The sequence below is a fragment of the Rhizobium sp. RCC_161_2 genome (genome assembly GCF_041355235.1).
Classification (GTDB): Bacteria; Pseudomonadota; Alphaproteobacteria; order Rhizobiales; family Rhizobiaceae; genus Rhizobium.
The window spans coordinates 1-55344 of sequence record NZ_JBFUPL010000018.1 but is presented as its reverse complement, the minus strand read 5'-3'; the positions used below and the strand labels follow the sequence as shown (position 1 = coordinate 55344).

General features: G+C 58.0%; 57 protein-coding genes and 9 pseudogenes. 38 read left to right on the top strand and 28 right to left on the bottom strand.

Annotated elements, in window-relative coordinates; genetic code table 11:
• Positions 1-38: 38 nt before the first annotated feature.
• Positions 39-860 (bottom strand): GFA family protein, encoded by an 822-nt coding sequence (locus tag AB6803_RS29855; RefSeq protein ID WP_371112268.1) that lies wholly within the window; start codon positions 858-860, stop codon positions 39-41.
• Positions 861-1223: 363 nt separating this feature from the next.
• Here AB6803_RS29855 and AB6803_RS29850 point away from each other — a divergent pair, with 363 nt between their 5' ends.
• Positions 1224-1727 (top strand): sigma-70 family RNA polymerase sigma factor, encoded by a 504-nt coding sequence (locus tag AB6803_RS29850; RefSeq protein WP_371112267.1) that lies wholly within the window; start codon positions 1224-1226, stop codon positions 1725-1727.
• A gap of 50 nt (positions 1728-1777) precedes the next feature.
• Here AB6803_RS29850 and AB6803_RS29845 read toward each other — a convergent pair whose 3' ends face one another.
• On the bottom strand, positions 1778-2155 hold the full coding sequence (locus tag AB6803_RS29845) for a response regulator (RefSeq protein WP_371112266.1): 378 nt from the start codon (positions 2153-2155) through the stop codon (positions 1778-1780).
• A 346-nt stretch (positions 2156-2501) separates the two neighbouring features.
• Here AB6803_RS29845 and AB6803_RS29840 point away from each other — a divergent pair, with 346 nt between their 5' ends.
• Positions 2502-2783: a DUF982 domain-containing protein gene (locus AB6803_RS29840; RefSeq protein ID WP_371112265.1), complete on the top strand. Its 282-nt coding sequence runs from the start codon at positions 2502-2504 to the stop codon at positions 2781-2783.
• Positions 2784-3023: 240 nt separating this feature from the next.
• On the opposite strand, the gene AB6803_RS29835 is transcribed toward AB6803_RS29840, so the two are convergent.
• Positions 3024-3434 carry a response regulator gene (locus tag AB6803_RS29835; RefSeq protein ID WP_371112264.1) on the bottom strand — a complete coding sequence of 137 codons (411 nt, stop codon included), beginning with the start codon at positions 3432-3434 and terminating at the stop codon, positions 3024-3026.
• 308 nt (positions 3435-3742) lie between these two features.
• Between AB6803_RS29835 and AB6803_RS29830 the strand changes: the two genes are divergently transcribed.
• Positions 3743-4468, top strand: a complete 726-nt coding sequence (locus AB6803_RS29830) for a Crp/Fnr family transcriptional regulator (protein ID WP_371112263.1) — start codon at positions 3743-3745, stop codon at positions 4466-4468.
• On the opposite strand, the gene AB6803_RS29825 is transcribed toward AB6803_RS29830, so the two are convergent.
• Complete coding sequence (locus tag AB6803_RS29825) at positions 4465-4710, bottom strand: hypothetical protein (protein WP_371112262.1); 246 nt, start codon at positions 4708-4710, stop codon at positions 4465-4467. The genes AB6803_RS29830 and AB6803_RS29825 overlap by 4 nt on opposite strands.
• Before the next feature lie 346 nt (positions 4711-5056).
• Between AB6803_RS29825 and AB6803_RS29820 the strand changes: the two are divergent.
• The 3 genes and pseudogenes from AB6803_RS29820 to AB6803_RS29810 all read left to right on the top strand — a co-directional run.
• A pseudogene (locus AB6803_RS29820) lies at positions 5057-5260 on the top strand (cyclic nucleotide-binding domain-containing protein); the annotation flags it as partial.
• A gap of 63 nt (positions 5261-5323) precedes the next feature.
• Positions 5324-5632, top strand: coding sequence for a helix-turn-helix domain-containing protein (locus AB6803_RS29815; RefSeq protein ID WP_371112289.1), 309 nt, complete (start codon positions 5324-5326; stop codon positions 5630-5632).
• A gap of 113 nt (positions 5633-5745) precedes the next feature.
• Positions 5746-6024 (top strand): hypothetical protein, encoded by a 279-nt coding sequence (locus tag AB6803_RS29810; RefSeq protein ID WP_371112261.1) that lies wholly within the window; start codon positions 5746-5748, stop codon positions 6022-6024.
• 55 nt (positions 6025-6079) lie between these two features.
• Here the strand turns inward: AB6803_RS29810 and AB6803_RS29805 are convergent, their stop codons facing one another.
• From AB6803_RS29805 to AB6803_RS29785, 5 genes are all read right to left on the bottom strand, one after another.
• Positions 6080-6523, bottom strand: coding sequence for a DUF421 domain-containing protein (locus AB6803_RS29805; RefSeq protein WP_371112260.1), 444 nt, complete (start codon positions 6521-6523; stop codon positions 6080-6082).
• A 9-nt stretch (positions 6524-6532) separates the two neighbouring features.
• Positions 6533-6877, bottom strand: a complete 345-nt coding sequence (locus AB6803_RS29800; protein WP_371112259.1) for a hypothetical protein — start codon at positions 6875-6877, stop codon at positions 6533-6535.
• Positions 6878-7037: 160 nt separating this feature from the next.
• Positions 7038-7814 (bottom strand): SDR family oxidoreductase, encoded by a 777-nt coding sequence (locus AB6803_RS29795; protein WP_371112258.1) that lies wholly within the window; start codon positions 7812-7814, stop codon positions 7038-7040.
• Positions 7815-7816: 2 nt separating this feature from the next.
• A complete protein-coding gene (locus tag AB6803_RS29790; protein ID WP_371112257.1) occupies positions 7817-8116 on the bottom strand; it encodes a hypothetical protein in 300 nt (99 codons plus the stop codon).
• Positions 8117-8207: 91 nt separating this feature from the next.
• Complete coding sequence (locus AB6803_RS29785; protein ID WP_371112256.1) at positions 8208-8369, bottom strand: hypothetical protein; 162 nt, start codon at positions 8367-8369, stop codon at positions 8208-8210.
• Between the two features lie 398 nt (positions 8370-8767).
• Between AB6803_RS29785 and AB6803_RS29780 the strand changes: the two are divergent.
• The 4 genes and pseudogenes from AB6803_RS29780 to AB6803_RS29765 all read left to right on the top strand — a co-directional run bounded on the left by AB6803_RS29780 (position 8768) and on the right by AB6803_RS29765 (position 11212).
• Positions 8768-9248, top strand: a pseudogene (locus AB6803_RS29780) (DUF4142 domain-containing protein).
• A gap of 153 nt (positions 9249-9401) precedes the next feature.
• On the top strand, positions 9402-10460 hold the full coding sequence (locus AB6803_RS29775) for an AI-2E family transporter (protein WP_371112255.1): 1059 nt from the start codon (positions 9402-9404) through the stop codon (positions 10458-10460).
• Between the two features lie 146 nt (positions 10461-10606).
• The gene (locus AB6803_RS29770) at positions 10607-10825 is read left to right on the top strand and encodes a hypothetical protein (protein WP_371112254.1); all 219 of its coding nucleotides are present in this window, start codon (positions 10607-10609) and stop codon (positions 10823-10825) included.
• 80 nt (positions 10826-10905) lie between these two features.
• Positions 10906-11212, top strand: a pseudogene (locus AB6803_RS29765) (hypothetical protein).
• A 66-nt stretch (positions 11213-11278) separates the two neighbouring features.
• On the opposite strand, the gene AB6803_RS29760 reads toward AB6803_RS29765, so the two are convergent.
• Together AB6803_RS29760 and AB6803_RS29755 are read right to left on the bottom strand one after the other, a co-directional pair.
• Positions 11279-11761 carry a hypothetical protein gene (locus AB6803_RS29760; protein WP_371112253.1) on the bottom strand — a complete coding sequence of 161 codons (483 nt, stop codon included), beginning with the start codon at positions 11759-11761 and terminating at the stop codon, positions 11279-11281.
• Positions 11758-13080 carry an APC family permease gene (locus AB6803_RS29755; RefSeq protein WP_371112252.1) on the bottom strand — a complete coding sequence of 441 codons (1323 nt, stop codon included), beginning with the start codon at positions 13078-13080 and terminating at the stop codon, positions 11758-11760. The genes AB6803_RS29760 and AB6803_RS29755 overlap by 4 nt, the downstream gene beginning before the upstream one ends.
• A gap of 287 nt (positions 13081-13367) precedes the next feature.
• On the opposite strand from AB6803_RS29755, the pseudogene AB6803_RS29750 reads away from it, so the two are divergent.
• Positions 13368-13970 (top strand): annotated as a pseudogene (locus AB6803_RS29750) (flavodoxin family protein).
• 62 nt (positions 13971-14032) lie between these two features.
• Here AB6803_RS29750 and AB6803_RS29745 read toward each other — a convergent pair.
• The 5 genes from AB6803_RS29745 to AB6803_RS29725 form a co-directional block, all read right to left on the bottom strand.
• On the bottom strand, positions 14033-14608 hold the full coding sequence (locus AB6803_RS29745) for an NUDIX hydrolase (RefSeq protein WP_371112251.1): 576 nt from the start codon (positions 14606-14608) through the stop codon (positions 14033-14035).
• A 220-nt stretch (positions 14609-14828) separates the two neighbouring features.
• Positions 14829-15896 (bottom strand): cytochrome P450, encoded by a 1068-nt coding sequence (locus AB6803_RS29740; RefSeq protein WP_371112250.1) that lies wholly within the window; start codon positions 15894-15896, stop codon positions 14829-14831.
• Between the two features lie 262 nt (positions 15897-16158).
• Positions 16159-16524: a DUF4174 domain-containing protein gene (locus tag AB6803_RS29735; RefSeq protein WP_371112249.1), complete on the bottom strand. Its 366-nt coding sequence runs from the start codon at positions 16522-16524 to the stop codon at positions 16159-16161.
• A 125-nt stretch (positions 16525-16649) separates the two neighbouring features.
• Entirely contained in the window at positions 16650-16883 is a 234-nt protein-coding gene (locus AB6803_RS29730) for a hypothetical protein (protein ID WP_371112248.1), read from the bottom strand.
• A gap of 482 nt (positions 16884-17365) precedes the next feature.
• Positions 17366-17554 (bottom strand): hypothetical protein, encoded by a 189-nt coding sequence (locus AB6803_RS29725; protein WP_371112247.1) that lies wholly within the window; start codon positions 17552-17554, stop codon positions 17366-17368.
• A 163-nt stretch (positions 17555-17717) separates the two neighbouring features.
• Between AB6803_RS29725 and AB6803_RS29720 the strand changes: the two genes are divergently transcribed.
• The 3 genes and pseudogenes from AB6803_RS29720 (at position 17718) to AB6803_RS29710 (ending at position 21263) form a co-directional block, all read left to right on the top strand.
• Complete coding sequence (locus tag AB6803_RS29720) at positions 17718-18785, top strand: IS110 family transposase (RefSeq protein WP_371112246.1); 1068 nt, start codon at positions 17718-17720, stop codon at positions 18783-18785.
• A 278-nt stretch (positions 18786-19063) separates the two neighbouring features.
• Positions 19064-19500 (top strand): annotated as a pseudogene (locus tag AB6803_RS29715) (YbhB/YbcL family Raf kinase inhibitor-like protein).
• 344 nt (positions 19501-19844) lie between these two features.
• Complete coding sequence (locus AB6803_RS29710) at positions 19845-21263, top strand: phospholipase D-like domain-containing protein (RefSeq protein ID WP_371112245.1); 1419 nt, start codon at positions 19845-19847, stop codon at positions 21261-21263.
• Here the strand turns inward: AB6803_RS29710 and AB6803_RS29705 are convergent.
• Positions 21210-22172 (bottom strand): UPF0104 family protein, encoded by a 963-nt coding sequence (locus AB6803_RS29705; RefSeq protein ID WP_371112244.1) that lies wholly within the window; start codon positions 22170-22172, stop codon positions 21210-21212. The genes AB6803_RS29710 and AB6803_RS29705 overlap by 54 nt on opposite strands.
• A 79-nt stretch (positions 22173-22251) precedes the next feature.
• Between AB6803_RS29705 and AB6803_RS29700 the strand changes: the two genes are divergently transcribed.
• The 3 genes from AB6803_RS29700 to AB6803_RS29690 all read left to right on the top strand — a co-directional run bounded on the left by AB6803_RS29700 (position 22252) and on the right by AB6803_RS29690 (position 25670).
• On the top strand, positions 22252-22983 hold the full coding sequence (locus AB6803_RS29700; protein WP_371112243.1) for an endonuclease/exonuclease/phosphatase family protein: 732 nt from the start codon (positions 22252-22254) through the stop codon (positions 22981-22983).
• 124 nt (positions 22984-23107) lie between these two features.
• Positions 23108-24262: a polysaccharide pyruvyl transferase family protein gene (locus AB6803_RS29695; protein ID WP_371112242.1), complete on the top strand. Its 1155-nt coding sequence runs from the start codon at positions 23108-23110 to the stop codon at positions 24260-24262.
• Positions 24263-24368: 106 nt separating this feature from the next.
• Entirely contained in the window at positions 24369-25670 is a 1302-nt protein-coding gene (locus AB6803_RS29690; protein ID WP_371112241.1) for a Coenzyme F420 hydrogenase/dehydrogenase, beta subunit C-terminal domain, read from the top strand.
• 5 nt (positions 25671-25675) lie between these two features.
• On the opposite strand, the gene AB6803_RS29685 is transcribed toward AB6803_RS29690, so the two are convergent.
• From AB6803_RS29685 to AB6803_RS29675, 3 genes are read right to left on the bottom strand one after another with little or no spacing between them, the layout of a single operon-like run.
• Positions 25676-26614, bottom strand: coding sequence for a beta-xylosidase (locus tag AB6803_RS29685; protein WP_371112240.1), 939 nt, complete (start codon positions 26612-26614; stop codon positions 25676-25678).
• A 20-nt stretch (positions 26615-26634) separates the two neighbouring features.
• The gene (locus AB6803_RS29680; protein ID WP_371112239.1) at positions 26635-27234 is read right to left on the bottom strand and encodes a histidine phosphatase family protein; all 600 of its coding nucleotides are present in this window, start codon (positions 27232-27234) and stop codon (positions 26635-26637) included.
• Entirely contained in the window at positions 27231-28334 is a 1104-nt protein-coding gene (locus AB6803_RS29675) for an inositol-3-phosphate synthase (RefSeq protein ID WP_371112238.1), read from the bottom strand. Before AB6803_RS29675 ends, AB6803_RS29680 begins: the two co-directional genes overlap by 4 nt.
• Before the next feature lie 142 nt (positions 28335-28476).
• Between AB6803_RS29675 and AB6803_RS29670 the strand changes: the two genes are divergently transcribed.
• Positions 28477-30222, top strand: a complete 1746-nt coding sequence (locus AB6803_RS29670) for a hypothetical protein (protein WP_371112237.1) — start codon at positions 28477-28479, stop codon at positions 30220-30222.
• Here the strand turns inward: AB6803_RS29670 and AB6803_RS29665 are convergent.
• The gene (locus tag AB6803_RS29665) at positions 30208-30375 is read right to left on the bottom strand and encodes a hypothetical protein (protein WP_371112236.1); all 168 of its coding nucleotides are present in this window, start codon (positions 30373-30375) and stop codon (positions 30208-30210) included. The two genes, AB6803_RS29670 and AB6803_RS29665, sit on opposite strands and share 15 nt — an antisense overlap.
• Positions 30376-30842: 467 nt before the next feature.
• Between AB6803_RS29665 and AB6803_RS29660 the strand changes: the two genes are divergently transcribed.
• From AB6803_RS29660 to AB6803_RS29635, 6 genes are all read left to right on the top strand, one after another.
• Positions 30843-33263 (top strand): membrane-bound PQQ-dependent dehydrogenase, glucose/quinate/shikimate family, encoded by a 2421-nt coding sequence (locus AB6803_RS29660; protein ID WP_371112235.1) that lies wholly within the window; start codon positions 30843-30845, stop codon positions 33261-33263.
• A 63-nt stretch (positions 33264-33326) separates the two neighbouring features.
• On the top strand, positions 33327-33602 hold the full coding sequence (locus tag AB6803_RS29655) for a hypothetical protein (RefSeq protein WP_371112234.1): 276 nt from the start codon (positions 33327-33329) through the stop codon (positions 33600-33602).
• 128 nt (positions 33603-33730) lie between these two features.
• Positions 33731-33913 carry a hypothetical protein gene (locus tag AB6803_RS29650; RefSeq protein ID WP_371112233.1) on the top strand — a complete coding sequence of 61 codons (183 nt, stop codon included), beginning with the start codon at positions 33731-33733 and terminating at the stop codon, positions 33911-33913.
• A 9-nt stretch (positions 33914-33922) separates the two neighbouring features.
• The gene (locus tag AB6803_RS29645) at positions 33923-34120 is read left to right on the top strand and encodes a hypothetical protein (RefSeq protein WP_371112232.1); all 198 of its coding nucleotides are present in this window, start codon (positions 33923-33925) and stop codon (positions 34118-34120) included.
• Between the two features lie 334 nt (positions 34121-34454).
• Entirely contained in the window at positions 34455-36095 is a 1641-nt protein-coding gene (locus AB6803_RS29640; RefSeq protein ID WP_371112231.1) for an alpha-amylase family protein, read from the top strand.
• Positions 36096-37061, top strand: a complete 966-nt coding sequence (locus AB6803_RS29635) for a TIGR03885 family FMN-dependent LLM class oxidoreductase (protein WP_371112230.1) — start codon at positions 36096-36098, stop codon at positions 37059-37061.
• 50 nt (positions 37062-37111) lie between these two features.
• On the opposite strand, the gene AB6803_RS29630 is transcribed toward AB6803_RS29635, so the two are convergent.
• Entirely contained in the window at positions 37112-37321 is a 210-nt protein-coding gene (locus AB6803_RS29630) for a hypothetical protein (RefSeq protein WP_371112229.1), read from the bottom strand.
• Between the two features lie 86 nt (positions 37322-37407).
• Positions 37408-39114 (bottom strand): alpha-glucosidase, encoded by a 1707-nt coding sequence (locus tag AB6803_RS29625; RefSeq protein WP_371112228.1) that lies wholly within the window; start codon positions 39112-39114, stop codon positions 37408-37410.
• 388 nt (positions 39115-39502) lie between these two features.
• On the opposite strand from AB6803_RS29625, the pseudogene AB6803_RS29620 reads away from it, so the two are divergent.
• The 6 genes and pseudogenes from AB6803_RS29620 to AB6803_RS29595 all read left to right on the top strand — a co-directional run.
• Positions 39503-40054 (top strand): annotated as a pseudogene (locus tag AB6803_RS29620) (cytochrome ubiquinol oxidase subunit I); the annotation flags it as partial.
• A complete protein-coding gene (locus AB6803_RS29615) occupies positions 40051-40653 on the top strand; it encodes a heme-copper oxidase subunit III (protein WP_371112227.1) in 603 nt (200 codons plus the stop codon). The pseudogene AB6803_RS29620 and the gene AB6803_RS29615, both read left to right, overlap by 4 nt.
• Positions 40650-40961 (top strand): hypothetical protein, encoded by a 312-nt coding sequence (locus tag AB6803_RS29610; protein WP_371112226.1) that lies wholly within the window; start codon positions 40650-40652, stop codon positions 40959-40961. Before AB6803_RS29615 ends, AB6803_RS29610 begins: the two co-directional genes overlap by 4 nt.
• 183 nt (positions 40962-41144) lie before the next feature.
• Positions 41145-41330, top strand: a pseudogene (locus tag AB6803_RS29605) (cytochrome c oxidase assembly protein); the annotation flags it as partial.
• 94 nt (positions 41331-41424) lie between these two features.
• A pseudogene (locus AB6803_RS29600) lies at positions 41425-41631 on the top strand (cytochrome c oxidase assembly protein); the annotation flags it as partial.
• A gap of 279 nt (positions 41632-41910) precedes the next feature.
• Positions 41911-42237: a cytochrome c family protein gene (locus AB6803_RS29595; RefSeq protein WP_371112288.1), complete on the top strand. Its 327-nt coding sequence runs from the start codon at positions 41911-41913 to the stop codon at positions 42235-42237.
• A gap of 5 nt (positions 42238-42242) precedes the next feature.
• On the opposite strand, the gene AB6803_RS29590 is transcribed toward AB6803_RS29595, so the two are convergent.
• From AB6803_RS29590 to AB6803_RS29575, 4 genes are all read right to left on the bottom strand, one after another.
• Positions 42243-43151 (bottom strand): cytochrome c, encoded by a 909-nt coding sequence (locus AB6803_RS29590; protein ID WP_371112225.1) that lies wholly within the window; start codon positions 43149-43151, stop codon positions 42243-42245.
• 93 nt (positions 43152-43244) lie between these two features.
• Positions 43245-43757, bottom strand: a complete 513-nt coding sequence (locus AB6803_RS29585) for a ferritin-like domain-containing protein (protein ID WP_371112224.1) — start codon at positions 43755-43757, stop codon at positions 43245-43247.
• Between the two features lie 76 nt (positions 43758-43833).
• Complete coding sequence (locus AB6803_RS29580) at positions 43834-44895, bottom strand: Gfo/Idh/MocA family protein (protein ID WP_371112223.1); 1062 nt, start codon at positions 44893-44895, stop codon at positions 43834-43836.
• Positions 44892-45881 (bottom strand): zinc-binding dehydrogenase, encoded by a 990-nt coding sequence (locus AB6803_RS29575; protein ID WP_371112222.1) that lies wholly within the window; start codon positions 45879-45881, stop codon positions 44892-44894. The genes AB6803_RS29580 and AB6803_RS29575 overlap by 4 nt, the downstream gene beginning before the upstream one ends.
• A 283-nt stretch (positions 45882-46164) precedes the next feature.
• Here AB6803_RS29575 and AB6803_RS29570 point away from each other — a divergent pair, with 283 nt between their 5' ends.
• The 8 genes from AB6803_RS29570 (at position 46165) to AB6803_RS29535 (ending at position 54628) form a co-directional block, all read left to right on the top strand.
• A complete protein-coding gene (locus tag AB6803_RS29570; protein ID WP_371112287.1) occupies positions 46165-47271 on the top strand; it encodes an NAD-dependent epimerase/dehydratase family protein in 1107 nt (368 codons plus the stop codon).
• A complete protein-coding gene (locus AB6803_RS29565; RefSeq protein ID WP_371112221.1) occupies positions 47268-48338 on the top strand; it encodes an NAD-dependent epimerase/dehydratase family protein in 1071 nt (356 codons plus the stop codon). The genes AB6803_RS29570 and AB6803_RS29565 overlap by 4 nt, the downstream gene beginning before the upstream one ends.
• 86 nt (positions 48339-48424) lie before the next feature.
• A complete protein-coding gene (locus tag AB6803_RS29560; protein ID WP_371112286.1) occupies positions 48425-49498 on the top strand; it encodes a glycosyltransferase family 4 protein in 1074 nt (357 codons plus the stop codon).
• Positions 49499-49501: 3 nt separating this feature from the next.
• Positions 49502-50620, top strand: a complete 1119-nt coding sequence (locus AB6803_RS29555; RefSeq protein WP_371112220.1) for a glycosyltransferase — start codon at positions 49502-49504, stop codon at positions 50618-50620.
• Positions 50617-51705: a glycosyltransferase gene (locus tag AB6803_RS29550; protein ID WP_371112219.1), complete on the top strand. Its 1089-nt coding sequence runs from the start codon at positions 50617-50619 to the stop codon at positions 51703-51705. Before AB6803_RS29555 ends, AB6803_RS29550 begins: the two co-directional genes overlap by 4 nt.
• On the top strand, positions 51702-52808 hold the full coding sequence (locus AB6803_RS29545; RefSeq protein ID WP_371112218.1) for a glycosyltransferase: 1107 nt from the start codon (positions 51702-51704) through the stop codon (positions 52806-52808). The genes AB6803_RS29550 and AB6803_RS29545 overlap by 4 nt, the downstream gene beginning before the upstream one ends.
• A gap of 19 nt (positions 52809-52827) precedes the next feature.
• Positions 52828-53859 (top strand): UDP-glucuronic acid decarboxylase family protein, encoded by a 1032-nt coding sequence (locus AB6803_RS29540; protein ID WP_371112217.1) that lies wholly within the window; start codon positions 52828-52830, stop codon positions 53857-53859.
• Position 53860: 1 nt separating this feature from the next.
• The gene (locus AB6803_RS29535) at positions 53861-54628 is read left to right on the top strand and encodes a TIGR04290 family methyltransferase (protein WP_371112216.1); all 768 of its coding nucleotides are present in this window, start codon (positions 53861-53863) and stop codon (positions 54626-54628) included.
• A 566-nt stretch (positions 54629-55194) separates the two neighbouring features.
• Here AB6803_RS29535 and AB6803_RS29530 read toward each other — a convergent pair.
• A pseudogene (locus AB6803_RS29530) lies at positions 55195-55344 on the bottom strand (IS701 family transposase); the annotation flags it as partial.

The window sequence follows — 55344 nt, the reverse complement described above, 5'->3', positions numbered from 1 at the left end:
GGATGCCTGCCGACGACGGAAGCACGATCGAGCGCTAACTAGAATCGCTCCTTGGTTTCTTCCTCCGGCAGTCCGGCGCCGCAATCCGCCCATGGCAGCCTGCTTTCGATCCCGTAATGTCCGCTCGGGCTTACACGCTCCGGATGGTCGAGCGTGCCTGCGGTCAAGCGAATGAAGTCGCTATCGTCATACTGCAGAAAGAGCGGGGATCCGCATTCGGGACAGAAGCCGCGTTCCGCGATCGGCGAGGAACGGTAGACGGCTGGTGGAGCGCTCCACACGATTTCGGATAGTTTTGCGCGCACGAGTACGGCAAAGGGCCCGCCCGTCGCCCGGCGACACATCGTGCAGTGGCAATAGCCGGCAGCTAACGGAGCAGTACGAAAATGATATCTTCTTCTGCCGCATAGGCAGCCGCCAGTCCAGTCCTGTCGAGAGATCGCAACGGCATCCGACAGAATCTTGAGGCCTTCACGGTACTTTTCGGTGTCGCCGCCGATCTGCTGCCGTTGCCAAAGATTGTCTTCGAGATCTGCCTTCTTTACGGGCCGCGCTATGACATCGCCGATCGCGCGGCGAACGAAGGTATCCTCGTTTTCGCCGCTCCGTCTGGTGAGAGCGTCGAGCGCGGCGAGTATTGTGGGAGAAAAGCCGAGCTGCCGGAGACGATCGATGGTCCAGCCAGGGCCTTTCTCGACGACATCATGCAGATAGGCCACGATTTTTTGGTCGCCATCCGAAACAGCCGACGCGACGCGGCAACAATGCTCGAAGTATCGATTGCCGAGTTTATCGGTCTGACCTGCATGGGTTTCGGCGGCGATCTCCATAGCTTTGGCCAATTGGTCATAGGGTAGCATTGTCAATCCTCTTGCCGCATGACCGACCAAACCCAGAGGATGTCAGGATGTTCCCGGTTCGCTTGCCGAAACCGGGCAGGATATGTCGAAGTTTTTTTGAAACCGCACGGAACAAGCTTGCGACGTGTCCGTTGATAAAAAATGCGAAAAGCACTTGGGAAGCCGGCGGTTAGGTTCGAAGGCAGCATTATGTCGACCATCGAAACTCGAGGCTGCTCATTCAAGACCAAAGATAGCATCTGCCTGGCGTTTACCAAACGCAAGGGCTGGTACCTATGTTGTGGCGCCCGCATTTTGTGCGACCTCCAGGATTTCAATCCTATGCTGCGACATTGTTGACGATATGGCCAGAAGGAGAATGCCGTGATCGAAATATCCCGATCCGACGGTCTGCAGACCGAGATTGTTGAGCTCATTCCAGCTCTTCGCGCCTTTGCCAGAACGTTCCATAGAAACTCTAGCGACGCGGACGATCTTGTTCAGGAAACGTTGACAAAAGCGCTCGCCAATCTCGAGCAATTCGATCCAGGCACGCGACTGAAATCGTGGCTGTTCACCATTATGCGCAATACATTCTGCACGAAATTCCGCATCGCCAAGCGCGAGGGTCCGGGCGCCAAGAAATGTGTCTCGGGTGTCGGTATCGCGCAGCCGTCGCAGGAGTGGACGATCCGTGCAAAGGAGCTGGAGCGGGCTTGTAACCTGCTGCCTGAGCCTTATCGGGCTGTGCTGGAATATGTGGTGATCGAAGGCCGATCCTATGACGATGCGGCACAGAAATTCGGTTGTGCGATCGGTACGGTAAAGAGCCGCATCAACCGTGCTCGCCAGCAGCTTGCCGCCCAGCTCGACGAGGAGATACATTGACTTGGTCACAAATAGCCGTAGCGCTGCTAAGATGCGTTGGCGGGAAGTCTCTAAGTATCCAGCTTTCGCCCGCCAAAGAGCGCCTTGGCGATGTGTTCGATTTCGACGGCTTTGTCACATAGGACGAAGCCGGTAAACTTTGCGGGCGGAATATCTCCCGTCGCGAATACATAGGGGAGGCCCAGACGTTCAAGCGCCTCTACTACAGGGAACACGGCTTCTGGGTCGAACTGAATGTCAAGGATCGCCGCATCCGCGTCGCCGATCAATTCCAGGGCACGCTTGATATCCCCTGTAGGGCCAATTAAAACACAGCCCAGCTCCCGCAATCTACGGCGCGGCTCTTCGGCGAGCAGATATTCATCCTCAACGATCAAAAGCCGTTTGCCCGAGAACATCTGACTGTATGTTGCCGTCGAATCATTCATCTATTGAACCAGATTGAGCATGCCATTTTCTAGGTGGCTTCATGTGAACTGAACCTGAACCATGCGGCCACTCTTACTTCTTCACTTTCAGCATGAATTTTCATGGACGGGTATACAAGCCGGTCCTCGACGGATCCCAGGCATGATTCTCGGCCAACGAACCTTTGGCGGCACCGGTTGTTCCCGAATTCCAGAGCGGCAATCTGGAGAGATGATGCCAACCGCCCGGAAAATTGGGCTATCTTTTTCTGCGCGAACAGAGATCCCGTTCTAGGGAACAACAGGTTCCGTTCCTTGTTCGGCTACCAGATATCAGGATAGCCAACCATAGTATCAGGATAGCCAGATGAACGAAATCATCGATGATGTCAAATTTAAGATGCTCTGGAATGCACCGGTTCGCGTGGTGGTGGCTGAACGTCATGCTTCCTTCGTTCATGGACCGGAAGATGCCCTTTATTTCCTCTCGGTCCGATGGCCGTGCGAAAGAGGCGTATATTACGTCCGGGCGAGGGAAAAATGCTTTGCGGCAATTTCCCATCGTACAACCATGGACGCCGCTCGCGAGGCGTTTGTGATGGCTTGTCTTAATGCGCACCTAGTACGGGACGACGGATATTCACAATGAAGAAGAAGCGAGAAGACTCACCATGCAATGATGAGGAGGCCTATGAACTCGGCAGATAGGCTATGCCAAGGGTGCGAGTGGTGAAAACAATCCCTTTCCCCTAGATGATCCCCGCCATGACGACTGGGCGCATGGCGTTCTAGACAGAAAATCAGAAGTGATCAAACCGTGCCTCGGCACCCTGAAAGTTGAAGGTTTTTCCGTCTTCAAAGGACACCGCATGCGCGCGCACCGCTAGTCTCATGACACTGATGGTGAGCTTCTAAAAGCAATACAGCCGCCAGGGCGTTCAGCGAGACAAGCAGTAACACATTCAACTAAAATATCCGGTGTACTGGGCTTCATAACCCCTCGCGCACCCTGAAACACCGCCGCCTCCGGCCCCGAAGGTCGCTCGCTACCGGAATGAACGAGGAAGCGTATCCTACTTCTCCTCATCTTGTCGACGATGTTCGTGCAATCGCCGTCTCGTAACTTGATATCCAGGATCACCAGGTCGGGATTATGCGCTTCTAGCCATTCCTCCGCCTCTTCACAGGAGGAGATCGTCGTCACGTTAGCGTAGCCGGCATCCTGCAATACATCTTCGATATCGAGCGCTATCAGCGGCTGATCCTCCAAAAGAAGAACAGATGTGCCAGAAATACCCATTCATCCTCCCCAACAATAACGAAAAACGCGCGTGGTCAGTGAGTGAATTATATCCAAAAAAAAGATCAACGGGCGGTCTGTCATATACCGTACAAATATTCGCATTCGCTGTTGAAAGTGCCAGCCCGACGTGCAGTCGATGGGAATTTGGACGCAGAATTGCTTCTGAAATAGAAATGTCAAAAACGTACAAAGCTGATGTGGATTATGGCGAAGCTTCTCGCTTTGTCGCATAAGCTACCTATACCGTCTTAGTGTATGATCGACTGGTATGAGAGCGGGCTCTTTCCCGAATGGGAGGAATCCAGATGCCCTCATTCACGCAAGCTTCAGTTCGAAACAGGCTGCTCAAGGCTCTTCCTGAGGCTATCTTCCATCGGCTGGAACCAGATATGGAGCTGGTCGATCTTCCAACAAAACAGGTGCTTGTTGCAGCCGACGAAGTGACCAGCCACGTCTGTTTCCTGGAAAGCGGATTGGCGTCAAAGGTCGCGTTGAGTTCCGATAATGAGAGCATCGAGATCGGTCACATCGGCAGGGAAGGTGTAAGCGCCGCGCATATTATGCTCATGGCTGACAGAACCCCAAACACTACTTTCATGCAAGCGCCAGGCAGCGGCATACTCGTGCCGGTCTCGAAATTCATGCCAGTCTTCGAGGCGGATTCGGACACCCGTCGTTTCTTTCTTCGATATATCCATGCGTCCCAATTGCAGCTTGCGCACTCGGCTCTCGCCAACGCGCGTTACAGCATGCATGAGCGGCTGGCCCGATGGCTCTTAATGTCCCATGACCGCATCGATGGCGACGATCTGCCGTTGACGCATGAATTCCTGTCGCTGATGCTCGGCGTCCGCCGGTCCGGCGTCACGAATGAATTGCACATTATCGAGGGGACGCGCGCGATAAAAGCCACGCGCGGCAATGTGCGCGTCCTGGACAGGGCCAAGCTGGAGGAGATTGCCGGTGGGTGCTACGGCCTTCCGGAAAGGGAATATGAGCGGCTGCTCGGCCTGCCAATCAGGTCTGCCTAACGTTCACGCCTAACGGTGCTCGAAAACGGGATCATAAGCAAAATCCCTCCAGTTTCACTACGAATCTCGATTTCTCTGCTAGATATGTCGGCTCCGCGCAAGACGGCTTCACTCATGAGAGTTCGAGCATCTGTAATCGCCTCCGTTCTGGCATCTTGGAGGCTCGCCAACTCTGTACCCTCATGATCTGAAATGACGCCTGTGGGAGTGGCGACGTCGAAAAAAAACGCGGCATTGGTCACTCCTCTATCACCCGAAACTCATATGGGACCCATATGTTCCGGAAAATATGAGCGGTGTATGCGAAGCACATGCTCGTACATCAAGTAAATGTCTCTAACTATTTCTCGGTGGGTGTCGACAGCAACGAAAATTGTGGGACGCAGGTCGCGCCTTGCTGCACACTGCATCAGCGGAAAACTCAGCCGAGTTCGCGCCGATGGAGCAGTTCCCATGAAGATCCGACCATTGATATTGAAGCTTGAGCATTTCGACACGTTGTCGAAGAGGAAAAACGGCCCTTGAGAATGCCGTGGAAAACGTGGCCGAGTACCGACCAAAGCAGTCGATCGTCTTAAAGGTGAAAGACTCAGCCATGTGCACTTGCTCGTCAGCGGATGGGCGGGTCGGTATAGGATTCTTGCCCACGCCAGGCGCCAGATCATGACGCTCTTGATTCCGGGCGATCTTTGCGACGTGCAGGTTATGCTTCTTGGTCGAATGGATCATTCCATCGGCACCCTGTCGGCATGCCGGATCCTGTGCCTGCCCCTCGATAGCCTGTCGCGCCTGCTGCGACAGAATCCGGGTCTTGCTCGCGCTCTTTGGTGGCCGACCCTCGTCGATGAGGCGATTTTGAGGGAATGGCTCGTCAATATTGGCAGGCGCTCATCGGAGATTCGGCTTGGCCATCTGATCTGCGAGATGCTTTTGCGGTCGAGAGCTGTTGGATTGGCCGATGGCGATGTGTTTGATCTACCTCTTATACAGGAAGAATTGGCCGACACGATAGGGTTGACACCGGAGCATATGAGGTGTCTGCAAACCTTGCGGGGGCATGGGCTCATCGAAAGTGTGGGCAAGCGTGCCCTAATTGCCGGCTTTGGCAGACTGGCCGCCTTCAGTGGTTGTGATCCACACTATCGCCATCAGGCAAAAGGCTAAATCAACCGTCGGGAGCATCCTCACGGCTTGCGTTGCGGTATCTCTGTCCGATTCCGTACCGGAACGCGACGGCAGCTACTTTCATTATCAAATTGTTGAGAACGGAGAAGCCGATGAGTATGACCCGAGCCGGCGCCACGCCCGCGTCAGAACATGACAACATCCGTCAGATCGAGCATCTGTCCTCAGAATTGCATGCAATGGCGCGGCGGTTTTGCCGATCGCAAGACGATGCTGATGCTCTGGCTGCGGAAACGATCTCAAGAGGCAAGATAGTGCTCGATCGATCATCCGACACCGGCGAGATGAACCTGCAACTCTTCAAGATCATGAGGGAGATTTTCTTGGCGAAATATCCATCGGAGCACTCCTGGGGTGTCAAAGATATCTAAGGACGAGCCAGCCGAAACTCCGTGGAACCTGTTAGTTCTCCAGCGATTTGAAGCTTTAGCGCTTCTTAATGATGCTGATGTTGCCGCTGGTCTCGAGGATCGCGAATTTGATATCCTTGACCGTTTCGATACCGTCCTTGGCGCGAGCTGCTTCCATGACATCATCCTTTTGCAACCGACATCCACGGAGTGCCTTCTCGTCGTATACGCCATCGATGACAAGGATTGTCGGAGTACCATCCACCACCCGGGCTGTGCGGGGAGACCAACGCTTGATGTAGGATAAGACAATATCCGTGGTAAACAGCGTCAAAATCAACAACACGGCGTTGGTAATCGAAAAGTCGTCGCCCAGCATCGCCTGTTGGGTGGTTTCTGAGATTACCAGGACGATCACCAGATCGAAAGGCGTCATCTGCGCCAGCGTACGGCGGCCGGATAGCCGAATGATGATCAGCAGCGTCAAATAGATCGCAAGTCCTCTGATAACAGCATCCATGGTTGCGCCTCAGGGAAAGATAAAGTTCGAATATTCGGCAACGTCGCCATCGATGCCGAGCAAGAATTTGTGGAAGCCGGGCGATTGACCCTGCAGGCGCAGAATCACCTGCGTGGGACGGGAAGGATCGCTCGCAAAAACGTAGCCGATGCGCCCACCCTTGGCCGAGATCGCCTTCTGCGGCGGATCGACATTCTCGATCGAAAAAATCTCAAGAAAGCGCGAATCCAGGATCAGAGTCTTGTCCGACGTTGACGGGGAAAATCCGACCTTTAGTTCGTCTGGCGCATCCCATCTTGATATGGCGGGATATTCGATGGAGCCGCCCTCCTGGTCAAGGTTCGCGCGTGCCAAAGGCCCGCTTCTACCGAAGAGGCCAAGTAGACATCCGACAAGGATGAGTGCGAATACGATCCATGCCGCTCTTTGAACGATCCAGACCGTCCGCTGGAATGGCCCATGGTCGGAGATACCTTCCGGAAATGGAATTTTCTTTTCGCTCATTGCGGCTGCGTCATCGTAGGAGACCCTGTGCCCCATCGATCCAGATCGGCGTCCCCGTGATGTGGCCGGAGCGCTCCGACGCCAGAAAGGCAATGAGATTCGCCACGTCCTCGCTACGACCCGGCGCTCCGCCAGTAATCGGTACCTGCCCCTCGGGCCATATAACCGGAATTGCTGTTTCGTTTTCGTGGCGTATGCTGGTGCTGGCATCTATGTTGGTATCGATCGCACCGGGGCAGATGGCATTGACGCGTATGCGATGATGGGCAAGCTCTAGCGACAGCTGTTGCATGATCGCGACTTGAGCGGCCTTCGTGGCCACATAGGCGGTTGCGCCGGGTGTGGTGAACGTCCGCGTGCCGTTGATCGACGAAATGATAATGATGGAGCCGCCGCCGGTTCGCTTTAAGTGTGGAACAGCGGCATGAAGTGTCAGATACGTGCCGCGAAGATTAACGTCGATCGTTCGATCCCATTCCTCCGGCTTTAGGTCGTCGATCGGTGCCCACGTCCCGTTAATGCCGGCGTTGGCCACGACCACGTCCAAACGGCCGAATGCCTTCACAAGGTGCCCGACCGCCCCATGCATTTCATCTTCCAGCCCGACGTCGGCCTGTAGCGCCAGCGCTTGACCTCCGGCATCGGATATTTCGGAAACGACGGCATCTATCTTTGTTTGGGTGCGTCCGAGCACTCCAACGGCAACCCCCTGCTTCGCAAGCAGAATTGCCGCAGCTTTACCAATCCCGGATCCACCACCTGTTACCAAAGCCACTTTCTCCGCCATCGTCAGCTCCGGTCTGTCACTGTCGCCGACAACGAACCGGATGTGCGGCTTCCATCGCCCGCTTCAAAATTTCCATTGCTCAACGCATCATAGCGATTGACGCTTCCGCGAGCTGGGATATCCGCGTCAAATGTCGCAAGCTGAATCATGACGGCTTTTGCATGAGCAATTGCGTTCTCTTCATTCAGGTTGCCGTCGGAATTGCTCATGGTGAGGGATACCATCTCATTACCTTCGCCGATGAATTCGACAGTGACTGCCGAGCCGCTCATGGATATGATGCGCGTTTCTATCAACTGCATGACGTCCTCCTTTAGGTTATGATGTAACCGTGAACTCGCCATGAAGTTCCCCCCGTGGCGCATTCCGGCACGGAGAGCCTGCGCTTACATCTCATTGTGACTGGTCGAGGGCATGCGGCGACGGCTGCCCAGGACGCTCGGTGGCGCGCTCACGAAAGGTCAGTACACCGGCGACAAGGATGCAGGCGATGACGACAATCATCACGATATAGATTATCAACGCGCAGTATTTCCCTGGCTCGAAAGATGGCATTGCCGTTCATCCTTCCGTTTCTGGCAAGAGGATTCGAAGGTTCGAACATCGGGTGATTTCGAATGTTCCTGGCTCGATACAAGCAAAGCGGTCGGTTCGGGGCGGAGCACAAAATCAAGCTTTTCGAAAAACTGGATTACGGCTAGCCTGGCGGCATGCTGCGTGAAAAAATAACGCCACGCTGCGTAAGCAACAAGCACGAATCCACCTAATTGCCATCGGCTTTCTGTCTGCTGCTAGCCATCCACATCAGTCGGTTGGTTGACGGCAGAACTGGCGGACCGTTGATGATAGCGGACTTTTCGCTCAGGTTTCCGGAACAATGTGAGGAATGCCTTGTTCGAATCGTACGAAAGGAGAACCTCATGAGAAAGATCATTTTGGCTGCCTCCATCGTCATGGCGGCGACATCGGCATTCGGCCAGTCCTGGGGTCAATTCACTTGCTGGCACTCCTCCAAAAACCGAGGATTTTGTGAAGGAGGCCGCATCGAGCGACACTTTCGAAATCGAATCCAGCAAGCTTGCTCTTGAGCGCGCCGATGCAGCGACGAAGACCTTCGCGCAGCAGATGATTGCGGACCATCAGAAGACCACGACGGAAATGAAACAGCTCATCGACAACGGTAAGGTAAAGGCAACCCTGCCGACCGCGATGGCGGCTGCTCAACAGCGGATGCTCGACAAGCTGAAAGGTTTGCAGGGTAACGAATTCACCCAGCAATATCATTCGGATCAGGAAAACGCACATGAGGATGCCGTCGATCTGTTCAAGCGGTACGGAGCAGAGGGCGAAAATGCCGATCTCAAGGCTTGGGCGGCAAAGACGGCCCCAGCCCTGGAGCATCATCTCCAGATGGCCGAAGATTTGAACAAATAGCCGCCGTTCCGCGTACCTGCCTGAAGGCTAATTTCTTCCCTATGATCACCCGCGCCATGGAACCCGGCCAGGGATAGCGGTGCGGAACTCTGAGCGCCCGTTTCGTCCGCATCTGTATTAAAGCTCAACCAGAAGGACGAAGCGGACGATCGGATGCCCCTTCAGCGATTTAGTTTCTATGTGGTTCTAGTCATGGTGACCGCTGCTTTCATAGCCGTGGTCCTGCCATTCTATTCGGCGATATTCTGGGCCATGGTGTTCGCGATCATCTTCTTTCCCCTTCATGCGCACATTGAAGCAAGATGCGGAAAGCGGAAAAACACGGCCGCTGCGCTTTCCGTCTTGATTTGCCTCTGTCTTGTCATCGTCCCAGGGTTGGTCACCCTAAGCTCGCTTATACAGCAGGGTAACCTGCTCTATGATCGCATCGAGAGTGGTGAAATCGATGTGCGGCGGGTTATCCAGCAGGGGCAGGAAATTTTACCTTCTTTTATTCGGAACGGGCTTCAGGTGCTGGAGATAAATGGCTTCGACGAGTTCCAGGGCCGCATCTCGTCCGCCCTGACGCAGGGCGGTGGGTTCTTTGCCGGACGCGCATGGAACCTGGGCCAGAACACGCTGCAGTTCTTCATCACCTTCGGCGTAACGCTTTATCTATTGTTCTTCATGTTTCGGGATGGGCGCTTTCTTGCCGCCGCGATCAGAAGAGCGCTTCCGCTCAGCGATGCCCATACGCGTCGCTTCACCTCGAAATTCACGTCCGTGGTGCGAGCGACCGTCAGAGGCAATATCATCATCGCCATTGTTCAAGGTTCGATCGGCGGCATCGCGTTCTCGGCGCTCGGCGTCGAACCCGCGCTGCTATGGGGCGTGCTGATGAGTTTCCTGTCGCTCTTGCCGGCGGTCGGGGCCGCCTTAGTCTGGGTGCCCACTGCGGCTTACCTGACACTCGCCGGCCTCTGGACAAAGGCGATTGTCCTGGTGGTCGTCGGCGTCCTCGTCATCGGCCTGGTCGACAACCTCCTGAGGCCGATCCTGGTGGGCAAGGAAACCAGGCTTCCCGACTATGTCGTGCTCGTATCTACCATCGGCGGCATGTCGCTGCTGGGTATCAATGGGTTCGTGATCGGGCCGTTGATTGCGGCCCTTTTCATTGCTGCCTGGGGAATATTCGTGGAAGAGCGGATCTCACCCAGGGTCGATCAGAAGTAAGAAAATATTGCAATTCTCTGAAACCAATACCTGCCTTGCCAGTTTGGCTTGAAACTGGCCATAAAGCCGGAGCCTTGGCCAGCAATGATGGAAGCCGAGCAGTTCAGCTTCGCACGAACGCTACCCTCCTATGGCAGGAGACCAACATGACGGACGAGAAGCTTACCGCTGGTCTGAACGACCGACCCAAAAACGCATCCATCGGCCACAGCGCCGACGGCTTTCCCGACGACAGCAGCCGGCCCGTTGGCGTCAATGACAAAACGATCGTGGCCGCCAAGCGGAGACTTTCCGGCAAGCCTTCGCAAGAACGTCTGAAGGAATTGGAACAGCAGGAAGAGACAGTGCGACTGGAGTCGGATTGACCATTGTGTAGAGCGCTCACTCAAGAGCATGAACGCTGTTTGGAATTCGCAGGAAAGCCGCGAAGACCAGGAGACCGGTAATGGCAGACGACGGCGTCCAGACAATTTTTGCTACGTTCGAGACATGCGAGCCGGCGGATCTTGCCATAGAGCATCTGGTGCAGCAGCATGGCGTCGAACGCGCCGATCTTTTCGTACAATCGAAAGGGGAGCGCAACACCTCCGGCATTGCGCTGTCGGGCGGCGATGTCTCGCATTCGAATGGTCCGAGAGATGATGCCGTATTGAGAGGCGATTGAAGTTTCAGCGGACCTGAAGCGCGACGAAATCGTAAATGCCACAAAAACCTTCCGCGCAGCCGGCGCCCTGACCGTAACAGCGCGGTAATCGATGCCGGCCGATTGATCAGGGAAACCGAAGACGGCGGCACATACAACCGTGCGCTTCTTTTGCTCATTCTCCTGCCTCCCCTTCCCGCGACAGACGCCATGGTACCGTCGCGACGGTTAAACGAGGGCCGCCAAATTTCAGGAGCTGGGTTCTCAGCTTTTTCGCTCTGTTCATGTGAAGCAAACGCTCCCACCATCTATTTTTCACCGTTTCAGGGATAAGAGCGGTCACCTTGCGCTTTGGAGCGTCCGCATCGAGCTTTTCGATGAGGCGCAGGAGCGGCTCGTGCAGTTCACGATAGGGAGCCGGGATCAACATCAACCTCGGCGGTCTCAATCCTCGAGCCGCAACGGGCTCCTCGACCTCGACACGCCACGTGTCGCGCAGAGCATCTTCGCGTTCATCCGTGCCGGCCAGGCGGACGAGGTGCATAGCCACCACGTCGGGCGAGAGCGTCAGGGCGAACTTGATTGCCCGCTCGCTCAGCCTGTCCCACCGTTCGGCAATGACCAGTACCGTTGGAGATTCAACATCTTCGATGGTCATCGGACCGGCGTGGGCAGCTCATGTTCGAGCGAGGTATAGTAGCCCTTGATCGCCTTCAGTAGGATGATTGTTACCGGGATGGCAATCAGGGTTATCAATGCTCCCTCGGTAAATTTTGCCGTCAGGATGACGATCAGCGCCACTCCTGTCGACGCAGCGCCGACGGCGTTTGTCAGCAGCTTCGCCGGGTGTTTTTGAGGTTGGCGTCGCCAGTGCGCCACCATTCCCACCTGCAATACCCTGAACGTAAAGAACGCTCTAATTGCGAATAACGGAATAAGTCTTTCGGTGATTCCACCGAATGAGATCGACAGCAAAGCAGCGATCCCAGAAAGGAAAAGTATCCCGGCTGTGAATACGAGCCGGCGGCCGGGCTGTGCAAAGGCTTTGGGAAGATAACCGTCGGCCGCGACGACGCGGCAAATTCGTGGAAAGCCCACAAAACTCGTATTGGCGGATAGGGAAAGAATGCAAAGCAAGCTCGACATGGCTATATAGTAAAAGACGCCATGGCCGACGACGGCGCCAAGCAGTTGCGATAAAACGCTCTTATAGCCGTCCCTCGTCTGATCCATTGCGCCAATCTCGAACCAGGTTACGATCGTCGCAATCCCTCCGCGCAGCAGGCCGAGAACGACAACAATAATGGTCAGGGTGATGTAGGCGTTCCTTATGATTGGCTCCTTGAACGAACCGATCACATTGGAAACAGCCTCCACCCCCGTCACCGCCGTACAGCCGCTGGCAAAGGCATGCATGAGAAGCCAGCCGGCGGCGGCGGTTTCAGGCGGTCCAAGCGGAGGAGGCGCAACGATCGGCCGAGGATTGCCTTCCGCGACTATCCTGATCAGGCCGTAGCCGACCGATCCCAGGAAGCAGACGATGAAAAGATAGATAGGCAAGGCAAATAGCCAGCCAGCTTCGCCCGTTCCTCTCAAATTTGCGATCGTGATGATGGCAACGATGCCAAAGCAAAGCGGCTGTATATACGGATGAAGACTTGGCATCGCGGAGACAAGGACCCCCACGCCTGAGGAGATGCCCACAGCGACGTTGAGAACGTAATCAATCATCAGGGCAGCGGCGGCGAGCAAACTTGGATATTCCCCGAGATTCTCCCTGGCTACGGCATAGGCTCCTCCGCTCGTTGGATAGGCCGCCAGCGTCTGTCGGTAGGAGACATAGAGGACCGCCAACAGCGCTATGACGAAAGCCATGACCGGGCCAAGGTACCCCATGCCCCAGGCGCCCAAGGGCAGGAGAATAGTGAGTTCGGCTTCGGGACCGTAAGATGACGAGCCGAGACTATCCAGTCCCATTGCCGGCACGGCTTCTATCCAGCCGATCTTCTTGTCTTTATGTTCGCGATTGGCGAGACGTCGGCCAAATACAAGCGTAGCGAAACTGAATGTTTGCTCCAGGGAATACCGCTTTCCGCATCGAACTTCTTGTTGGCATTCCCGTTCCTTCGGCTGAAAGTATTCCGAGCACAGGTGTCGGAAACTGGGTTCATTATCCCCTACTGACGATCGACGCAGAATGGGATGCTCAGGGGAACGATGAGCGTTGCTGAAAATTAGGGCTGAACCTGACCGAGGAGCACACCATGGTCATCAGCGCTAAAGCCCTGAATGCGACACTAAATCAAGCAACGGAAAGCCGTCCTCCACCGATCGAATGCTCTCGCTCGTTGCGGACGCCATGAGGCTGCAAAATGTGCAGACAAGAACGATTCGCCTTGTCGATCACAACATTCTTCCCGGTGTTAAATCCGACGAAGGGGCTGGCGATGCCTGGCCTGATATCCGTAAGATGATCCTTGACGCAGACATTCTCATTTTTTGGAACACCCATCTGGACGGGACTGGCATCAAGCGTCGCAAAACGTGCGTTGGAACGCCTGGATGCGTTCTTGTCGGAGCCGGACGAGCATGACCGAATGGTGTCTTATGGCCGTGTCGCCGCTGTCGCGGTGGTGGGCAACGAGGATGGTGCGCACCACGTTTCAGCGGAAATCTATCAGGCTTTGAACGACGTTGGCTTTCGCGAATGCCGTTGCGTATTGGGGCGGCAGGCCTTGGGTAGCACTAATTTCGTCGACCTCGAGAAGGTTCCGGATGTCGTTACCGAGACAACCGATATGCTCGCGCGAAACACGGTGCATTTAGCAAAGCTGCTTGGCCAGAACCAATATCCGGGCGAAAAGTGAGTGGACGCCAGCACAAGGTGCTTTGGAAGGACGCGCCCGCATGATCGGCCTGCCCGCGTGTGTCAATCGATGTTCTCAAGCGGAGAAATTGTGCAGTATCGACCCGTCTCCAGCGCCATGAACAGTGCTGACACATGCAGCGCCTGGCAAATAGCTCCGGCGAGAGCCTGCTTGATGACTATCGGCACCGGCGTGAGATGGATGTTAACTTTTTCCGTAGGATCGTCGGCCGGCTGCATCGTCTGCACGACGTTCCTGGCAAGAACTATATGGCTGAAGTTGTTCTGGTTGGCTGGATTCGGGCAAAGCCGACCGCAATACAGCCAGTCATCGCTCGTGTAGCCTGTTTCCTCCAGAAGCTCGCGTTTGGCTGCTTCCAGCGGTGCTTCCCCGGCATCGATGCCGCCGCCCGGCACCTCCAAGGAGTTTGCAGCGATGCCGTGGCGATATTGTTCGATCAATATCACGTTTCCGGTCCGATCGATGGCAACGACGTGCACCCAATCCGGATAGGACAAAACATAATAGGGCGCTATGACTGCTCCCTCGGCTGTCAAACAATCATCCGCGCGAACGTCGATCCATCGGTCCTTCAGAACTACTTTCGAAGACTGGACCTGCCATGGCAGCAAATTCATCGTTACGAGACCTCCGGATCATCAAATAAGTACATAGCGCGCTTTATCGAAACTCAAGTTCTTCGCTTGCGAGTGCCAATTGGTCGTGTAGGATAAGAAGTGCTGAACCAGGTGCCAATGGTCATCGAGCTGCATCAAGATGCACTTTCAGCGCGACGGGATACCGCCTTGCGAATATTGACGATGATCAATCCGCTTTGCGGACCTGTCGGAATTTCATTCAAGGGATGGAAAGATCCTGAGGAGCGATCTCATAGGTCATATGTCTGCAGAAAAGCTTCACGGCTTCTTTCATGATATCGATGGTAATTCGCTCGCCGGGACAGCGGTGCGTCGCCTCGGTTCTTCCCGCGCCTTGAGGAATGAAGCTATAATTCTGATCCTTCCATGAGAGCTGACGCTGCGGTTTGAGCCGATGCGGTTCGGGAAAGAATCTTGGATCATGTATGGTGCCATAGAGATCGCAGAGCAGCCATTGACCCGCCTGAATGCCATAGCCTTGCCAGTCCAGCTCCTGTTTCGCGACCGCGCCGACGAAAGGGAAAAATGGAAAGCAACGACGGACCTCTTCGGCGAAATCGTCGAGGAATTCATCGTTTCCTGTCTCAAACAGATCGCACCAGGCAGGATTGTTGTGGAGCGCCAATGCGACGAACACGATATATCGGGCGATCGCGACGATTGGGCGAACAATATTGAGGAGCTCGACCGCCGCAACTGACGCAGGCAGCAAACCGCTGTCTTCGTCCCGATGCCAGGCGATCGCCGCAATCGGCGAACCTTCGGCGACTTGAACTGAGCCGTTACGAATGCCGTCAAACGTTCTTTCGAGTTCCGCCTCGAGGCGTGTCCGGCGCCGCAATGTCCACCAGGTTCGAGGGCCGAAGTGCCCGGCATTTTGGACCATGTCCGACAGAACCGTAGGGTCTTTTTCGAGCACCGCCATCGGTGTCGATGTCCACTGAAAAGCGGTCTCGGCCAGCAGTTGAGCAATATCCGGCGCGGCCTCGATCTGCTCGCGCTTCTGCCATTCCGTGAGGCGGCGAAGCGAGCGTTCTCTGAATATGTCCATCAGTCGCGCAAGGCTCTCCTCGTCCTCCATCAATAGTCGTAGGAACAGTGCTTTGCGATGCCGATGTGCTGGCCCATCCAATTGTTGGACACTACCCTTATTCTGTAGAAGGCGCAGGACCGTGGTCGGCATGCCGCCGACTCTCGTCAGTCGGGTATCGCCATAAAACAGCATGGCGGCGTGGGGTCCTCTCATGCAGACGACGTCTCGCAGCATCAACCGGCTCCTGAAGACATCGGACCGCAATCGCTGACATCGTCGACCGATGAAACCATACCCGTCACGAAGTAGCGAAAATGTGGAATCGAAAGATCCGTCGCGAGGAATTTCCTGCAAGATGTGTTTCTCCTGTCTTGCATTGCCGTCGGGAGGGCAACAGCGCGTCTTGTTGATTGCAGGATGCCTAACCTTATGATAGGTCGTATGTTCCGACGTTGGATGTTGCGGCGAAGACAGAGCGAGGTCCCAGCCATTCGAGCTAGGGCGTCGATGACAGCAACTTATTGACGACATCGATGATGACGGTTGCCGGTAGCGGGGCATAGGATCTCAACTTGGTCGTGCCATCACGCCCCACCAATACTATTTCGAAATCGTCATCGGATGGGCCTTCGAGGTCGCTGCGAATGTCGTCTGCATTGAGCTCGTGAGGCTCCTCGAATAGCTGGAATACTCCGCCGCCGGCAATCCTCAGCACGACAATGTCGCGCTCGGTCATACTCTTTTCGTGGTGTAAAAGCTCCTCCTCCTGTCTGGCCGGCCGGTCATCGTTGGAGCCTTCGAAGATCACGAGGACGTTGCACCTGTCACGGAACGAGGCAAGGCTCGGACAAGGATCGGTCACTTTATCGCCTGTTCCAGCGAGTTCTCTGAAAAGGGACCTGAGCATCGAGAATTCTCCTTATGCAAAGTATTGTGCGGCAGTATGCGATAAACGCCGGTCAGAGCGGCGCTTCGGTCGCAATCGCGTCACACCTCACAAAAAATCTGCCCCTGAAGATTGAGGCTGCCTCGCATGTGCGAGATGCGACGCGCTGCGTCCTCCATATCATATGCCCAAAAGCTGATGCTGAAGGTCCGGCGGTCAAACTCATACTCTGCGAGAAAGCGATACATGTATCGTCCGGAATCATCGATGGTGCGAAATTTGATCTCTGGCTTGCTCTCTTCCCGCCAGGCTTTCGAAAACTTGATAACGGTCATCGCAAAAACTCCTGTTTGATGCACCTCCCAGACCGAACCAGCCAAGAGGCCGTTTGTTGCCAATCGAGATGACAATCGAGGGGATTTTTGCAACCTCCAGCGCCGATCATAATGTTCGAGGCTTCGGAAGCAATGACCGGCTTGCCGGCTTAGGCCATGAACAAAACATGGGTAGCAGGAGGCAAAAATGAGTGCATCCCATACAACGACTGATCACGATCTGATCCGAAAATGGGCCGAGGCTAGGAATGGTCACCCGGCGCGGGTCAGGAGAGCGAAAGACGGTGGCATTCTGCGGATGTACTTTGGCAAGCCTGAGGAATCGCTCGAGGAAATTTCCTGACGGAGTTCTTCCGGACCACGGCCGTCCGCCGGGAAAAAGCTGATCATGACATCACCAAAGCACCGAAAGACGAACAAACCAGGGCAATCTGTATTTGAACAACGATCCCGACATAAAGAACCCGTTGGACGACGAAGAGCTACAACGCGAAAATACGGTGGAGGGCGACGTCGCCAACGACACCACGCCACAGGGCGGTGTCGATCCCCGTAAGCGAGACCGCATCAATAAATAGGTTTCTATTCACCGCGGCATTCCAGGGAACAATGAGGCCCCGGTATTGTTCGGCGGAAGGTTTGGGAAACCAGTACGGCGCATGTGTCGTCATCAACGGTCACCCGCGATATTGACAGGAGGTGGCGTGAAAGAGGCCGCGCCCAGCATTGAAAGAACGGATTTCTGAGATGCAGATGATCTTGGGACAGTCACGCCTTGCGTCGTTTGGCTTACCTTACTTGGGTTTTCGGGAACTCAATAGAGGAGAGCAAAGCGTGACTGCACCCTATGATTATCACATCGGCGTGGATTATCACAAAAGCTACAGCCACCTGGTCGTGCAGGATTCCGCCGGGAAGACGCTACGATCCGGGCGTGTGAAGAACGACCGCCAATCGCTCGGCTCGTTTCTGGAGCGGTATCGGGATAACAGCCACGCTGTTGTCAAAGCGACGCGCAACTGGATGGTGATGTACGACTGGCTCGACGACATTTGTGACGATGTCGTCCTCGCCCATCCCTTAAAGGTGAAGGCGATCGCCGACGCCAAGATCAAAACGGACAAGATTGACGCGACGGTCCTGGCGCATCTTCTTCGCGCCGATCTCGTGCCTAAGGCGTGGGCTCCCGGCGAGAAGGCGCGGGAGCTTCGCGTCGCCCTTCGCGAGCGAATGTTTTACGTGCGGCTGCGCACGATGACGAAGAACCGGATCGTGACGGTATTCGATCGTTACCCGGAGCAGACGGCACATTTGAAGAGGCAGGGTGATTTGTTCGGCAAGACCGGCCGCCAGCAGCTCGCTGCGATCAGAGTGTCGGAGATCGATCGCATCCAGATCGACCGCGGGCTGGAGTTCGTCGGCGACATTGACGGGCGGATCAAGCAGTCGGAAGCAACGATCCGGGCGATGACCAAGACCAACGGCAACGTGAAGCTGCTCAAAACCATCCCTGGTATTGGAGAGTTCTTCGCTCGGCTGATCGACGCTGAGATCGATGACATCTCTCGCTTTCGTAATCCGAAGAAGCTGGCTGCCTATGCCGTCCTGGTTCCCTCGACCTATTCGAGCGGCGGCAAGACCTATCACGGCAAGATCATCAAGCAGGGCAACAAGTGGTTACGCTGGGCCTTCGTCGAGGCGGTGGCGCCGGCCATCGCTACCGACCCGCGGCTACGAGCCCAATACGAACATCTGAAGTTCAGAGGAACCAACAAGGCGCGTGTCGCCATCGCGCGCAAACTTTTGACGATCACCTTCCAGATTCTGCGTGACCAGCGTCCCTATGAACGGCGCGCTGATGGTGAGGAAGGTGCATTGTCGACGATATCCCGGCTGTCCTGATGATGGTTTAGCGAGCCCGGCAGGTCTGGGCTGCGCTCTTACAGGAGAATGGGAAGCCGGGAGCCGAACGCCACTATGTGTCCGAAGCCGAAGAGGAAACGGCATCAGGGTCACGAATTGGAGAATGGTTCAGCACCGCAGGACGGCAAAAGCCCCGTCCTGCGAACGGAGAAGATTTACCGGTCGGCAAAAATGCCGGTCAAAACGCAACCGAACCCAGGGAAAAGCCACGCGGAACAAGCGATTTTGCCCTTGAGTTCTTTCATTGGAGAACCATCATGGCTTTGGCTTTGATCAGCAAAGCCTTTGCGCGAGATCAGCCGATCCCCGATAAATATACGCGCAAGGGCGACAATCTCTTGCCGCCGCTCGCCTGGAGCGACGCTCTCGATGAGAGCAGGAACTTTGCTCTAGTCGTCGAGGATCTGGATGCTCCGAGCGGCACGTTCCGCTACTGCGGTATCGCCAACATCCCGGCTCAGTGGACCGCGCTTCGCGAAAGCGCCGATACGGCGCCGGAGCGCCCGCCGTGGTTCTATAAGAATGATTTCGGCGATGCTCACTATGACAGCCCGCAGCCCCCTGGCGATCGCCCTCATCACGGCATCTTCTGTCTTGCCGCCCTCAACGTCCCGAAACTTTCGAGGCCGGATGAGCAGAGGCAAAAAAACATACGCTGGCAGAAGCGAGCGTTACAGGCACGTTTGCCTGGTAAGCCGGGCATTTGCACGCTTAGGAGAAAGACAATGGCCCATGCAGGAAAAAGCGCATCGGTCGCGGTGCCCAATGCAGGGGCGATGCGTCAGGCGCAAGATCGATGCTTAACGACAGTCGCGTCGAGAAAAATGCCGTGCTTTCCAACAGATACAAGGAACAGCAATCGAAGAAACCGGGCCTCGACAGTCAAAATGTCGAGACGGAGAAATATCTCGATCACCCAGGAAGTCGACATTTGGTTCCGTGACGCAGGAAAGGCGACCGCTACCGCAAGCATTCATCTGCCAGGCAATAGGAACGGTGTGGCAGACGACGTATCGAAAAGGAGCAATTGGTCCTGCCATGCTGCTGAAAGCCGAAGATGAACAGTTGCAAGGTACTGCCGCGAAGGCGGCGTTCCTCATCAACGGCAGCGACTATTTTTCCCGGCTCGCCCATATGCTGCAGCGTGCCCAACGCCGGATCTGGATTATCGGATGGGATTTCAATCCGGAGATCCGGCTTGAGCCTAGAAAATCCGAGGGAACGTTGGGTGAATTGTTGGAGGCACTGGCCGATGCCAAACCCGATCTCGAGATTCGAATCTTGATTTGGGCCTTGGGACCGCTTTACTCCGAAAAATCGATGAAAGTGCTTCGCAAGGCGAGCTTTCCAAGGAGTGATCGCATCGATCTGCGGTTTGCGGTTCAGCCGGCGATACGAGGATGTCATCATCAAAAACTGGTTTGCATCGACGATTCCCTCGCCTTCATCGGTGGCATCGATCTAACGTCACGGCGCTGGGACACACGCGGCCATAGAGTTCGTGACCAGCTGAAGCGCGATCCTGGAGGCGTCTTGTACGAACCGCTTCACGACCTGCAGGCAATGGTATCTGGGGATGCCGCAAGGCTTATCGCCGCAGTGGCGCAGCGACGCTGGCTGGATGCCACAGGCGAAAAATATAAACCTTTGCCAACGCGGACAGATTTACCATGGCCCGATCTCGGCGTGTCGCTGTACGATATTCCGATCAGGCTTGCGATAACGGAGCCGGCTACCTTGTTCAGGAGCGGCCTTGGTCAGGGAATTGCTCTTACCCGGAAAGTCATCGCCGCAGCCAGACATCAGCTCTATATCGAGACGCAATATCTGGCGTCGTTCAATGTTGCCAAAGCCATCTCAGCGCGCCTGCGGGAGGAGCACGGGCCTGAGGTCGTTATCGTGTGCACGCGCAAATCCCACGGCCTGATCGAAAACCTTATCATGGGAGGGAATCGCGACAGGATAATCCGCCTGCTCAAGGAGGCCGATCGTCATGGTCGGTTGCGTATTTTCTATCCTGTCGTTCCGGATGGCGAAAAGCAGTTCGAATTGCTCGTTCATTCGAAACTTCTGATCGCCGACGATACTTTGCTTCGCATCGGCTCCTCGAATCTCAATCACCGATCAGAGGGGCTTGATACGGAATGCGACATTGTCTTTGAAGCCCGCGGGCTCGACCATCGCCTGGCTATCAATGAGCTTCGCAACGTGCTTCTGGCGGAATATCTCGGCTGCGCCGCGATAGCCGTTAGAGACGCCTTTCGACAGAGCGGATCGCTGATTGATGCGATTGCGATCTTGAATGGTGGACCTCGCTGTCTCAAGTCATTTGCACCGGATTGTAAAAAAACACGGCCAATTCCAGGGACCGCCATATTCGATCCCGCGCGCCCATTCGGTCGATCAGGCTCGCGTCGTCTTGTTGACCACCTCCGCCGAATTCTTCGCTCGAGCTGAACGATGTCGGAACACCAATTCGCCAATGATTAGAAGCGTGGTCCCCAGCAGGAGCGGGATCAGGAAATAGATGCAGCGAAAAGCGACCAGGGCGCCGATGGAGGCGGCATCCGGGACGATATAGGCAACGGTCGTTTCGATTACGCCGAGACCACCGGGAACATGGGTCATCAGGACAGCGGCATTGGCGAGCACGAAGGCGGCCACGGATTGAAAGAAGGCGATGTCGGCGAAAGCCGAAAGCAGTTGATGCAGACAACCCGACACGAAGACGAAATTCAAGGCGCCGATCATGATTTGCGGCAAAGCCAGGCAAAGCCGCGGCAGCTCAAAGGACCATCGCCACAATGTCAATCGTTGCCGCAAAAGCACGGACAGCAGTGCATAGGCAACCGGAAGGAGGAGAATGAGCGCACCAACTACGCGAATGTTCTCGGCATCCGATTGCAACAGGACCGAGGCATCCGCGGGATCGACAATCAATGCGATGCCCGCGAGCGTGATCAGCCCGAGACCAACCGTGACACCGCAAAAAAGTATGATCTTCGCGACCTCCTCCATGCTCAGGCCCCAGCGCGAATAATAGCGATACCGGAAAGCGCCGCTGCTCAGGCCCGCAAAGCCGATATTGTGACCCATCGAGAGGCTGACAAAAGAAGCGAATGCAATTTTGCGGTAAGGCAAGGACTTGCCAAGCCAGATGACGCCCAGGGTATCGAAGCCGGTGAGGCAAAGGTAGGATGCCGCAGCGCAAAGAAATGCAAGAAAGAGGTGCCAACACGGTATGGCCCGTAGCGAGCTCCTGATTTCATCGAAACTGTAGTGCTGCAGCATGCGATACAGAAGCGAGAAAGCCAGGAAGATCGCCGCAATGAGCAGACCGTTCCAGATCAGACGTTTCGACTTCATCGGTCATCCTTCTTCTTCCGCGAGCATGCGACATAGTTCACAGGTTGGAACGATTGGCCGAGTTCGGTGTTCCTCGGCCATGGCCAATGGAAGATCGATCCGAGTTCTGACCTACAACGTGCATAGCTGCGTCGGTACGGATCGAAAGATCGATCCTGGCCGGATTGCGGCGATCATTGCGGAAGCGCGGGCCGACATCGTGGCGCTCCAGGAGATCGACGTTCGCCGGCGCAGAACCGGCGGCGTCGATCAGGCGAGCCTGATTGCTTCCTTGTTGAAGATGGAGGCGCATTTCAACCCGGCCATGACGATCGCCGAGGAGCAATATGGAGATGCCCTCATAACCGATCTGCCGACGAGAGCGATCAAGGGCGGTCCGTTGCCTTCACTGGGCGAACAGCGAGGGGCACTTTCCGTCGAGATCATGGTCGGAAACAGGAAATTGCATGTCATCAATACCCATCTCGGCCTTCGGGGGCGCGATCGCATCCAGCAAATGACGACGCTCCTCGGCCCGGCATGGCTGCAAAGCGGCAAGGATCCAACCTCAACCATCCTTTGCGGGGATTTCAACGCTGTTCCTGCCTCCGCGACGTATCGGCTGGTCGCTCGCAGGCTGAAAGACGCTCAGCTTTCCGACGGCCGGTTGGCAAAGCCGACCTTTCCCTCGCGCTATCCAATGGTGAGACTGGATCACATTTTTGTAAGCCGCGATCTTGCCGTCATCAACGCGGCCGTGCCCCGAAATCGGCTGACCAGCCTAGCGTCCGACCACCTGCCATTGATTGCGGAGATCAACCTAGCCGACTAGGCCCATACCCGCGTTTCGACGAGATCCATGCTCATGTAGGGGAACAATTGCGGGGCCGCTCGGTTTGAGGTTCAAACCACCTTGTCCCGCAGCGCCAATTTTTCCTTCAGTATCGTGAGCGACCATGTCCGATTTGATCCGTTTTTCTCCTCGCCGGCATTCGCCAAACCATCTCGATGCAGGTGTCGCTTCGGGCAATCGCGGCCGCGATAAGGTGGGCGTGCTGACCTTTCACCGCTGCATAAATTATGGGTCCTACTGGCAAGCCCGGTGTTTGGTCGAAGGGCTGCGCTCGATCGGGTTGGACCCGGTTCTGTTGGAACACAGATCGGCGAGCGTCGACCGGGCGGAGTGGCGTTGCGCGTTTCAGCCGCAGCTTCCGGCCAAGACCAGACCGGATGACTATTCTCTGTACAAGCGCAAGATACGCAAATTCTTCGATGCGTTCGCCGCACTGCCGCTCTCGTCGCCGTTCGCGCTGGAACATCCCGCCGACGCGCAAGAGTTTCCGCTCGTGGTCGTCGGCAGCGACGAGGTGTGGAACCTTCGGCATCCCTGGTACGGCGGCTGCCGTCTGTTCTATGGCGAGGGACTGCGCTCCAGCCGCCTGGTCTCCTATGCAGCGACATTTGGAAACGTGAGCGTTCCGGACCGCTTGAAGGGGCATTGGGCCGAACAGTTGCGCCGCTTCTCGCGGATTTCCGTTCGCGACCTCAATTCGAAGCGGCTGATAGAGGATGTGCTCGGGATAGAGGCCGAGCTGGTGCTGGACCCATGCCTGCAATTTCCGCAGCCGATTTGGAAGGCGGGCAGGGCGGAGCCGCAGCCGGCTTATATCGCCGTTTACGGGCATAGTTTCCCCGGCTGGTTTCAGCGGGCCGTGCGCCAATGGGCTGATGAGCGATCGATCAAGCTGATCAGCATCGGCTATCGAAACAGCTGGGCGGACCGGCAATGGATCGACGCCGGGCCTGTGGATTACGCTCGCTTTATTGCCGGCGCAACGGCGGTGGCGACGAATTTCTTCCACGGCTGCGTCTTTTCACTCGTGAACGACAAGCCCTTTGCCTGCGTTCTTTCGGACTATCGGTCGAACAAGCTGCGCGATCTGACCACAGTGATTGGTGCCGAGCGAAATGTCATATCCGAGCGCTCATCTGCCTTATCGCTCGACACGGTTCTTACCAACCCGCCGGGAGCAATGATCTTCCGGCGCATCGCGGCCCTGCGTCACAACTCCAGCTCCTATCTCCAGCATGTCGTTCAGCGGCCGTCTTGAACCACGCGCGCCTTCGGCGCGACCAAACCCGCGTGAGATCATCCGTTCTGGGCTCTGTGTCGGTTGTGGCGCTTGTGCCGCCCCGTCAAGGAATGGCCGCGTTCGAATGACGTTCGATCGCTACGGTCAATTGAAACCGAGGGGCAATCATCGCTGGCTTCAGGATCGAGAAGGGGATTTCCCACGCATTTGTCCCTTCTCCCCCTCCGCAAAGAATGAGGATGAACTGGCCGAGCGTCACTTCCCGGTGGCACGAATCAGAAATGACATGCTCGGTCGCTTCGAGGCGGCATTTGTCGGTCATGCCGACGAAGGAGAATTTCGGGCCAACGGAAGTTCTGGCGGCATGGTCACCTGGGTCGCGGCGGAACTGCTGCGGCTGGGGCTTGTCGATGGCGTGGCGCATGTAACGGCGAACGACCCGACCGGCAGCGACGACCGTTTGTTCCGCTATACGATATCCCGCAGTTCGGATGCGTTGAGCGCCGGCGCGAAATCCCGGTATCATCCGGTCGAGATGTCTGAGATATTCGACACGATCAGGCATGTGCCTGGCCGGTACGCGATCATCGGCATTCCGTGCTTCATCAAGGCCGTGAGACTGTCCTGTTTGGCGGACCCAATTTTGAACGAGCGCATCGCTTTCACGCTCGGGCTCTTTTGCGGGCATATGAAAAGCGCGCGCATGGCGGAAAGTTTTGCCTGGCAGATGGGGCAGGATATTCACGACGTGGAGCGGCTCGACTATCGGATGAAATGCCCCGAGCGGCCGGCGAACTGGTATCGCGCGCAATTGACTCTGCGGAACGGCGATACCCGCAGCCGCGATTGGTGGGATTTGGCGGATGGCGATTGGGGCGCCGGGTTCTTTCAGAACGCCGCCTGCAATTTCTGCGACGATGTTGTCGCCGAAACCGCTGATATCGCCTTTGGCGATGCCTGGAGAGAGCCCTATTCGGCGGATGGGAGGGGGACCAATGTGTTGGTCGTTCGGTCGCCGGAGCTGCTCGAGATCATTCGCGGCGGAATGGAATTCAAAAGGATCGAATTGTCGGCCGTCGATGCGCCGTTCGTGATCTCCACCCAGGCGGCGGGGTTTCGCCAACGCCGTCAAGGTCTGGCTTTTCGGTTGACCTGGCCGCGATGGCGTCTGCGGCCGCGCAAGCGCGTTATTGCGGCAAGGCGTGGGTTGAGAGCTAGACGCATGATGATCTACGCTATGCGGTACGCAATCAGTCTTTGGAGCCATCGCGTCTTCTGGCTCGCGCGGCTGCTGCGCTGGCCCGGCCTCTATCTAGTATGGGCACGGAGCATGCTGACCTGTTACCACAGCCTGGCCTATTCCCGCGGCGCTTTGGGACGAATGCTGGACCGGCTCGGCGCGTCGGGCGCCGAGGGCCACGATTGAATGGTTCAGGACACAGTCGCTATCGGAACCGATTGCGATATCGAACTACCATCCTGCCCCGGTGCATAGCGCTCCACCATTTCGCTGCAAAACGCGGCGAATTCCTCGGGCACCAGCGGCGCGCTTGTATGATGCGGAGCGATGCCCCGATGCTCCGGGGTGAAGCAGAAGGTTACTGTTACCTCGAAGTCCTCGAGACTGCGCATCTGCCGGTCGAACCAGTCGAGCGCATTGGGTCGGAACCTGTCCGCCCAGGAGAGCCCCGTGCGCACCGATTTGACGCCGAGCCGCTTCATCCAGGATACGGCTTCGTCTAGCCTCGGGTCCTCGAAATGAAACCATTGCACAAGCCCAAGGTTCGGCGTTTGTCGGGAAAACTCCTCCAAGGCCGGCTTCGGAGCGCCGTCCTCGCGTAAGATCCCCATGTAATAATGTCGGTAATAGGAGGAGCCTTCGGCCTCTCGATGGCGCGTCGTCGCTTCCCATGACCGGGGAAGATCGTAGAGGCTGTACCATTGGCATCGCGCCACCTTTCCCCTGAGCAGTTCGACGGTGCGCTTTAGCCCCCATAGCTGCACGTCCTCGGCACCGAAACTGGACACGCCAACCTCGCTGACCCAAATCGGAAGATCGGTTACCTCTTTGATCTCGTCGATCTTCTTTGGCCATTCGTCGATTTGCCAAAGGTTCCAGTCGAGCGGGAAACCATGGACGGCGACCGCATCGACGTGATCGAGCACGCCGTGGTCCTTCATGCGGCCGATAAATGCGGGATCGATCGGCGAAATCCCCCCCAGGACTTTGGTGATGACCGGATTTTTCGCGGCGATGGCGTCGGCGGCAAGCGTTGCCATATGGGAAAAGCGATGCCAGTCGGGATCGACTTCCGGATCCCAATGAGACTTGTTGTTCGGTTCGTTCCAGATCATTGCTGCTTCGATCATGAAGTTCTCCCGTTAAAGGATCATGGGTTCATTTCATTGAGCGTGATGATTTTCGCGCCCCAATCGCCGATTGCCATAGTGGTGATGGAGGCAGGTGCGATGTCGAATTTCGGCCATGCGTCGATGGGTAATCCGAGGACATGGCAGACCGCCGCCTTGAGAACGTCGCCGTGCGATACCAGCGCCAATCTCTTGCCGCTGCCGGCATTCGAGAGGGTTTCGATCAACCCCAGCACCCGTCGCTGCACGTCGAGCATGATTTCGCCGCCGGGCGTGCGGGTAAGACTGCGCACGTCGTTCCACCGCCGCCATTGCGGGTCGCCGTTCAGGATATCGAATGTCTTTCCCGCCCATTCGCCGAAATTCACCTCATCGAGCGCGTCGGCAATTCGCGGCGGCCCAAGCCCGCAAGCCGCCGCGATGGCGGCCGCTGTTTCCCGCGTGCGCTCGCGAGGGCTTGTATAAATTGCTCCGATCTCTTCGCGCTTCATCCGTTGCCCCAGGCGATCGGCTTGCGCCCGCCCCGCCTGACCAAGCGCAATGCCCTCCATGCGGCCGGCAAGAAAGCGCCCGACATCGTCGTGGGCGGCATGACGCACAAGAAAGAAGGTAACGGTCATTCCGCTGCTCCGCGCAGAACATCCTCCCGATCATCGATGAAAGCCTGCGTGCGCTGGCGGGCTTCATGATCGGTGAATTGTTGCGGCGGCGATTTCATGAAATAGCTGGACGGGCCGACCAATGGACCACCGATACCGCGGTCAAGCGCCAGTTTTGCGCAGCGTATCGCATCGATGACGACACCGGCCGAATTGGGCGAATCCCACACTTCCAGCTTGAGCTCCGCATTAAGCGGCACACCGCCGAATGTCGTCCCTTCCAGTCGTATGTAGGCCCATTTTCGGTCCGTCAGCCATGGCACATGATCGCTGGGGCCGACATGGATATCCTGAGCGGGAAGAGGAATATCGAGCTGGCTGGTCACCGATTGCGTTTTGGAGATCTTTTTCGATTCCAACCGTTCCCGTTCAAGCATGTTCAGGAAATCCGTGTTGCCTCCGAAGTTCAGCTGATAAGTTCGGTTGATCCTCACGCCGCGTTCGCGAAACAGATTGACGAGCATGCGGTGGACGATCGTCGCACCCACCTGGCTCTTGATGTCGTCGCCGATGATGGGCAGGCCGCGCTCGGCAAACCTTTGCTGCCATTCGTCTTTTGAGGCGATGAATACGGGAATGCAGTTGATGAAGGCGCAGCCGGCGGCGAGTGCCTGTTCGGCGTACCACTTCGTGGCCTCCTCCGAGCCGACCGGGAGATAGGACACTAGCACATCCGTGCGCGTCCGGCGCAGGATGTCCGCAACGTCCGCGACCGGTTCCTCCGATAGCTGAATTTCGTCTTCCAGATATTTTCCTATTCCGTCGAGCGTTTTGCCGCGATGCACCTTGGCGCCGGTCGCCGCGACATCCGCGAAGCGCATGGTGTTGTTGGGCGCGGCATAGATCGCTTCGGCGACATCGTGCCCCACTTTAGAGGCTGCGACATCGAAGGCGGCGGATATTTTGACATCGCGGACGTGATAGCCGCCGAGGTCGATGTTCATGAGGCCTGGAACGGGCTCGTTATCCTGGACGTCTCGATAATAGGTCAAACCTTGAACAAGGGACGACGCACAGTTGCCGACACCTATAAGGCCGACGCGGATTGATTGCGAGTGCATATCTATCTCCAGCATCTACAAAGCCGCCCCCGAACAAACCGGGGTGAGATCTGTTCCCGAAAAAATTCTCATCGGGGTCCGGCCATGGATCGCTGGCTTCTTTTATGCGTTCGGTATGCTGATGGTGACAAGGACTTCGACAATGCTGGTCTATGGAGATATCGCACGTATCGAGGATTCCGTTTCCGCCCGCAGCCGGATTGCCGAGGGCATGTCGGCCTGCCTGGCGTTGCCGTCGGGGCGGCGGCGGCATGAATTGCTGGTTCGGACCTTCATCGCAACGGGTGAGCTGGTCCAGGGACTGGCCGACCGCGAATTCGAGCAACGGGCCGTCGACGACGTCTCCGATGTCCAGACTGCCGGCGCCAGGCTTTTGCTTGCGCAGGCACAGGCGATGTTGCGGTCGTGGCAAGAAAATTTCGCCGGCGATCTGACATTTCCCGCGGATTATCCGCTTCTGCTCGAACGCCTCGACAGCCGGGATCCTATACGGATGAAACGCGCGGAGGGCTATGCCTTCTATGCTCTATATCCGGAGAGTTATCTTGAAGCGGCCTTGCGGTCGGAGCTGCCGCCTGGAACGGTTGTACTTGGCCTTCGCAGCATCGGCGTGAGCTTGGCTGCCCTGGTTGCGGCCGCCCTTGGCGCTGGACCAGCCTATTCCCTCCGGCCGACCGGCCATCCGTTTTGCCGCCATCTCCGGCTCGGCCAGGCACTTGGCGAACGCATCCTAGCAGACCGCGACGCGGATTTTGCGATCGTCGACGAAGGTCCCGGATTGTCCGGAAGCTCGTTTGGCTGTGTTGCCGATTGGCTGCAAGCCAATGGCGTCGCTTCCGAACGTCTTCACTTTTTCCCAAGCCACGCAGGCGGTCCCGGGGCATACGCCAGCGATGCGCATCGCCGGCGCTGGAAACAGCGGCAGACCCATGTCGTCGATGTTCGTGATCTCATCATCGATACGCCAAAAGAAGCTCGCCGGCTGCAAACATGGGCGAGCGAACTCGTGAGTGCTCGCGGTCCGTCATGGCGGGACCTTTCCGGCGGCGGCTGGCGTGCCCTTCGGTATGGCGGTCCGAAGCGCTGGCCGCCCAGCTACAGGCAACAGGAAAAGCTGAAATTCCTGATGTGTGAAGGGGATAGACGCTGGCTTGTCAAATTTGCCGGGCTTTGCGAGAGCGGAATGGAGAAAGGACGAAGAGCAGCCTTGTTGGGCGAAGCGGGGTTCACGCCGCCAGTTGCCGGTAGCTGTTACGGCTTTACCGTCGAGCAATGGATCGAGGGGCGACCAATCGAGGCTAATGCGGCCAGAGAGTGGATAGTCGGCGGCGTCGGCCGTTATCTCGGCTTTCGCGCCCGCAACCTTCCTGCACGGCAGGGAGGCGCGTCGCTCAGTGAGCTCTGCCACATGGCCGTCAACAATGTTGGGGAGGCGCTTGGACCCGAAACGGCGGCACAATTCGAGCGCTTGATCGGCCGTCGGCATCATTCTGGACCGCGCCTGCGCCGCATTGATACCGACAATCGGCTTCACGCTTGGGAATGGCTGATGGGCGACGACGGCCGCCTCCTGAAGACGGATGCCGTCGATCACAATGCCGCGCACGATTTGATCGGCTGTCAGGACGTCGCCTGGGATGTGGCGGGCGCCTGCGTGGAATTCGATCTGTCTGTCGCGGAGCAGACCCAACTTGCTGAGATCGTTGCACGAGAGGCGGATTGCGACCTGCGCGAAGACGTGCTCACTATCTTTGAAGGCTGCTATCTGGGCTTTCAGATCGGTTTGTGGTCAGGGGCGGCGACCGGTTCTTCCGACCCCGAAACGCCGCGGATCGAGAAGACCGTAAGGCGCTATGCGGACCGCTTGCAAGGGCTACTCCGTCACTGATGTGTGATCTTGCGAAATCGGCAGCGATGCGGTCGATGGGGCTTCTTCCTGCTCCTGGTTTTCCAACGGACGAGAATAGCCGACGGCGCTTCTAATAAGCCTGATGGACTGGATGCCGACACCTCTGAGCTCCAGCAGTTGCTCATCCGTCATGGCCGCCGCCTCGCTGGCCCGCGTGATCCCATTATCGGCCAGGGAACGGACGACCCATCGCGGAAGAGCGCTTGCAGCCAAAAGGCCTGCATGGTTTTCCGAACTGTCCGGCCTCGTGTTCCCACCCGATTGCATCGGCAACGTTCCGTGGTTTACGTCTTGAAGTCGCACCAAACACCGTAGCTTCCCGAGGGTTCCCGCCATCATGCGAAATCATCGCTTGAGCGCAGGAAGGCTACCACTTACATCTTGCGCATGGTGGCGAATCTCGGCCGACCCAGATGGCGGTGACACGTCTCCCTCGTGAAATGCGTGTATCAGCGTGCTCGCATGGCGTGCCCATGAATTATCAAACTCACGAGTAAACGGTGCCGGTTCCCGTCATGACATGCGGCTAAAACACCCCTGGACAGGAACAATTGATGCCCTAGCTCGATATAGATGGATCATTCAATCCGAGGATCGTCATGTTGCGTTTCTCTACTTCATTATCTCCCCTGATCACTGGCATCGTCGTCATTCTACTCGGGATTGCGATAGGGGGGCTTGGCGGGTGGCTGATCTTTCTCGGGGGAACGCGATACTACGCGGCTGCTGGTCTACTTTTAATCTTGAGCGGTGGTCTGCTGCTGCTCCGCCGACGTGGTGGAGCATCGGTCTATGCCATCCTGCTGATCGTCACTGTCGCGTGGTCGCTGTACGAAGCTGGCCTGGATGGATGGGCGCTTATCCCACGTTTGATTGCCCCAGCCGTGCTCGGACTTTGGATCTGGTCCCCTTGGGTGATGGGAAAACTGCGGTCGGCATCGAGCGGACAGTCGGCCTTGGCAGACAAGTGGTCCTGGCTTGCAATGGCGGCCTGTGCGGCCATCATTATCTTCGTTTTCGCGGCGGGGTTCCGGATCAGCAATGTCCGGCAGGTGCAATTTGGCGATCCCTCTGGATGGCAGGGGGTCGCAGCCGGCAAGGATGAGCTCGTTCCCGACGACAGCTGGTTCTTCTACGGCCGCACACCAGCCGGCGATCGCTTCTCGCCGTTGATACAAATCACGCCGGGCAATGTCAAAAAGCTGGAGCAGGTCTGGTCTTTTTCGACCGGCGATCTGCCCGAAAGTGGCGAGAATTCCCATGGGCGCGAATTCAGTTTCGAGGCAACGCCGATCAAAGTCGGGGACGGGCTTTATTTCTGTACGCCGCATCGTGAAGTCGTGGCGCTCGATGCCACGACGGGTGCGGTGAATTGGAGGTATGATCCGGCCGGCGACATGTCCCACAATGTCTATCAGGCCTGCCGTGGCGTCGCTTACTATGACGCACCCAACGCCACGGCAGTCTGCAAGCATAGGATAGTGTCGACGGCTTCGGACCTGCCGCGCCTGTTCGAGCTTGATGCGGCTACCGGCAAGCTTTGCCTAGACTTCGGCAATGGCGGCATGGTCGATCTGCGAGAGCACATGGGGCCGGTGCCTCCGGGGTTCCATTTCATTTCCTCGCCGCCTTTGGTGCTTAATGACCGCATTCTGCTCGGCGGCTGGATCTACGACAATCAAAGTGTCGGCGAGCCGTCCGGAGTCGTTCGGGCGTTCGACGCGATGACGGGTAAGCTTGCCTGGTCGTGGGACATGGGACGAACGCCGGCGAACAAGCCGCTCGGCGCCGATGAGATCTATACGAGGGGCACGCCGAATGGCTGGGGCGTCTACACGGCCGATCCAAAGCTCAATCTCGTCTTCGTGCCTCTTGGCAATCCGACACCGGATTATTACGGAGCCAAGAGGCGAGGGTTCGATGACGCCTATTCCAGCTCGTTGGTCGCGCTGGACCTGACGACCGGCGCGGAAAGATGGCATTTTCAGCCAGTGCATCATGATCTCTGGGATTTCGATTTGCCGGCCGGCCCGTCGCTCGTGGATCTGCCAGGAGAAAACGGTGCCACCGTGCCGGGGCTTGTTCAGACGACGAAGCAGGGCCAGATCTTTCTTCTCGACCGGCGTGACGGTCATCCGCTGGCCAATGTCGAGGAAAGGCCAGTTCCTCGGGGCGATGTTCCGGGAGAGCGCTATTCCCCGACGCAACCTTTCTCGACCGGTATGCCGGCCCTGAACGCGCCGAAACTAAAGGAGACGGATCTCTGGGGTGCGACGCCGATCGATCAGCTGCTATGCCGCATTGCATTTCACCGGATGCGCGACGACGGGCTGTTCACGCCGCCGGGTCTCAAGCCGACCGTCGGATGGCCGGCGTTTGATGGCGTGTCGGACTGGTATGGTGCAACCATCGATCCGGAGCGGAAAATCATGTACATCAACACGACCTACATGCCGTTCTTGCTCCAGATGATGCCTTATCAAACAGCTCTCGATAAGGGACTCTTCCAGCCATGGGGCGGATGGAGCGAGCCTTATCCTCAGCCCGATTTTCAGAACAACCCGCAGCACGGCACGCCATATTCGATCGTCGTCAAGCCTTGGCTGAACGCAATCGGCATTCCCTGCACCCGCCCGCCATGGGGCAAGATGCAGGCAATCGACCTGCTGACGCGCAAGCTGGTCTGGGAAAGACCGGTCGGAACCACGCGCGACATGGGACCATTCGGTCTGCGCGCGCCGATCGGCCTACCAACCGGCACCTTCAGCATGGGCGGCAGCATCGCGACACGCAGCGGTCTTGTCATCATGGCGGCAACGACGGACCAATATATCCGCGCATTCGACGGAAAAACCGGCAAGACGCTCTGGGAGTTTCACCTGCCGGCCGGCGGAAACGCGACGCCGCTCACCTATCTTGGAAAGGATGGCCGGCAGTATGTGGTGATCGCTGCCGGCGGCCATGGAGGCATCCAGTCCCGCAATGGCGACCAGATCATCGCCTTTGCCCTTCCGAAATGAAGCCGGCTATCAAAATCTTGGTCCGACTCCTTACAGACGGATCTTAGAGACGGATCGTTCTTCGTGAAGCCGGATGCCGGCGCGGCGCGGGCCGGTGTCTGCCGCTTGTTCTGGAACATTATCGACAAGACGCGGTTTGATGGAAGGCCAGATGAATCTGCTCATGAGACCTTGCAAGGAGGGGAAATGGACCGTCAGCCCCAAGCCGGCCGCCGCATGATGATTTTCGTCGTCGCGATCTTTGTCATCGCATGCTGTCTCGCCGCGTATTTCGCGATCAGCATTCATCCTGGCGAGCCAGAGCCTGGAGGAGGCGGCGGCGCATCTCAGAACCCATAACGGCGGCAGACCGACAGCGAGGTCGTGGAACATCGCGTCCGAGGTCCAGTTAGCAAGGGAATGAGACCATTCAGCCAGGCCGTCCGTCCATGCAGACTATCCGCAGCCTATTGAATGAGGAGGAAACGATGAATAGCAAACCACCACCCGTACCGCCACAAAACCGAACTGACAAAGGAACGGGAGATCATTCGAGGACATCGATGTCGGACCCGCACAAGTCCGACACGTCCGTTAATTCGGACAAGAAGGGTCAGCAAGGAAACAGCAAGATCAACACGACCCATCAAGGCAACCAGCAGGACCGATAGGAGGAATCCATGTCCACGTCCACCAAGACGCCGGCAAGTATCCGTCAAGGGGGCCCGGGAGCATCGCATGAGAATGCCAAGGAGCCCTTGAAGATACCGAAGCCACCGGCTGAACCCGACCGCCGTCGTCGCAGCAAAGTATCAGGCGGCGGCGGCGAGCGCGACAGCCATCATAGCCACAATCCCAACAGCAAGGGCAGCGGTTGACGGAAACCGATGCCGTGGAGACCGAAATGAGACCTGCCCAATCAGACCATCGAAGGCTGGTCGCAACAGAGGCGGGAGGCCGCATCTCTGCCCGTGAACCAGTTGGAAAGCCGGTGGCGCCTCCTCCTCATAATCTCTCATCCTGATAGCTCTCCATGTCCGCGCCGCCGCTCATATTGGCGACGCTGCCGGATGAACGACCCTGAGCGGTCCGATGACAGGTCTCCAGCTCCCACGACAGGAACAAAAAGCTTTGTAGATGGTTTCCAATGCGGGGATGGTGCGGCCGAAAGCGGCCGGAGAGACGGATACCGAATTTCCGAAAGGAACCCGCATGCCCCAACTGAATATCCCGTGGTACACCGAAGCCGTCATCTACGGCATCGACGTTCAGCGCTTCGCGGATGGCAATGACGACGGCATTGGTGATTTCATCGGGCTGAGGCGGCGGCTGCCATATCTGAATGATCTCGGCATCACATGTATCTGGCTTCTGCCTTTCTACGGCAGTCCGGACCGCGACAATGGCTACGATGTCAGCGATTTCTACGCTATCAATCCGAAAGTCGGGACGCGGGCCGATTTCCTTGATTTCTTGCACAGCGCCGGCGAACATGGCATCCGGGTCATCATCGATCTCGTTGTCAACCATACGTCCAACGAGCATCCGTGGTTCGAGGCGGCGCGGCGCGACAATCACACCCGCTATCGGGATTATTATGTCTGGAGCCCCGATCCGCCTCCCGTCGAAGTCGGCGCCATTTCGATCTTTTCCGATGAGGAGCCCAAGGTCTGGACTTATGACGAAGTCGCAAGGGCCTATTACTTTCACAAATTCTACCATTTTCAACCTGAACTCAATATTGCAAATCCGCAGGTTCGGGAGGAGATCGAGCGCGTCATCGACTATTGGCTCGCTTTCGGCATCAGTGGTTTCCGTGTAGACGCCGCGCCGCTGATCATCGGCGACAATGGCCTCGAACGGGCCAATCCGCGCGATCCTCACGGCGTCTTGAGAGACTTCGGCGGATATTTGCAGAAGCGCCGGCCAGGCGGGGTTCTGCTCGGCGAGGTCAATCTCGCGCCACAAGCGATGGCACGTTATTTCGGCGAGGGCGAACAACTCGGTTTGCTCTTCAATTTCATGCTCGCCTGCTACATCTTCGCAGCCATGGCAAAAGAGGAGGCTGCTCCGATCCATGAAGCATTGAGCCTGCTGCCGGAGCCGCCGCCTTTCTGCGGTTGGGCAAATTTTCTCAGAAATCTCGATGATCTCGATCTTTCGCAGGTGCCGCCAGAGGTCAGGGAGCAAGTCTATCAGGCTTTCGCGCCCGAAGAGGAAATGAAGATATTCGGACGCGGAATCCGCCGGCGGCTGGCGCCGATGATGAACGGAGATCAGAGACGGGTCGAGTTGGCATTCAGCATCATCATATCGCTGCGCGGCCCTCCGCTTCTGGTGTACGGCGACGAGATCGGGCTTGGGGAGGATCTCTCCCAACCCGGCCGCAACGCCGTGCGCGTTCCCATGCAGTGGTCGCGGGAAAAGAATGGCGGCTTCTCAAAGGCGGATGCGAGCGATCTCATCCAGCCGCCGGTCGCCAAAGGTCCTTTTTCCTATAAGCACGTCAATGTCGAGGAGCAGCAGAAAAATCCGGATTCCCTTTATAATCACACCAAGCGATTGATAGCCCTGCGACGAAAGAATCCGATCTTCAGCAGCGGCCGCTTTGTCCGTCTCAGCGCCAATGATCCGGCGATTTCAGTCCACGGCTTTGAGGACGCAGGCACCGCACTTCTCATCATTCATAATCTTTCCAGCCGCGAGATCAACGCGGAGGCGGAATTGGATGCCGTCTGCGGCAAGATCCTTGTCGATCTGATCACTGGTACCGAATACGAAGCATCGACGATATTCCGCTTCAAGATCGCGCCCTATGGATATTTGTGGCTAAGTTCGGAAAAGGAAGGCTGAATGGTTCTTATCGGCTATCACGCGTCCCATGAGCAGTTCGCACCGCGCGAGCTGATCGACCATGTCCGGCTTGCCGAGCAGGCCGGCTTCGGCGGCGTTATGTCGTCGGATCATTTCGCGCCCTGGAGCAAGCGGCAAGGGCAGTCGGGCTTTGCCTGGACGTGGCTCGGTGCGGCGATGCAGGCGACGACATTGCCGTTCGGGCTCATCACGGTACCATCGGGTTGGCGCTATCATCCCGCCATAACGGCCCAGGCCTCGGCCACACTGGCGCAGCTGTTCCCCGGACGATTTCCGTGGATGGCGGTCGGAAGCGGTCAGGCCTTGAACGAACACGTCGTGGGTGCCCCCTGGCCCGACAAGAGTGGAAGAAATGCGCGGCTTCTGGCAGGCGTGGAGATAATGCGGGCGCTCTGGGCGGGCGAGACGATCGACAGGTCGGAACCGATCAAGATCGACGATACCAAGCTTTACACGCTGCCCGATGAACCGCCCCGGATAATCGCCGGCGCTCTCTCGGTGGAGACGGCGCGATGGGCGGGAAGCTGGGCCGATGGGCTGATCACCGTCAGTCAAGCCCGCGAGAAGCTCGGCGACATCGTCGAGGCCTTTCGTCTCGGCGGCGGTCAAGGAAAGCCGCTTTACCTGCAGGTTCATATTTCCCATGCATCCAGCTATGATATCGCCTTGGCCAATGCTTTCGACCAGTGGCGGAACAACGCCGTGACGGCTGACATGGCCGAGACGCTACGCACGCCGCAGGAGTTCGATAACGCATGCAGTGCCGTCCGTCCGGAGGATATGCATCAGCATGTGCGGATTTCCTCCGATATCGGCCGGCACGTCGCGTGGCTCGAGGAGGATGCGGCGATGGGCTTCGAGCAGATATACGTCCACAATGTCGGCAGAAATCAGCGCGAATTCATCGAAAGCTTCGGCAATGACGTCCTGCCGGCGTTCCGCTGACACATTTTGCCGAGCTTCCCGGCATACGGAACCGCCGGGGTGGCTCATCGTCAGGTCACATTGATCGAGGGCAGAAACGACATTACCTCGTTGCGCCGTCTTTGGCTTAAACTCTCTATGTTCTGTTGCCAGAATGTTTCGGCTTCTGGCGGATCCGCCTCCCAGCTTTCAGTCGAAAGAATATTGTCGTCCATCACAAGAAGTCTTCGACCGCCGAGCCGAAGATATTCGTTTGCGAGTTCCTGAGCTTTATTCATCATGCTGGTGCTCCTCGATCCAGGCTCTGCAAGATGTCAATCATTCACCGGGCGTTCGGTTCCACATGGATGTGGCGACATGCGCGCGATCACGCGTCCGATCCGGTTTTCTCGGTTAAAGCAGCGGCTGCGACCTTCCTGGCGGTCTCGACGGTGTGAAGGATGGCGAGCGCTTCGTATTGCTTGAGTTCAATTTCCCGTTCCAGCCGGCTAATCGACTGGTAATTGGCGATCAGGCATCGGCCCTCCACTTGCAACTCCTCGGGAAGTGGCAGCGTTACGGTATCAGCGGAAAAATTCGCAAGCACGATCACACATTGGTCGTCCAATGTTCTTGTGTAAGCGAAGACTTGCGGATGCTGATCGAAATAGGACTGATAAGTGCCGTAGACGATGACCGGATGCGTGCCGCGCAGCGCGATCAGCCGCCGGTAATAGCTCCAGATGGAGCGATCGTCATCCATGCTTTGCGCGGCGTTGATGCGGCTGAAATTTGGGTTTGTCTGTATCCAGGGAACGCCGGTGGTGAAGCCGCCGTGTGGCGCGGTGCTCCATTGCATGGGGGTTCGCGCATTGTCGCGGGCATTCTGATTGGCGGCCGAGATGAATTCGTCGGAAGAAAGCCCCGCCTCGATATGCAGTCGATGCATATTGAGCGTTTCGATATCTCTGTATTGGTCGAGGGAGGAGAAGGTGGCGTTTGTCATGCCGATTTCTTCGCCTTGGTAGATGAACGGCGTGCCTTTCAGGAAATGCAGCGCGGTTGCGAGCATCGTCGCGGATTCCCGATGATAGCCCGTGGCATCGCCATAGGCCGAAACGGCGCGCGGCAGATCGTGATTGCCCCAGAAGAGGGAATTCCACCCGTCATCCGACAGTGCATACTGCCACTTACCGAGGACCGATTTCAAATTAGCGAGGTCGAACGGCTTTGGCCGCCATTTTCCATAGATCTTGTCCCATCGCTGGATGACGTGTTCGAACTGAAAGATCATCGAGAGTTCCTGGCGTTCCGCGCCCGAATAAAGCAGCGCCGAGCCCGGCGTGGCGCTCCAGGCCTCGCCGACCGTCACGACATCGCGGCCTTTCAGCGTTTCCCGATGCATCTCCTGCAGATAGTCGTGAAGGCATGGGCCGTCGGCGGTGATCTTCCTGTCGACATCCTTGGCAATGCGGTCGATGACATCCATGCGGAAGCCGGCAATGCCGCGGTCGAGCCACCAGTTCATCATCTTGTAGATTTCATGCCGGACGTTCGGATTGTCCCAGTTAAGATCGGGCTGACGGTGCGAGAACTGATGGAAATAATATTGCCCGGTCGCCGCCTCGAACGTCCAGGCCGGTCCTCCAAACACCGACAGAAGGTCATTCGGCAGACTGTCATTTTCGGTGGGAGAGCGCCAGATATAGAAGTCACGATAAGGGCTGTCCCTGGACGTTCGGGCGTCGAGGAACCACGGATGTTCATCGGACGTGTGATTGACGACCAGATCGAGAATGATGCCGATGTCACGTTTACGGGCTTCCGCCAGAAGCTCGTCGAAATCGGCAAGCGTTCCGAATTCCGGCGCTATATCCTGATAATCCGAGATATCGTAGCCGTTGTCGTCCATCGGCGACTTGTAGATCGGCGACAGCCAGATCAGTCCGATCCCCAGCGCGCGGAGATAGTCGAGCCGGGAGGTTATGCCCGGAATGTCGCCGATGCCGTCCCCGTTGCTATCGAAAAAGCTGCGCGGGTAGATCTGATAAGCGGTCTTGTCGTGCCACCATTTGCCGGCTGGTTTGGCGGTCATGTGAGCCTCTCAAGCTACGGCGGCCAATCACGTCTGCCACCGCATTTGCAGATTTGCAGTCGATCCGCTTGCGGCCCACGCGTTCCCGCGCGACCGTGTCCGCCCTCTTTTGCTGCGCGGTTACGCCACAACCTCTGTGGCGGGCATAGGTTCCCTATCGAGTGTGCCGTTCTCCGTTTCGTCGTCCGCCATGACCAGCGTCACTGGCAATTTGCGTTGCGAGACTGATTTGCCAGAAAAGCGGAAAATATCTAAAGGAGGGAACCATTCAGGAAGAGCCGCGACATTTCACTAAGAGCGCATTCGCTTCGGCAAGCAGAATGGCGCCGCTCCAACCGCCAAAAATCATAGCGCCGGGATGAGGCATGATCGACGCCTTGCGCCGGCATTCCAGATGCACATTTTGGGGCTCGAAGGCATGCTGCGGCGCATCTACACCTATCAGCCGGAGATGCCCTGGGCGGGAATGAACCTGTTCATCAGCCTGAGCTCCGTCGTCCTCTCCCTCGGCTTCCTCCTCTTCTTCATCGATGTGATCCGCAGCGTCTGGTCGGGGCTGGCGGCAGGTCCAACCCCCTTGGGAGCCTCGACGCTCGAATGGGCGGCGCCGTCACCGCCGTCGTGTTTCAATTTCCGCCGCATTCCAGTCGTCGGCGATCGTGATCTGCTGTGGATCTGGCCGGATGAATTGCCGGTTGCGGCCGCGCTGCGCACCGACCGGCGTGAATTGATCGTCAGCAGCGACGTGCAGGCACAGCCGGAGGCGAGTGAATCATCACCGCGCAATTCGATCTGGCCGCTTTGGGCGGCGCTTGCCACCTCCGTGATGCTAATCTGGTCGATATTCACGCCCCAGGCCGTCGTTTAGGGAGGGATTCCGATCGCCATTGCGTTAACGGGCTGGTTCTGGCCGAAGCAGACCCCGGAGGATGAATCGTGAAGGAGCGCGTGGTACTCGATGTTTCAAAATTGCCGCCGCATGGCATGGGCACGGCAAGGCCGACCTGGCGGGGAACATGCGCCTTCATGCTCATCGAAGGCACCGCGTTCGCGCCGGTCATCGCCATCTATTTCTATCTGACGAGCCTTGCCCCGCAATGGCCGCCCGGCGCGCCGGCACCCGGCTTTATTCCAGGGACATTCCTGGCGGCGATGCTGCTCGCAAGCGTCGTGCCGGATATCCTCCTGTCCCGCTGGGCACGGCAACGAAATCTCCGCAAGATTCGGCTCGGACTTATCGTCATGTCGCTGCTCGGGGCAGCACCGCTGGCGCTCCGCGCCTTCGAATTCACCGCCCTGCATGTGCGCTGGGACGACAATGCTTACGGGTCGATTATCTGGACCATGCTTGGCCTTCATACGACCCATATCATCACCGACCTCATCGACTCGCTGGTGCTGACCTGCCTGATGTTTTCTCGGCATGCCGACAATCCGCGCCGATACGGCGATGTCGAGGACAATGCGATGTATTGGAACTTTGTGGTGGTCGCCTGGATTCCTCTCTATGCCTGTATTTATTGGGTGCCACGCCTATGATGAAGATTGCGGCAAGATATGGCGGATTGACGATCGCTCCCCTTGTCTGGGCCATCAACACCCAACTCGGCTTGATCCTTCCCCATGTCGATTGCCACAGCCGCGCGCGCTGGTCGGTCGTCGCGTCCGCAGGGGCGGTTTTTCTGGTGATGGTGAGCGTTGCGGTATCCGGCGCGGGTTCGATGTCAGGCGAGCCTCGAACGAGACTGTTCGTCCGGTATCTCAGCATTGTGACCGGCCTCGTCTTCGCTTTCGCGCTGATTCTGCAGGGGGAAGCGGCATGGCTCTTCTACGCATGCGAACACTAGGCGCCCTCATGCTGCTGCTCATCGCGGCGGAGCCGGCGAGCGCGCATGGTGCGGAGGCGCATCTGTTCAATTCAGTCTGGACGACTGACCCTTGGATCGTGACGCCGATGGCTATCACAACCTACCTCTACGGCTGGGGTTCCTGGAAACTATGGCGGTCGCGCTCGGACAAGCCGTCCCATCATGATGAAACGCGCTCTTTGCTATTGGGCAGGCTGGCTGACCTTGGCCGGCGCGTTGTTATCTCCGCTGCACTGGCTTGGGGAGCATCTTTTTGCCTTCCACATGATCGAGCATGAAACCATCATGGCGGTTTCCGCACCATTGATCGTGATCGCCCGCTCCATTGCCGCGTTCTTGTGGGGCATGCCGGACCGACCGAGGCGTTGGACAGGCAGAGCCATGAGGCGAGGGCCCGTGCGGAGGATGTGGCGCTGGTCGAGCGGGGGGAACCAATGCCGCCCTGCTGCATGCCGTCGCCATATGGGCCTGGCACGCGCCTGTCCTGTTCGACGCCGCCGTCACGGATGTCGTGTTTCATCGCCTGCAGCATCTGAGCTTTTTCCTTACGGCTATCCTGTTCTGGTGGTCCATCTTCTGGCGCAGCAATCGCGGCGTCGCCGCATGGCATCTATTTCTGACCATGTTGCACACCGGCGCTCTCGGCGCCCTGATGGCGCTCGCTCCGCGTGTCCTTTATGTCGACCAGACACGCGAGGCCGCTTTATGGCGGCTTACCCGCTTGAGGACCAGCAACTGGCTGGAATGGTCATGTGGATTCCGGCGGGAACGATTTATGCCGGTGCCGCATTGGCAATGGCGACGCTGTGGATGGCAAACGCCGGCAGGGGAGTGGATCATGTTCCGCGCATTCGCCCTTCATAGGTATCGCGGCGCCTGGCTGGGTGCTGTCGCCGCCGGAGTACTGACGGCCCTGATCGGCGCGAACATGGTCAAGGACACGCAGCAACGTCTGCAGGCCGCACGCGTGCTCACTGGCGGCGATCCCTCCCGCGCCCCAGCGATCTTTCGCCGCTTCGGGTGCACGGGCTGCCCCGTGATCCCTGGAATAGCCGGTGCGGACGGTCAGGTCGGTGGCTCGTTGTCGAACCTTCGAAGCCGGGTGTATATCGCGGGCGTAGTGAATAATACCGGTGACAATCTCGTCCGCTGGATCATGGCGCCGCAAGCTTTCTCGCCCAACACGGCGATGCCGAAAACCGGGATTTCGGAAGCCGAAGCGCGCGATCTGGCAGCCTATCTCTACGCACACTGAATGGCTTAAGGGCGCGGCGTTGGACGCGCGGGCAGCGCCTTGATGTAGCGCGCGATGGCGTCGCGGTCGCTTTGCGGCAACGTGGCCATGTTGGCGACGACCTCGGCCATCGACGATCCGGCGCGGCCATGGTCCGGCGTGTTGCCGCTTCTCAGCATCTCGGCGATGTCGGCTTCGGACCAGTGTCCAATTCGGCTTGGCGTGATGTTGGGAATGAAACCGGTGCCGTCGGGATCCGGTCCGCCGGCAAACCGTATCTTAGCCCTGATCGCGCCGAAGAGATTGCGCGAGGAATGGCATTCCGCGCAATGGCCGACGGTCTCGACCAGATAGCCGCCGCGATCGAGCACAGCGTCGCCGGTCATGGGTGCCTGCGATTGCCCTTCGTGGAAGAAAGCGAGCTTCCATAAGCCCAGGAGACGACGGATACGAAACAGGAAGAACAGATCGTGAGGGGGCGGACGCCCGGAAACCGGCGCCAATGTTTTCAGGTAGGCCCGCAGATCCATGATGTCTCCGATCCGCATGCCAGTATAGCTCGAATAGGGAAATGCAGGATAATAGTGCTGATGTCTTGGCGAGGTTCCGCCGATCATGGCATTGGCGAGGTCGGCCGTGCTCCAGGTTCCTATGCCATCGATGGGGTCGGATGAAATGTTGGGCGGGCGGAACGTCCCGAAGGGCGATGCAAGCGCGAGACCTCCACCCAGTCTTAAACGATCCTTCTGGCCGGGCGTTGCGTGACAGGATGCGCAGTCGCCGGCGGCAAAGACGAGGCGGCCTCGTGCCGGATCGCCGTCGCCCTGGAGGCGGGGATCGCCCGCCGTAAAGGGCACGGCGGGCGCCGTCAGGAACCAGATTGCGGAGGCAGCCAAGGCGACGGCGAGGCATAGCCAAACCAGAATACGCATCATTCTTCGACCAATCCTGCAGATGCCTCCGTGAAGGCGCTCCCATAGAACTGGCGATCGAACTATCCGTTCCGTTTTTATGGGTGGTGGGTCTCGTCAGACCTTGGCGGTCTTGCCTTCCTCCCGCAGCAGCAGGAATTTGCGAGTGACGGCCGCCAGGTTTTCGTCAAGCCATTTCGCCATCGCCTGCTCCTCGGCGAGGTTGGACTGCAAGGCGGTTTTCGCCGCGCTGAAGCTGCCGGCATCCGCGATCGTCAGCAGGGATTTATAGGCGGCGATTTCAAAGTTTTCGAATGCGAAGTTGGCGAAGGAATTCTTCAGGATCTCGTCACCGGCGATGGTGTGACCCATCGCCGTCATCGTACCCGTGAAGGAAAGCGCGATGTCCTTGAATGCCGAATGGCTCTCGTCCAACCCGTCGAGGACTTCCTCAAGGCGTGCGATCTGCCCTTCGGTTTCCCGAATATGCTGCTCGAGCTTCGCGGCGACTTCGGGATAGGTTTCGATGCGCGACAGTTGCGGCTTCATGATGCTGAGAGCCTGGTTTTCCATCGCGTGCGCATTTCGCAGGCCGACGACAAACACATCGCGGATTTCGTTCTCTGCCATGGTGTTCTCCATTGGTTGGGGCTTCCGAACCTTGACATGTCCAAGTTGTTCCCGCAGGGGAAACCGACCGGGCCAATCAGATCGATCCGGCGGACGCGCCCGGCGGGTTGCGTTGGCGGCCATAGATGGCGTCGAGGACGCTGGCGGCGTCGATCAATCGTTCGCATTCGGGATCGTAGGTTTCACCGGCGGCCAGCCGCGTCGCCCATTCGGCGGCGGCGCGACCGCCCCAGTCGTCCGGCGGCGCGGTCAGGACCTCCGCCTGCGTTCCGCGGTGATGCTCGGCGATGAAATCGTAAAAGGACCCGTCGACATTGCGCAAAGCCGCCCCACCCTTGGTTCCATGGAAATCGGCGCCGATAACGGCGTCGCAACCCGCATGCAGGCGCCATGAGCAGGTCAGCCGCAGTATGGCACCGGTCGACAGCGTGGCCGTGGCCACGGCAAAATCCTCGACCTCATTACCATCAGCGCGGATCGGGACACCTTGCCGGAATAGATTGCTTTCGATCCGCGTAATCGTCGGAAAGTCGAGGGTCCAAAGTGCAAGGTCCGCCAGGTGAATGCCGAGGTCCATGACGCATCCGCCGCCGGAGAGCGCCTTGTCATAGAACCAGTCCTTGTCCGGCCCATAGGCATTGTGAAACACCATGTCGACCGCGAAGATCTCGCCAAGATCGCCCCTGCGGACGAGGTCGCGGATACTGCGCATGCCTTCTGTGTGGCGATAGGAAAGATCGACGCCCAGGAGCCTGTCCGCTTTCCGGGACGCTTCGACGACGTGTTCGACCTCCTGTCGGGTACGGCCAAGCGGCTTTTGGCAGAAGACCGCAACCCCGCGCCTCAAGGCTTCGATCGACTGTCGGGCATGCAAAGCGCTGGGCGTGGCGATGACGACGCCGTCAAGCTCCTTGTCCAGCAGTGCTTCGAAAGACGTGGCAATGTCCGCCGCGGGCGCGAGTTTTCGCGCCTCCTCCGCCATGGTCTGTGAAGGGTCGCAGATCGCGACCGCCTCGACCATCCCGGTGTCCAGAATAGCATTCATGCGATGCCGGCCGATCCAGCCGACGCCCAGAAAGCCGATCCTGGGAGCGCGGATGGCGCTTCGATGTTCGTTTTTGCTGCTGCTTCCACTCATGCGTAAACAACCAGGGCCTTGAGGAATCCATCCGGGCGATCGCGCGTCATGTTCAGCGCGTCGTCCAGGCGCTCCAGCGGAAAACGGTGGGTAAGAAGCGGCCAGGGATCGAGACGTCCGGCTTGGATCGCGGCAATAGCATCGCGAATGCCCTGGATATACATGGCAGGATCGCGCTCGTGTGCATTGACGACATCAAGCCCGCGCCAGTTCCACAATTGCATATTGATCTGCCTCGGTCCGTCCTGATGGTAACCGGCAACAATCAGCCGACCGCGTTCGCGGGTCAGTTCCGCGGCAAGATCGAGCGGCCACGGCTTGCCGACCGCCTCGATCACCCGATCGCAAAACCGGTCCTGCGTCAGCTGCTTTACCTTTTCGATGATCTGCCAATGATCATCCAATAAAATCGTCTCGACCGCGCCCGCCCGTCTGGCGAGATCGAGTGAAAAGGGTCGGCGGGAAAGTGCGATGACGCGCGCTCCGGCCGCCGCGCAGAGCTGTGTCAGCAAAGCGCCGAGAAAGCCGATACCGACTATGGCGACCGTCTGCCCCGCCTTGATGTCGCTGCGCTTGAAGATGTTCAGGGCGCAACCCAGGGGTTCGCCGGGAAACGGTTGACCGTCGAATTCGCCGGGCAGGCGGACGACGGCATTCTCATCGGCGATATCGTGCGTGGCATAGGCATGATGACCCAGTGTCGCGACGCGGTCGCCGATACCAACGCTTTCGACATTTTCTCCGACGGCATCGACGATACCCCAGCCCTCGTGACCGAGCCCTCCGGGCTCGGTTGGAAATTGCATCCACTCGGGTCCTGCCCATGGCGTCAAATTGGAAGCGCAAACGCCACAGCCCTCCAGCACAACCCGGATTTGCCCGGCCCCTGGTTTTGGCAGGGGCAGGGTTTCCATGCGCAGCTGTCCGGGTCCGGAAACGACGGCGGCTTTCATCGTCCGCGCTTGTACCGGTGTGATCGCATTCATCGCATCCTCCTGCGGAATTTCGTTTGAGCAGCGCATGCCGGTCGCGCCACGAGGCCCGCCTAACTGTCCTGGCCCAGGCTTGTTCCTGAAGAAGTTGTTGATGAAGAAGAAGCCGGTATTCGCCGTCGTCATTGGCGGCGTGCCGCGCTCAAGCTCGAAAAGCCGGCCAGCGTGTCATTGATGAAGTCAAGGAAGATAATGATGTCATAGCTTGAGGAACATTCCTTGCGGCTCATGGTTGGGGGCGGTCAAAAGCTCTTCAATCCACAGCTCAAGGTGAATGATGTCACGTATTCTTGTCACTGGTGGTTGCGGCTTCATTGGCCGTCACGTCACGGAAGAACTTCTCGAAAATGGATACACGGTCCGCATTCTCGATGCGCTGATCGACCAGGTGCATGGCGACGCCGACGCTCAGTTGTCGAGTGCGGCGGAGATCATCCGCGCCGATGTGCGCGACAAACAGGCCGTCCGGCAGGCATTGCAGGATGTCGATGGAGTCGTTCATCTCGCCGCGGAGGTCGGTGTCGGGCAGTCGATGTACGAAATCGCCCGCTATGTCGGCGGTAACGATTTCGGCACTGCGGTCCTCCTCGAGGCGATGATCGGTCTCCCGATCAAGCGCGTTGTCGTCGCCTCTTCCATGAGTGTCTATGGTGAGGGGATGTACGTCTCGGGATCGGGGGAACGCTTCGGCTCCATACGCCGAAACAGCGCGCGGAACAGGCAAGGACAATGGAATCCCATCGGCCCGAATGGCGAGGCGCTTGTTCCGGCTCCCACCGACGAGGAAAAGCCGGTCGATCTTGCATCGATATATGCCCTCACCAAATTCGCACAGGAGCGGCAGATGCTGATCTTCGGCGGCGCCTATGAGGTCGAGGCGGTGGCGCTGCGGCTTTTCAACGTGTTCGGCGCCGGTCAGGCACTCTCCAATCCCTATACAGGCGTGCTTGCGAACTTCGCGTCCCGCCTTGCCAACGGCCAGCCGCCGATGATTTTCGAAGACGGCGAGCAGCGGCGGGACTTCGTGCATGTGCGCGATGTCGCCCGCGCGTTTCGTCTGGCCCTGGAGCAGCCGCAAGCGCCGGGCCATGTCATCAATATCGGCAGCGGTCAGGCTTACACGATCTCTCAAGTCGCCATGTTGTTGGCCGACGCGATGGGGTTGCCGGAAGTCAGGCCCGACATCACCGGCAAAGCCCGTTCGGGCGATATCCGTCATTGCTTCGCCGATATTTCCAAAGCCAGGGAACTGCTCGGCTTCAAACCACAGCACCGACTGGACAACTCTCTGGCTCCGTTCGCCGAATGGGTTCTCGCGACCGGAGCGGTCGACCGGAATGCCGAGATGACGAGGCATCTTCAAGAGCGGGGGCTTATGTCATGAGACGGGAAATCGCGCCCATTGTCGTCGTCGGAGGTAGCGGCTTCATCGGCAGCAATCTTGCCGACAGCTATCTGAGGGACGGCGAGGAAGTTATAATCCTCGACAATCTCAGCCGTCCCGGAGTGGATAAGAATCTCCGTTGGCTCAAGGGCAATCATGGCGACCGCGTTCATCCGGTGCTTGCCGACATCCGCGATCTCGGCGCCATAGAGCCCGTCTTTTCCGATGCAAAAGCGGTCTTCCATCTTGCCGCCCAGACGGCGGTGACGACGAGCCTGCTTCATCCGATCCATGATTTCGAGACCAATGCGCGAGGAACCCTCAATGTGTTGGAGGCGGTGCGCAAGGCGGGCGGCAAGGCGCCGCTCGTTTTTGCCAGCACCAACAAGGTCTACGGCGGCATCGATGAAATTGCGATGGCGGAGTTCGACGACCGGTACATTCCGACTGACGAAGTGCTGCGTGCCCATGGTTTCGGCGAGGAGCGGAAACTGGATTTCTGCACGCCTTATGGCTGCTCGAAGGGGGTCGCCGACCAGTATGTACTGGATTATGCCAAATCATACGGCATGGCGACGGCCGCGCTACGGATGAGCTGCATCTATGGGCCGCGCCAATTCGGCACGGAAGACCAGGGTTGGGTCGCTCATTTTTTAATCTGCGCATTGAGAGGCGACAGAATTTCGATCTATGGCGATGGCAAGCAGGTGCGCGACATATTGCATGTGAAGGATGCCGTTGCCGCCTATCGGGCGCTGTTGCGGTCGATCGACGACGTCAAAGGCAAAGCCTTCAATCTCGGCGGCGGCCCGCAAAACGCCGTCAGCATTCGCATCGCCCTGCGCGAGATCGAACAAATGACCGCCCGTCCGATCGAGACGGTGAACGCCGACTGGCGCGCCGGCGACCAGCTTTACTTCGTCGCAGATACGAGAGCGTTGCAACAGGCCGTCGGTTGGAAGCCTGAGATCACATGGCGCGAGGGCATCCGTGACCTTCGCGACTGGCTGGTCGAAAATCGCTTCGCGGCCGCGCGGATTCGTCAACCAAGGAGGGCGACGGCATGAATGGCACATTGTTGGGCCTGGATCAGGCACGCCTTCCGCTGGATGACTATTTTCGAACCCGTATCGCCCGCCCGCGCCGTGTCCTGATGACCGTCGATGCCGTTGGCGGCGTCTGGCGCTATGCGATGGACATCGCAAGGGCTCTGAGGCAATGCGATATCCAGACGATCTTTGCTGGTCTCGGGCCGGAGCCATCCCCAGAGCAATCGCGGGAAGCTCGCGAGATCGGAACCTTGACCTGGCTTAACGCTCCCCTCGACTGGACGGCGGAATGCGAGGATCGGCTTGATGTCATTCCCGGTCTCCTGGCGCGGTTGGCGGACGAATATTCGATCGATATGCTCCATCTCAATTTGCCGTCGCAGGCAGCAGGCCTCGATATCGATTTGCCGGTGGTGGTGGTTTCGCATTCCTGTGTCATCACCTGGTTCAATATCGTCCGTGGCTGCGAGCTTCCCGAGGCATGGCTTTGGCAGGAACGCCGCAACAGGCGAGGGTTCGATCGCGCGGATGCGGTCATGGCACCGAGCCGCAGCCATGCCGACGCGCTTCGCCGCACCTACGGGATGATCGCCAACCTCGACGTTGTTTACAATTCGACCCGTTTCGAACCGCCGTCGGTGGAGAAAGAGGACTTCGTGCTGGCGGTCGGCCGATGGTGGGACGATGGCAAGAACGGCGCTGTTCTGGATGAGGCCGCGAGCCTTTGCCCCACGCGCGTGCTGATGGCGGGCCCGGCCGAGGGACCCGCCGGTCAGCACATTGCCATCAGCCACGCCGTTCTTCTCGGCGAGATGCCGCATCAACAGGTGACGATGTTCATGGCGAGAGCCGGGATCGTGGTGTCTCCGTCGGTCTATGAGCCTTTCGGGCTTGCCGCTCTCGAAGGAGCACGCGCCGGTGCCGCGCTGGTATTGGCCGATATTCCCACCTATCGGGAGCTCTGGAATGGCGCGGCGCTGTTCGCCGATCCGCATGATCCCAGATCGTTCGCCGATGCGATCAACAGGCTCTCGGCCGACGGCACCATGCGAACCGCCCTCGGCGCACTGGCGCAGATGCGGTCGCGCGAATTCGCAGCGGATGTGCAGTGCCTGTCGCTGTTGAATGTCTATGCGAACGCCATGCAGCATGCCGGCAAGAATGCGGTAACGGGGTAGGCCATGAAGTTCATTTTCTACACTCATTCGCTTGTTTCGGACTGGAATCACGGTAACGCGCATTTCCTGCGCGGGATCATGCGGGATCTCATCAGGCGCGGCCATGACGTCGCGGCTCTGGAGCCCGCGGGATCCTGGAGCCGCGCCAATATGTTGAGAGACCAAGGGCCGAGCGCGATCGAGGCCTTCCATCGCGCCTTCCCGATGCTGCGTTCGACTGTCTATGACGATGCCTTCGACCACGAGGCTGCGGTAGGCGAGGCGGATGTCGTTATCGTGCATGAATGGACCGATCCGGCGCTGATTGCTCGCCTCGGCAAAGCGCGGCGGCAAGGCGGCAAGTTCACGCTCATTTTCCACGATACCCATCATCGGGCCGTGTCGGCGCACGGCGACATAGCTGCCCTTGATCTTGAGAACTACGACATCGTCCTGGCTTTCGGCGAGACCTTGAGGGAGCGCTATCTCCGGGCGGGGTGGGGACGGAATGTCTTTACCTGGCATGAGGCTGCCGACGAGGCACTGTTCAGGCCCATGCCCGATGTCGAGAAGACGGGCGACGTGATCTGGATCGGCAATTGGGGCGATGACGAGCGCAGCGCCGAAATCGCCTCGTTCCTGATCGATCCGAGCCGCAGCCTTGGCCAGAATACGGCGTGGACCGTGCGAGGGGTGCGTTATCCCCCGCAGGCGCTGGACGCTCTTCGCGAAGCTGGCATCGGCTATGGTGGCTGGATCGCCAATGCCGACGTTCCGCGGGCCTTCGCGGAGAATCGCGTCACGATGCACATTCCAAGACGCCCCTATGTGGAGGCGCTGCCGGGTATTCCCACCATTCGCATGTTCGAGGCGCTTGCCTGCGGCATCCCCTTGGTATCTGCCCCCTGGGACGATGCGGAGGGGTTGTTCAAGCCGGGTGAGGATTTTCTCTTTGCCAGAAATGGAGACGAGATGACACGCTTGTTGCGCGAGGTTCTCTCCGATCAGGATTTCGCCGCGGATCTGGCGGCTTGCGGACTTAAGACCGTTCGGGCGCGCCACACCTGCCGTCACCGCGTCGATGAACTGTTCGGCATTCTCGCCCGGCATGACGTAATCGGTGAACAGGAGGTAGTGGTATGAAAATCGCGTTTTATGGATCGAGCCTCCTTTCCGCCTATTGGAACGGCGCGGCCACCTATTATCGTGGTCTGCTTCGCTCCCTGGCCGAGCGAGGGTATCAGATCACCTTCTACGAGCCGGATATTTATGAACGGCAGCAGAATCGTGACATCGACCCGCCGGCCTGGTGCGACGTGGTGGTCTATGAAGGCACGATTCCGGCGTTGAAGGATGTTGCCGTCGAGGCGGCGCTCGCGGATATCGTGATCAAGGCAAGCGGCGTCGGTTTCGAGGACGACTTGCTCCTGGAGCAGGTAATGACGGCCGCCCGCCCGGCCGCGCTGAAAATATTCTGGGATGTCGATGCTCCAGCAACCCTTGCCGAATTGAAGGGCTTGCCGGAGCATCCGCTTCGGAAGGCGCTTGCCGATCTCGATCTGGTTCTGACCTATGGCGGCGGAGATCCTGTCGTGCAGGCCTATCGAGCCATGGGCGCGGTCGAGTGCATACCGATCTACAACGCGCTCGATCCGCAGACCCATCATCCTGTCGCGCCCGACTGCCGTTTCAAAGCCGACCTCGGTTTTCTCGGCAATCGGCTTCCGGATCGCGAAGCGCGCGTCGAGGCTTTCTTTCTCGATTCGGCGGCAGGCTTGAACAACCGGAGCTTTCTGCTCGGGGGATCGGGATGGCACGACAAGCCCATGGCGCCGAACGTCCACTATATCGGCCATGTCTCGACACGGGACCATAACGCCTTCAACGTGACGCCTAAGGCAGTGCTCAATATTTCTCGCGAGAGCATGGCCCAGAACGGCTTTTCGCCTGCCACGCGTGTCTTCGAAGCCGCGGGTGCCGGTGCGTGTTTGATCACGGACTATTGGGAAGGTATCGACCGTTTCCTGAAGCCGGACGAGGAGGTGCTGGTCGCCCGCGACGGAGGGGATGTTCGCGACATACTGACGGACCTCACCGACGAACATGCCGCGGCAATCGGCAGGAGAGCGCTTCAAAGGGTGCTTGCAGAACACACTTATCAGCACCGCGCCGTCGAGGTGGATCGCCTCTTCCGGTCGCACTTCGGCAGTAAGGAGGCAGCCGAATGAGCCGGTCTCTCGACATCATCATTCTCGGTCTGTCGCTGTCTTCTTCCTGGGGCAATGGCCACGCCACGACATTCCGGTCTCTTCTCAGGGGCTTGCATGCCGAGGGCCACAACGTCCTTTTTCTCGAACGCGATGTCCCCTGGTATGCGGCGGAGCGTGATCTGCCGGATCCGGACTTCTGCGAACTCTCCTATTACCGTTCGGTCGATGAACTCGCGGCACACTTTCGGCATCGCCTGATTTCGGCGGACGCCGTGATCATCGGCTCCTATGTGCCAGACGGCGTTGCCGTGATCGATGCGGTGGCCGCCCATAATCCCCGCCTTCTATGTTTTTACGACATCGATACGCCCGTAACGCTCGCCAAGCTCGATCGAAAGGACGAGGAATATGTCGCGCGCCGCCAGATGTCGCTGTTCGACATCTATTTTTCCTTCTCGGGCGGCGAGGTGATAGATCTGCTTGAAGAGCGCTATGGCGTGTTTCGCGGCGAAGCACTTTATTGCTCCGTCGACGCGGCGCGCTATAGGAATACGGGCGAGGCTCCGGAATGGGACCTTGGCTATCTTGGCACCTACAGTTCCGACCGTCAGCCCATGCTCGAGGAATTGCTGATCGCGCCGGCACGCCGGCTGCCGGAGATGCGCTTTGTCGTTGCCGGCCCGCGATATCCGGCGGACATGGAATGGCCGCCCAATATCGATCGCATCGAGCACCTGGCGCCGGATGATCATCCGTCCTTCTACAGCCGACAGAGATTCACGCTCAATTTGACGCGCGCAGACATGATCGCGGCCGGCTGGTCGCCGAGCGTTCGCCTCTTCGAAGCCGCGGCCTGCCGCACACCGATCATCAGCGACTTTTGGAAAGGCCTGGATGATCTGTTCCCGTCGGGCAAGGCGATTATCGTCGCTCGTGGCGCCGACGATGTGGTCGAGGTCCTGACAGGACTTTCGACGGAGAAGCAGCAGCGGATGGCGGATGCCGCCCGCGGCATTGTGCGCGCCGATCATACCGGCCGCGCTCGCGCAAGGCAATTGATCGCGGCGCTCAGCGATAGCGGCCGACGCGCCGATCAGTCAGTTCAAGGTGTTTCAGCGTAACAATGGAAGGAGAAACCGGATGCGGGATCGGACTAGAAAAAATATTCTCGTGGCTGGCGGTGCGGGTTTTGTCGGTTCGCATCTTTGCGACGCGCTTCTTGCCGGCGGCAACAGGGTCATCTGCGTCGACAGTTTTCTGACGAGTTCGCCCAGCAATGTCCTGCCGCTGCAGGAGCATGCCGATTTTGCCCTGATCGAGCATGATATCTGCGATGAGCTGGATATTGCCGAACCGCTCGACCAGATCTATAATTTGGCCTGCCCTGCCTCTCCGCCTTTCTATCAGGCCGACCCAATTCACACCATGATGACGAGCGTCGCCGGCACCGGCAATCTGCTGAAGCTTGCGGCGCATCATCGCGCATCGTTTCTGCAGGCGTCCACAAGTGAGGTTTATGGCGACCCTGAGATGCATCCGCAGCGGGAGGACTACTGGGGTCATGTCAATTGCATCGGACCGCGTGCCTGCTACGACGAAGGCAAGCGGGCTGCCGAAGCATTGTGCTTCGATAGCCTTCGCAGCGGTCAGGTGGATGCGCGGGTGGTGCGGATATTCAATACCTACGGTCCCCGCATGCAGCCCAATGATGGACGCATCGTCTCCAATCTCATCGTGCAGGCGCTGCGAAACGAGCCGTTGACGATCTACGGGGACGGGGCACAGACGCGCTCCTTCTGCTATGTTTCCGATCTGGTAGACGGACTGATCAGGCTGATGAACGTCCAACCGAATGCCGGCGTGCCAGTTAATCTCGGCAATCCCAGCGAGTTCACGATTGCCGAACTTGCCGACATGGTCCTGGCGATGGTGCCGACGCGATCGACGATCGTTCACAGGCCGTTGCCCGAAGATGATCCACAGCGCCGCCGCCCTGATATTTCGCGTGCCAATGAGTTGCTGCGATGGGAGCCCAAGGTTCCGCTGGCCGAGGGATTGGCGCATACGATCACCTGGTTCAGCCACACACTTGCCGAACAGCCGATCACACCGCACGCGGGCCGGCGGCATACACCGGCAGAGGATGCAACGGAACTGCCGCTCGGAGCTTGAGATGACTATCAATGTCAAAGAGCAGGAAGACTTGCGCCGACAAATTGCGGAACTGGGTCCCTGGTTTCATAATCTGCGGATCGGCGGCGTCGAAACCGCTCCCGATCACTTTCTCGGGGACTATCCGAGCTTCAAATGGCGACGTTTCAAGGACGTGGTGCCGGCAGATCTCAAAGGCCGAAGCGTCCTGGACATTGGCTGTAATGCCGGCTTCTATTCGCTGGAGATGAAGCGGCGCAACGCCGATCGCGTAGTCGCGATCGATACCGATCCGCATTATCTTCGCCAGGCAGAGTTCGTGGCGGCCCAAGCAGGCGTCGATATCGATTTTCGCCAGATGTCTGTCTACGAGGTGGCAAAGCTGAGCGAGAAATTCGATCTGGTGATCTTCATGGGCGTCCTTTATCACCTGCGCCATCCGCTTTTGGCTCTGGATCTGCTGCGCGAGCACGTCGTCGGCGATCTCATGCTCTTTCAGTGCATGCAGCGAGGCGTCGAAGAGACGTCGGCGGTGGCCGATGATTACGATTTTTCGGAGGGTGACATTTTCGATCGTTCCGACTACCCGAAGCTCTTCTTCATCGAGAACCGCTATGCCGGCGATCCGACCAATTGGTTCATACCGAACAAGGCGGCGGCGGAGGCAATGCTGCGAAGCGCAGGCTTTACTGTGCTGCAAAATCCGGAACCGGAGGTCTATCTTCTCGGTTGCGGAGAGCGTCATTATGCCGCCGAGATGCCGCCCATCTGTGATGTCAAAAAGAGTTGACGAGCGGATGACACAGTTAGTTCAGCCGGATGCGCTTAAGGCCTGCTGGGGTCCGCTTGTGTCAATTGTCGAGGCCTATCCTCGTGCCGCATCAGCTGCCGCTCGAACTATGATGTCGATGAAGGCAGCTTATCGATGACGCCAACAATGATGGCTGCCGGCAGGTGCGAATAGGATCTCAGCTTGGTGATGCCATCGTGCCCGATCAAGACTATTTCGAACTTATCGTTTCTCGGAAGAGGGACTTGAGCACCGCAAGATTCTCCTTTGTGCAAGCGCAACACGGCTTTTATCTGGCAAAAACAGCGCGGCTGCGAAGAAGAGGAGCAGCCCTAGGAAAACCGAGATCACGTTGTTGCTAACGGTCGTCTGATCATGTGGGCTCTTGCATAGGAATGCGGCAAGAGGCTCTTCTGTTGAGTTTCAGCTAGCACTACTTTGGCAGAATTGATTTTGGAGCCATTGGGAGCCGGAAGCGAATTCGGCAGTGCGGACATCGCTCAGGGGCTGGCGCAGGTGATAGTGCCTTGATGACAGCGCGTCGGATGGCTGGCAGTGTCGGCTTAGGCGGCCCGTGTTTCTTCCTTTTTTTCCCGCTTTACCTCGTGCAGACGCTGATGTTGCAAGAAAGCGTAAGCGATCATTGTCATCAGTGCGTGTCGGTGGAGGCCTTGCCAGGACCGGCCTTCGAAGTGATCGAGACCAAGCTCTTCCTT

Coding starts and splice junctions, on each gene's coding strand:
- AB6803_RS29700 (WP_371112243.1), top strand. CDS start 22,252: ATGGCCAATGGAAGATCGATCCGAGTTCTGACCTACAACGTGCATAGC.
- AB6803_RS29755 (WP_371112252.1), bottom strand. CDS start 13,080: ATGGGACTGGATAGTCTCGGCTCGTCATCTTACGGTCCCGAAGCCGAA.
- AB6803_RS29570 (WP_371112287.1), top strand. CDS start 46,165: ATGTCACGTATTCTTGTCACTGGTGGTTGCGGCTTCATTGGCCGTCAC.
- AB6803_RS29580 (WP_371112223.1), bottom strand. CDS start 44,895: ATGAGTGGAAGCAGCAGCAAAAACGAACATCGAAGCGCCATCCGCGCT.
- AB6803_RS29560 (WP_371112286.1), top strand. CDS start 48,425: ATGACCGTCGATGCCGTTGGCGGCGTCTGGCGCTATGCGATGGACATC.
- AB6803_RS29665 (WP_371112236.1), bottom strand. CDS start 30,375: ATGACGGATGAGCAACTGCTGGAGCTCAGAGGTGTCGGCATCCAGTCC.
- AB6803_RS29690 (WP_371112241.1), top strand. CDS start 24,369: ATGACGTTCGATCGCTACGGTCAATTGAAACCGAGGGGCAATCATCGC.
- AB6803_RS29775 (WP_371112255.1), top strand. CDS start 9,402: ATGCCCCTTCAGCGATTTAGTTTCTATGTGGTTCTAGTCATGGTGACC.
- AB6803_RS29670 (WP_371112237.1), top strand. CDS start 28,477: ATGCTGGTCTATGGAGATATCGCACGTATCGAGGATTCCGTTTCCGCC.
- AB6803_RS29565 (WP_371112221.1), top strand. CDS start 47,268: ATGAGACGGGAAATCGCGCCCATTGTCGTCGTCGGAGGTAGCGGCTTC.
- AB6803_RS29595 (WP_371112288.1), top strand. CDS start 41,911: ATGGTCAAGGACACGCAGCAACGTCTGCAGGCCGCACGCGTGCTCACT.
- AB6803_RS29725 (WP_371112247.1), bottom strand. CDS start 17,554: ATGACGACACATGCGCCGTACTGGTTTCCCAAACCTTCCGCCGAACAA.
- AB6803_RS29625 (WP_371112228.1), bottom strand. CDS start 39,114: ATGACCGCCAAACCAGCCGGCAAATGGTGGCACGACAAGACCGCTTAT.
- AB6803_RS29640 (WP_371112231.1), top strand. CDS start 34,455: ATGCCCCAACTGAATATCCCGTGGTACACCGAAGCCGTCATCTACGGC.
- AB6803_RS29835 (WP_371112264.1), bottom strand. CDS start 3,434: ATGGGTATTTCTGGCACATCTGTTCTTCTTTTGGAGGATCAGCCGCTG.
- AB6803_RS29610 (WP_371112226.1), top strand. CDS start 40,650: ATGATGAAGATTGCGGCAAGATATGGCGGATTGACGATCGCTCCCCTT.
- AB6803_RS29680 (WP_371112239.1), bottom strand. CDS start 27,234: ATGACCGTTACCTTCTTTCTTGTGCGTCATGCCGCCCACGACGATGTC.
- AB6803_RS29575 (WP_371112222.1), bottom strand. CDS start 45,881: ATGAATGCGATCACACCGGTACAAGCGCGGACGATGAAAGCCGCCGTC.
- AB6803_RS29675 (WP_371112238.1), bottom strand. CDS start 28,334: ATGCACTCGCAATCAATCCGCGTCGGCCTTATAGGTGTCGGCAACTGT.
- AB6803_RS29590 (WP_371112225.1), bottom strand. CDS start 43,151: ATGATGCGTATTCTGGTTTGGCTATGCCTCGCCGTCGCCTTGGCTGCC.
- AB6803_RS29555 (WP_371112220.1), top strand. CDS start 49,502: ATGAAGTTCATTTTCTACACTCATTCGCTTGTTTCGGACTGGAATCAC.
- AB6803_RS29660 (WP_371112235.1), top strand. CDS start 30,843: ATGTTGCGTTTCTCTACTTCATTATCTCCCCTGATCACTGGCATCGTC.
- AB6803_RS29740 (WP_371112250.1), bottom strand. CDS start 15,896: ATGCTGCGAGACGTCGTCTGCATGAGAGGACCCCACGCCGCCATGCTG.
- AB6803_RS29650 (WP_371112233.1), top strand. CDS start 33,731: ATGAATAGCAAACCACCACCCGTACCGCCACAAAACCGAACTGACAAA.
- AB6803_RS29845 (WP_371112266.1), bottom strand. CDS start 2,155: ATGAATGATTCGACGGCAACATACAGTCAGATGTTCTCGGGCAAACGG.
- AB6803_RS29790 (WP_371112257.1), bottom strand. CDS start 8,116: ATGCAGTTGATAGAAACGCGCATCATATCCATGAGCGGCTCGGCAGTC.
- AB6803_RS29785 (WP_371112256.1), bottom strand. CDS start 8,369: ATGCCATCTTTCGAGCCAGGGAAATACTGCGCGTTGATAATCTATATC.
- AB6803_RS29685 (WP_371112240.1), bottom strand. CDS start 26,614: ATGATCGAAGCAGCAATGATCTGGAACGAACCGAACAACAAGTCTCAT.
- AB6803_RS29550 (WP_371112219.1), top strand. CDS start 50,617: ATGAAAATCGCGTTTTATGGATCGAGCCTCCTTTCCGCCTATTGGAAC.
- AB6803_RS29840 (WP_371112265.1), top strand. CDS start 2,502: ATGAACGAAATCATCGATGATGTCAAATTTAAGATGCTCTGGAATGCA.
- AB6803_RS29540 (WP_371112217.1), top strand. CDS start 52,828: ATGCGGGATCGGACTAGAAAAAATATTCTCGTGGCTGGCGGTGCGGGT.
- AB6803_RS29810 (WP_371112261.1), top strand. CDS start 5,746: ATGAGTATGACCCGAGCCGGCGCCACGCCCGCGTCAGAACATGACAAC.
- AB6803_RS29545 (WP_371112218.1), top strand. CDS start 51,702: ATGAGCCGGTCTCTCGACATCATCATTCTCGGTCTGTCGCTGTCTTCT.
- AB6803_RS29795 (WP_371112258.1), bottom strand. CDS start 7,814: ATGGCGGAGAAAGTGGCTTTGGTAACAGGTGGTGGATCCGGGATTGGT.
- AB6803_RS29645 (WP_371112232.1), top strand. CDS start 33,923: ATGTCCACGTCCACCAAGACGCCGGCAAGTATCCGTCAAGGGGGCCCG.
- AB6803_RS29830 (WP_371112263.1), top strand. CDS start 3,743: ATGCCCTCATTCACGCAAGCTTCAGTTCGAAACAGGCTGCTCAAGGCT.
- AB6803_RS29805 (WP_371112260.1), bottom strand. CDS start 6,523: ATGGATGCTGTTATCAGAGGACTTGCGATCTATTTGACGCTGCTGATC.
- AB6803_RS29745 (WP_371112251.1), bottom strand. CDS start 14,608: ATGAATTTGCTGCCATGGCAGGTCCAGTCTTCGAAAGTAGTTCTGAAG.
- AB6803_RS29695 (WP_371112242.1), top strand. CDS start 23,108: ATGTCCGATTTGATCCGTTTTTCTCCTCGCCGGCATTCGCCAAACCAT.
- AB6803_RS29585 (WP_371112224.1), bottom strand. CDS start 43,757: ATGGCAGAGAACGAAATCCGCGATGTGTTTGTCGTCGGCCTGCGAAAT.
- AB6803_RS29730 (WP_371112248.1), bottom strand. CDS start 16,883: ATGACCGTTATCAAGTTTTCGAAAGCCTGGCGGGAAGAGAGCAAGCCA.
- AB6803_RS29535 (WP_371112216.1), top strand. CDS start 53,861: ATGACTATCAATGTCAAAGAGCAGGAAGACTTGCGCCGACAAATTGCG.
- AB6803_RS29710 (WP_371112245.1), top strand. CDS start 19,845: ATGCTGCTGAAAGCCGAAGATGAACAGTTGCAAGGTACTGCCGCGAAG.
- AB6803_RS29760 (WP_371112253.1), bottom strand. CDS start 11,761: ATGACCATCGAAGATGTTGAATCTCCAACGGTACTGGTCATTGCCGAA.
- AB6803_RS29630 (WP_371112229.1), bottom strand. CDS start 37,321: ATGATGAATAAAGCTCAGGAACTCGCAAACGAATATCTTCGGCTCGGC.
- AB6803_RS29635 (WP_371112230.1), top strand. CDS start 36,096: ATGGTTCTTATCGGCTATCACGCGTCCCATGAGCAGTTCGCACCGCGC.
- AB6803_RS29770 (WP_371112254.1), top strand. CDS start 10,607: ATGACGGACGAGAAGCTTACCGCTGGTCTGAACGACCGACCCAAAAAC.
- AB6803_RS29855 (WP_371112268.1), bottom strand. CDS start 860: ATGCTACCCTATGACCAATTGGCCAAAGCTATGGAGATCGCCGCCGAA.
- AB6803_RS29705 (WP_371112244.1), bottom strand. CDS start 22,172: ATGAAGTCGAAACGTCTGATCTGGAACGGTCTGCTCATTGCGGCGATC.